Origin of the sequence: Pseudomonas sp. MSSRFD41, assembly GCF_014230245.1 — a bacterium.
GTDB lineage: Bacteria > Pseudomonadota > Gammaproteobacteria > Pseudomonadales > Pseudomonadaceae > Aquipseudomonas > Aquipseudomonas piscis.
On record NZ_JACKZK010000019.1, the window covers coordinates 53,334 to 109,798 of the forward strand.

Consider the following 56,465-nt stretch of genomic DNA (forward strand, 5'->3'; position numbering starts at 1 on the left):
CGTCTCGGAGATGGCGGACAGTGGACGACGCGGGGTCGGTTCCTGGGCCGGCGTGGCTTCGGGCAGGTGCTCGTGGTGGGGCTGCGGGCCCTTGCGCACCAGCTTCATCATGTAGCCGATGCCCACGGCGAATACCGAGAAGTAGATCAGCACGAACAACGCCAGGGACACGCTCAGCTGCATCACGCTGTGGTTGGACGCGGCATCGCTGGTACGCAGCAGGCCGTAGACCACCCAGGGCTGGCGACCGACTTCGGTGGTGATCCAGCCCGCCAGCATGGCGATGAGCCCGGTGGGGCCCATCAGCAGGACCAGGCGCAGGAACCAGCGATTGCGGTACAGCGCGCCGCCGCGCCGCAGCAGCAGGCCCAGCACCCCGGTGAGGATCATCAGCATGCCGAGCCCGGCCATGATGCGGAAACTGAAGAACACGATGGCCGAGTTGGGTCGGTCTTCCTTGGGGAAGCTCTTGAGCGCAGGGATCTGCTTGTCCAGGCTGTGGGTCAGGATCAGGCTGCCCAGGTACGGCACCTCCAGGGCGTAGTCGGTCTTTTCGCTGTCCATGTTGGGCAGGCCGAACAGCACCAGGGGCGAGGGCTCGTCACCGTGGTTTTCCCAGTGCCCTTCGATGGCGGCGATCTTCGCCGGCTGGTGTTCCAGGGTGTTGAGGCCGTGGGCATCGCCGACCACCGCCTGGATCGGCGCGACGATCAGCGCCATCCACAGCGCCATCGACAGCATCTTGCGCACCGGCGGCGTGTCGTTGCCGCGCAGCAGGTGCCAGGCGCCGGAGGCCCCGACGAAGAACGCCGTGGCGACGAACGCGGCGATGGCCATGTGCGCCAGGCGGAAGGGGAACGACGGGTTGAAGACGATCGCCAGCCAGTCCATGGGCATGATCCGCCCATCGACGATGGAGAAGCCCTGAGGCGTCTGCATCCAGCTGTTGGACGCCAGGATCCAGAAAGTCGAGATCAGGGTGCCGATGGCCACCATCACCGTGGAGAAGAAGTGCAGCCCGCGGCCGACCCGGTTCCAGCCGAACAGCATGACCCCGAGGAAACCCGCCTCGAGGAAGAACGCGGTGAGTACCTCGTAGGTCAGCAGGGGGCCGGTGATGCTGCCGGCGAAGTCCGAGAAACGACTCCAGTTGGTGCCGAACTCATAGGCCATGACCAGTCCGGAGACCACGCCCATGCCGAAGTTGACGGCGAAGATCTTCGACCAGAAGTGATACAGGTCCTTGTAGGTGTTGTTGTGGGTCTTGAGCCAAAGCCCTTCGAGCACGGCCAGGAAACTGGCCAGGCCGATGGTGATGGCCGGGAAGATGATGTGGAACGAGACCGTGAACGCGAACTGGATGCGCGCCAGGTCCAGTGCCTGTAGATCAAACATGACGATACCCTCGTAAAGGCTGGATGCCGTGCAGCCGCCGCCCGTTCGCCGCGAACCGCAAGGGTTCGCGCTACGGGGGCGGGGGCTGCCAGTGGAGGCCGGGGCGCCGGGCCCGGTCAGACGCCGACGGATTGGATCAGGTTGCTGGCCTGGGCCGCCTCCAGGCGGATGGCGATGAACTTGGAAGTCGGCGTATAGGTGCGGTCGCCGTAGCTCTCCAGTGGCACCAGGGGGTTGGTCTCCGGGTAGTAGGCGGCGGCCTGGCCGGCGGGGATGTCATAGGCGATCAGGGTGAAGCCGCTGACCCGGCGTTCGCGGCCGTCTTCCCACAGGGACACGATGTCCACCTTCTGCCCCGGCTCGTAGCCCAGCTTGCGGATGTCCTGTTCGTTGGCGAACAGCACCTCGCGCATGCCGTAGACCCCGCGATAGCGATCGTCCAGGCCGTACAGCGTGGTGTTGTACTGGTCGTGGGAACGCATGGTCTGCAGGATCAGTTGCGGTTGCTCCTTGAGCTTGCGCACCCCGGGGTTGACCAGGTCCGCGGGCAGTTCGCTGGGGGTGAACTGCGCCTTGCCGGTGGCGGTGTTCCAGCGCCGGTCGGCCGCATCGTTGCCCAGGTGGAAGCCGCCGGGGTTGAGCAGCTTGAGGTTGAAGTCGCTGAAGCCCGGGATGGTATCGGCGATCAGGTCGCGGATGCGCCCGTAGTCTTCGATCACCCACAGCCAGTCGATGGGACGCGGGCCCAGGGTGGCGTTGGCGATGCCGGCGATGATCGCCGGTTCCGAGCGCAGGTGCGCCGACTTGGGCCGCAGTTGGCCATGGGAGATGTGCACCATGCTGAAGGTGTCCTCCACGGTGACGCCCTGGGGACCGTTGGCCTGGATATCGATATCGGTACGGCCCAGGCACGGCAGGATCAGCGCCTCGCGACCGGTCACCAGGTGGCTGCGGTTGAGCTTGGTGGATATGTGCACGGTGAGCTCGCAGTTGCGCAGGGCGGCGTGGGTGCGCGGGGTGTCCGGGGTCGCCTGGGCGAAGTTGCCGCCCAGGCCGATGAACACCTTGGCCTTGCCCTGTTCCATGGCCGAGATCGCCATCACCGTGTTGTGGCCGTGCTCCCGTGGCGGCTTGAAGCCGAAGCGCGCTTGCAGGGCGTCCAGCAACTCGGTAGGCGCCAGTTCGTTGATGCCCATGGTGCGGTCGCCCTGCACGTTGCTGTGGCCGCGCACCGGCGACAGCCCGGCGCCCGGGCGGCCGATGTTGCCGCGCAGCAACAGCACGTTGATCACTTCCTGGATGGTCGGCACCGAGTGGGTGTGCTGGGTCAGGCCCATGGCCCAGCACATGATCACGCGCTTGGCCTTGCGATACATGCGGGCGGCCAGTTCGATATCGGCCAGGGACAGGCCGGACTGCTCGACGATGTGGCTCCAGGACGTGGCGTCGACCTCGGCCAGGTAGCTGTCCAGGCCCGAGGTGTGTTCGGCGATGAAGGCCCGGTCGAACACCGCTTCGCCATGGCTGGCCAGGGCTTCACGCTCCCAGCGCAAGAGGAACTTGGCGATGCCGCGAAAGGCCGCCATGTCGCCGCCCAGGGCCGGACGGAAATAGGCCGAGGAGGTGGGTTCGGAGCCGTTGGTGAGCATCTCCAGCGGGTGCTGCGGATGCTGGAAGCGTTCCAGGCCACGCTCCTTGAGCGGGTTGAAGCAGATCACCTGGGCGCCGCGCTTGACCGCCTCGCGCAGCGGTTCGAGCATCCGCGGATGGTTGGTGCCGGGGTTCTGGCCGATGACGAAGATCGCATCGGCCTGCTCCAGGTCGTGGAACACCACGGTGCCCTTGCCCACCCCGACGCTCTCGAACATGCCCACGGCGCTGGCTTCATGGCACATGTTCGAGCAGTCGGGGAAGTTGTTGGTGCCGTAGGCGCGCACGAACAGCTGGTAGAGGTAGGCGGCTTCGTTGCTGGCCCGGCCCGAGGTGTAGAACTCGGCCTGGTTCGGCGAGTCCAGGCCCTTGAGGTGGCTGGCGATCAGGTCGAAGGCCTCGTCCCAGGTGGTTTCCACATAGCGGTCCTGGGTGGCGTCGTAGCGCATCGGATGGGTCAGGCGGCCCTGGTATTCGAGCCAGTAGTCGCTCTGCGCGGCCAGGGCCGAGACCGTGTACTTATTGAAGAATGCCGGGTTCACCAGGCGCCCGGTGGCTTCCCAGTTGACCGCCTTGGCGCCGTTCTCGCAGAACTTGACCATGCCGTTTTCCGGCGACTCGCCCCAGGCGCAGCCCGGACAGTCGAAACCACCGTTCTGGTTGGTCTTGAGCATGGCGCGGATGTTCTTGAAGGCGTTCTCGCTGCCCAGCCAGTTGCGGGTCACCGCCATCAGTGCCCCCCAACCGGCGGCCGCGCCCTTGTAGGGTTTGTATCGATCAACTTCGCTCATGATATTTCTCCAATGCATCGCACGCAGGGAACCGCCCGACATTCAATGGATGTCGATGGTTTCTGACTGCTCAGGCTAAATGCGATTTTGCTGGGACTGGTTATAAGCCCCGTTGTGTTTGTTTGCGTGGAGTAACTTTCGCGGCCTTTTTCGGGCCACGAATAAAGCCTATTCGGCGTCCGTGCAGGCTGTCTAATCGCAATTAATGACCAACTGATCGAGAACCTCTATCGGGGTATTAATTCTTTTGAAAACAATAGGTTGAATTGATTTATCCGACAGCTTTGCGCTTGATAGATGTTTTTGATCAACCAGTTGTTAATAGCGATTGGACGGACTTTTGAATGGCTCTTAATCTTGCCGCCAATCACTCGCGACAAGCGCGGCTGCACTGTCGGAGTTCAACTAATATTCAATGAGTTCGCATCGGCGACAGAGGCGGTGATGGCAGATCAAGTATTGGTGGATGGCTTTGCTCGCCGGGTCGACTATCTGCGCATGTCGGTGACCGACCGTTGCGATTTTCGTTGCGTGTATTGCATGGCCGAGGACATGCAGTTCCTGCCGCGCCAGCGCATCCTGACCCTGGAAGAGCTGTACCAGCTGGCCGAGCGTTTCGTCGCCCTGGGCACCCGCAAGATCCGCCTGACCGGTGGCGAGCCGCTGGTGCGTTCCGGGGTGGTCGAGCTGTGCCGGCGCATTGCGCGGCTGCCGGGCCTGCGCGAGCTGTGCATGACCACCAACGGCTCGCAACTGGGCAAGCTGGCCGCGCCCTTGTTCGATGCCGGGGTCAAGCGCCTGAACATCAGCCTGGACAGCCTCGACCCGCAGCTGTTCCGCCAACTGACCCGCACCGGCGAGCTGTCCCAGGTGCTGGCCGGGATCGATGCGGCGAACGCCGCTGGTTTTACCCGCACCAAACTCAACTGCGTGGTGATGAAGGGGCGCAACGACCAGCAGGTCAACGACCTGGTGGCCTTCGCCATCGACCGTGGCCTGGACATCTCCTTCATCGAGGAGATGCCCCTGGGCGCCATCAGCGAACACAGCCGCAGCGATGCCTTCTTTTCCAGCGCCCAGGTGCGCGAGCGGATCGCCGAGCGCTACACCCTGATGGAGTCGGCGGAATCGACCCAGGGGCCGTCGCGCTACTGGCGCCTGGCCGAGGCACCGCAGATCCGCCTGGGCTTCATCTCGCCCCACAGCCACAACTTCTGCGGCACCTGCAACCGCGTGCGGCTGACCGTGGAAGGGCGCTTGCTGCTGTGCCTGGGCAACGAACACTCGATGGACCTCAAGGCCGTGCTGCGTGCCCACCCGGGCGATACCCAGCGCCTGGAACAGGCCATCGTCGAGGCCATGAAGCTCAAGCCCTATCGCCATCACTTCGAGCTCAACGATGAGGTGCAGGTGGTGCGCTTCATGAACATGACCGGCGGCTGACCGGCCCCATCCCTTGCTTGCCCGAATCGTCCAGAGGCCGTCCTTCGATGATCGTCAGATCCAAACCCAACCTGCTCGGCGTGCTGTTTTCGCTCAAGGGCTCGATCGCCAAGCGCATCGCCCTGCGCAGCCTGCTGGTGACCCTGCTGGCCGCCGCCATCGTGTTGATCGAGACCCTGCAGCCGGCGTTCTTTTCCAAGGTCAACGCCACGCCCTTCACCTTGCTCGGGCTGTCACTGTCGATCTTCATGAGCTTTCGCAACAACGCCTGCTATGACCGCTGGTACGAGGCGCGCAAGGCCCTGGGCAGTATCGTCACGGACGTGCGTTCGCTGATCCGCGAGACCCAGGTGATCGACGATGCCCAGGCGCGCGGCGCGATCCTGCGCAACCTGTGCGGGTTCGCCCATGCCCTCAAGGCCCGGCTGCGCCAGGAGGACGAGCTGGGGGCCGCGGGCACCTGGCTCAGCCAGCTGCCGCCGGCGGCGACCCCGAACGTTAGTGACAACGTGCTGCGCCTGGTCTCGCGCCAGTGTTCGGGCCTGGCCGAATCGGGCCGCCTTGGCGAGTGGCGCTACATGCTGATCGCCAACCTGCTGGCGGGCATGACCACGGCGCAGACCACCTGCGAGCGGATCAAGGCCACGCCGTTGCCGTTTCCCTACACCTTGCTGCTGCACCGCACCAGCTACATGTTCTGCATCCTGCTGCCCTTTGCCATGGCCGAGCCCCTGGGCTGGCTGACACCGATCTTCACCGCCATCGTCAGCTACACCTTCTTCGGCCTGGACGCCATCGGCGACGAGCTGGAAGACCCTTTCGGTCGTGACGAGAACGACCTGCCCCTGGACGCCATCGTGCGCAACATCGAGCGCGAGATCCTCGATGCCCTGGGCGTCACCGAACTGCCGCCGGTACTCGAGCCGGTGGACTACGTCCTGAGCTGACCCACCCGGGTCGCCGGGCTTTCCCTTGCCTGAGGTTGAACATGAACGACGCTGTCGCCAGTCCCGCGTTGACCCACTTGGATGCCCAGGGTCGGGCCAACATGGTGGATGTCACCGCCAAGCCCGCCACCGACCGTGAGGCCCTGGCCGAGGCCTGGGTGCGGATGCACCCGGCCACCCTGCAATTGCTGGAGGACAACGGCCATCCCAAGGGCGACGTATTCGCCGTGGCCCGGATCGCCGGGATCATGGCGGCGAAGAAGACCCACGAGCTGATCCCCCTGTGCCACCCCTTGCTGCTCACCCAGGTCAGCGTCGAGCTCGCCGCCGTGGCGCCGGACCGGGTGCGAATCACCACCCGTTGCCGGCTCAACGGTGCCACCGGGGTCGAGCTGGAAGCGATGACCGCTGCCAGCGTCGCCGCCCTGACTGTCTACGACATGTGCAAGGCGGTGGATCGCGGCATGGTCATCGAGGGCGTGCGGCTACTGGAGAAACACGGCGGGAAGTCCGGTTCATTCATCGCAGGAGAACAGCCATGATCCTCATCCACTACTTTGCCCGCTACCGCGAACAGCTGGGCAGCGGCGGCGAGAAGCTGGCGCTGCATGCCGAGCTGCGCACGGTTGGCGATGTGCGCCGGTTGCTCATGGCCCGGGACGAGAACTGGGCCCGGGTCCTGGGGGAAAACAGCCTGATGTGCGCGCTGAACCAGGACCTGTGCAAGCTCGACGCGCCCATCGAGGACTTCGACGAGATCGCCTTCTTTCCGCAAGTGACGGGGGGCTGAGGCATGGGTGTCCAGGTCCAGCAACAGGCCTTCAGCCTCGATGCCTTGAACACCGCCCTGCAGGCCGGCGATCCGGCCGTGGGGGCGGTGGTGACCTTCGTCGGCTACGTGCGCGACCTGAACCTGGGGCAGGCGGTGCAGAGCCTGTTCCTCGAGCATTACCCGGGCATGACCGAGCGCTCCTTGCAGGACATCGTGGCACAGGCCGAGCAGCGCTGGCCGCTGCTGCGGGTCGAGCTGGTGCATCGGGTCGGGCTGCTGCGGGTCGGCGAGCCGATCGTCTTCGTCGGCGTGGCCAGCGCCCATCGCCAGGCCGCCTTCGAGGCCTGTGACTTCATCATGGATTACCTGAAGACCCGCGCGCCGTTCTGGAAGCGCGAAGTCACCGACAGCGGCGAACATTGGGTCGAAGGCCGTGCGAGCGACCAGCAGGCCGCCAGCCGCTGGCAGCAACCCTGAGCACCTGCGGTAGATCTGGAACCGACTCTGGGTGGCGAGGGCGCTCGCTGCCGCTCGGCAGCGCAGGCCGTAGACCCGAATCCTCGCTATACCTGATCGAGCGCCTGCCCAAGCGGATGGCCAGGTTGCGCCTTGCAGCGCGAGCGACTTCACGCGCTACAGGAATGCCGTGCGGTTACACCGGGCTGTAGATCCGTGGCGGGCTGCGATGGGGGACGTGGATCAGGTTGAGATGGTGCTTGTTGGCCCATTGCACGGTCAGGGCGGTGGGCGCCGAGAGGCTGACCAGGGTGCCCAGGCGTGCCCGCACGGCCTTGTGGATCAGCTCCAGGCTGCAGCGGCTGGTGACCACGGTAAAGCCCAGGCGCGCGTCGATCCCGGCGTGGAGCAGGGCGCCGATCAGCTTGTCCAGGGCGTTATGGCGGCCGATGTCTTCCTGGCACAGGCGTACCTCTCCTTGTTCATCGAAGTACAGCGCCGCATGCAGGGCGCCGCTGCTGCGGGCCATGAGTTGGGCTTGCTCGATGCGCTCGCGCAGGCCCTGCAGGTGTTCCACCGGCGGCACTGGCGTCGGTTCCAGCACCTGTAGCTGCGGCAGGGCCTGCTCCAGGGCCTCGACTCCACACAAGCCGCAGCCGCTGGTCCCGGCCAGTTGCCGGCGATGGTCCTTGAGGGCCCAGAAGGCCCGGCTGGAAATCTGCACGTCGGCCTGGCAGGCCTGGGGGAAATGGCTCAGGCGGATGTCGTAGATCTCGTCCAGGCCGGTGACGATATCGTTGGTGATGCTGAAGCCACGGATGAAATCCTCCAGGTTGCCCGGAGACACCATCATCACTGCCTGGCTCAGGCCGTTGTAAGTGATGGCCAGGGCGGTCTCGGCGGCCAGGGGCGCGTGGGCCTCTTGCGGCGAGCCGTATTCGCGATAGGCCACGCTCTGCGGCGCCGGGGCCGGTGCGTTGGCCTCGGGCTGTTGATCCGCTTGTTCGATCCGGCAAACCATGCATCCACCTCTTGCTATTGCTGCGCCCGCAGGCGCGCTAAACGGTCATTCGCCCTTGATCGCGAACAGCTTGCGAGCTTCGGCGAAACACTTTTCGGCAATCGCCGATCGTGGTTCGGTCTTGCGCATCACCATGCCCAGGGGCGCCAGCACACTGGCGTCGGGCAGGCTGATGAAGGCCAGGTTCTCGATCGGCGAGTCCAGGCCGCTGTCCAGGGGCATGATCGAGCAACAGAAGCCCTCGTGGATGGCCTGGAACAGCTGGTAGGTCGAATCGCTTTCCAGGATCGGCTGCGGGTTGAGGCCGCGGCTGCGGAAACTCAAGTCGATGGACTTGCGATAGTGCATGCCGGTGCTGAGCATGCCCAGCGGCAGTTCGGCGGCCTCTTCCCAGCTCATCTCGTTGCCTTCGAAATGAAAGTGCCGGGTGTCGTACAGCAGGCCGACCCGGGTCTCGCCGATCTCGAAGAAATCCAGGTAGTTGGGGTTGACGTGGTCCAGGTAGCAGACCCCCAGGTCCAGCTGGTTGTTGCCGATCTCTTCGATGATGCGGTCGGAGCTTGCGGACGACAGGCTGAACTTGAGCTCGGGAAAGCTCGCCGACAGCTTCTGCACGTAGCCGATGGGGTTGAAGCCGCTCAGGGGCACCAGGCCCAGGCGCAGGTTACCCACCAGTTGCCCGCGGCAGGCGGCGGCTTCGGCGAACAGCCCGTCATGGGCGGCGAGCAGGGTCTTGGCCCATGCCAGCACCCGTTCGCCGGCTTCGGTGAAACCCTCGAAACGCTGGCCCCGGGTCACCAGGATCAGGTCCAGCTCGTCCTCCAGGTTGCGCAGGCGCATGGACAAGGTCGGCTGGGTGATGTGGCAGCGCGCGGCAGCCTGGCCGAAGTGGCGGGTCTGTTCCAGCGCGATCAGAAACTTCAGTTGCTTGATGTCCACAATGGCACCTGTCGTGGGAGGGTCGTCATCAGTATTAACGCAGAGGTTCCAGCGGTGGGAAGACCCGAAGATCGTCCCGGGCTGTTGCGCCAGCCTTCAGGCCGGGGAGCCGGGGGGTGTTTCAGACAGTAGTTCAGGGCTGTTGAAATTGCTCAGCCGGGGATCGTCGGCGGCGCAGCGCAGGGGCGTCAGGCCCGATATACGCAGGGCCCGCAGCAAGCTGCGCTCGCCCTGGTCCCAGGCCTGGCGCAGATCGCCCAGCACTCGCGTCGGCAACAGGCTGAACATGGGTTGCCATTGGCCGTCCTGCTGCACCATCACCGGTTGTTCGCCAGCACCGCGGGCTTGCCACAGGGCCTCGATCAAGGCCCTGTCGATGCATGGGGCATCGCAGGCCAGCACCAGCAGCCAGGGGTGCCGGGCCTGGGCCAGGCCGGCCAGGACACCGGCCAGCGGGCCGGGAAAATCCTGCTGGGCATCAGCCACCAGCTGGTCGGCGTAGGGCCGGTACTGCTCGGCGTTGCGGTTGCAGGAAATGATCAGGTCGTCGCTCAGGGGCCGCACCACGTCGTGCACATGGGCAATCAGCGGCCGGCCGCGCCAGGGCACCAGGCCCTTGTCCCGGCCGCCCATGCGCAATCCGCGCCCGCCTGCCAGCAGCAGGATCGAGCAGGGCAGGGGAGTGGCGCTGGCAGGTCGGGTCGGGGTCATGGGTCACGGGCATGTCAGGTCGATGGCGGGCACGATCTCATTGTCTGTCCGCGGCGTCCAATCGGAACATTCGAATGGCTGATCGATCCGGCTTATCAGGCCCTGGCACGGGCCTGGCGACGATAGAGCGGGTCGATAATCCGGTCAGCCAGAACGATTAGACAGCCGCGCTTTGCGGCCTTTAGCCTGGGTCCATGATTTTTATCTTGGCGGTCGGAGAGTGACATGAGCGTGAAGGCGGATGCGTTGTTTGTACCTTTGAATATTGCCGTGCTGACGGTCAGCGATACCCGGGAATATGCCACCGATACCTCCGGGCAGTTGCTGGTCAGCCGCTTGCTCGAAGCCGGGCACACCCTGAGCGAGCGCAACCTGCTCAAGGACGATCTGTACAAGATCCGCGCCCAGGTCGCGACCTGGATCGCCGACGAGCGCATCCAGGTGGTGCTGATCACCGGCGGCACCGGCTTCACCGGCCGCGACAGCACCCCGGAAGCCGTGGGCTGCCTGCTGGACAAGCGCATCGATGGTTTCGGCGAGTTGTTCCGTGCGATCTCGATCCTCGATATCGGCACCTCCACGGTGCAGAGCCGGGCCCTGGCCGGGCTGGCCAACGGCACCCTGGTGTGCTGCCTGCCGGGCTCCACCGGCGCTTGCCGGACCGCCTGGGAAGGCATCCTCGCCGAGCAGCTGGATGCCCGGCACCGGCCGTGCAACTTCGTCCCGCACCTCAAGCCGGTGCAGGCCTGCGAGTCCCGCGGATGAGCCAGGGCAAGCTGATGCCGGTGGAGCAGGCGCTGGCCAGCCTGCTGGCCATGGCCGATGCCCGGCAACTGGACCAGAGCCAGGAGCTGGCCCTGGACCAGGCCCGGCAGCGGGTCCTGGCCTGCGACCTGGTGGCGACCCTGGATTTGCCGCCCTGGCCCAACAGCGCCATGGACGGCTACGCCCTGGACCTTGCCCACTGGGACGGCCAGCCCCTGCTGGTGGCGCAGACGGTGTTCGCCGGCCGGCCCGGTACGCCGTTGCAGCCGGGCACCTGCGCGCGGATCTTCACCGGCGCCCCGGTGCCCGCCGGCGCCGACTGCGTCGAGATGCAGGAGAACGTCGAGCGGCTGGATGATGGCCGGGTGCGTTTTACCCAGGCGCTCAAACCGGGGCAGAACATCCGTCCCCAGGGCCAGGAGAACCGCGCCGGCCAGGTACTGCTCGAGGCCGGCACGCGCCTAGGGCCCTTCGAGCTGGCGGTGGCCGCCGCCCAGGGTTGTACCCGGTTGCCGGTGGTGCGCAAGCCCCGGGTGGCGCTGCTGTCCACCGGTGACGAGCTGCTGGAGCCGGGCATGCCGCTGCGCGAAGGCTGCATCTACAACAGCAACCGCACCTTGCTCCGGCATTGGCTCGATGCCCTGGGCTGCGAGGTGATTGATGCCGGGATCCTGCCGGACCAGCCGCAGCAGACCCGGCTACGGCTCGAGCAACTGCAGCACGGTGCCGACCTGATCCTCACCACGGGCGGAGTGTCCTCGGGCGATGCCGACTGCCTGGGCCAGGTGCTGCGCGACAGTGGCCGGCCGCTGTTCTGGAAACTGGCGATCAAGCCCGGCAAACCGTTGACCGTGGGCTACTTCGGCCAGGTGCCGGTGATCGGCCTGCCGGGCAACCCGGCCTCGGCCCTGGTGACCTTCGGCCTGCTGGCCCGTGCCTACCTGCTGCGCATCCAGGGCGTGGGCGAGGTCGAGCCTCTGGGCGTGATGGTGCCGGTGGCCTTCGACTGGACCCGGGCCGGCAGCCGTCGAGAGTACCTGCGCGCGCGCCTGGAGCAGGGGCGGGCGGTGCTCTATCCGAACCAGAGCTCCGGGGTGCTGCTGGGGGCCTGCTGGGCCGATGGCCTGGTGGAGATTCCCGAAGGGCGGACCCTGCAGGCCGGGGATCTGGCGCGCTTCATTCCGTTCAGCGAGCTGTTCTAGATCTTCCAGTGCCGGGCGCTCTTGGCCAGGCGCTGGCGCATCTCGCCGAGGGTCGCCACCAACTGCCGGGTCAGCAGCCGGTAGCCATCCGGTGCCGAGTGCGCCGGTGCTTCCAGGGCATTGCCCGGGCTGGCCTCCAGGGGTTTTTCCAGGCGCTGGGTAATGCCTGACTGCAGGGCCCGGGCCATGCCCACCAGGTGCATGCGGATCTGCCGGTGCTCGGCCTTGAGGCCCAGTTGCATCTGCGCCATGGCCTGGCGGTCGCCAGCATCGGGGCGGGTATTGCCGAGGATCTCCAGGGTGCTGATGCACATCCGCAGGTTGCGCTGGATGGTGTCCAGCTCGGTCATGGAAATCCGCACTTCCTTGGACACCGAGGGCATCAGCGAGCGCAGTTGCAGCATGGCGCTGTTGACCCGCCCGAGCAGCCTCAGGTGCTCGTCGTCGGTCACCGATTGGCCCTTGGTGATCCGCCCGTACAACTGCGCGCAGTCGCGCAGGGCGCCGGCCAGGTTGTAGCGCCAGGAGTACACCGCGTACAGCGGGATGGCGAAGGAAAACGCCAGGGCCAGGGCGATGCCGATCAGGATATCCACCGCCCGCCACAGGCCGTCGCTGACCTGGTTGTCGCCATGGCCGGCGACGATGAACACGGTGATCGCCGCCAGCAGCGCGGTGTAGCCGCCCTTGCCGATGGCGTGGTAGGAAAAATAACCGCAGACCGCCGACATGCCCAGGTAGGTCAGCCAGGGCTGGCCGAAGTACGCCTGCTGCACGATCAGCAGCAGGCCGACCCCGGCGCCCACCAGGGTGCCGATGGCCCGTTCGGCGGCTTTCTTGCCGATGTTGCCGTGGTGCTGCAGGCCGCCGATCACCACCAGCATGGTCACCGAGGCCCATTCGCCGTGGGGCAGGTTCAGGCCGGTGGTCAGGAGGATCGTGGCGATCAGCCCGAGGACCACCCGCACCGCGTGGATCAACCGGGCATGGCGATAACGCCGGTACGGGTCGAGCACTGGCCGCAGCAGATGGCGCAGCCAGGAGGGCAGGCGTGTGCCCCGCAGGTGTTTGAAAGGGCCCAGACCGGTTTCTCCTGTGGTGGGTGAAAGGCAGCGAGTGGAGGGAGCCTGCCAGGCAGGCCCCCGGGCCTTGCTAGAAAATGTAGTCGGTGGTCAGGAAGCTGGAGTCGCGGTTGCGGATGATGTCGCTGATCAGCTCCTTGTTGCGCGCCTGGAACTTGGTGGCCACCAGGGTGCGGATCGAGAAGGTGCGCAGCGCGTCATGGACCGACAGCGTGCCCTCGGCGGAGTTCTTGCGGCCGTTGAAGGGGAAGGTGTCCGGGCCGCGCTGGCATTGGGCGTTGATATTGATCCGCCCCACCTGGTTGGCGAAGGCGTCCACCAGCTTGCCGATCTGCGCCGGGTCGCTGCCGAACAGGCTCAGTTGCTGGCCGAAGTCCGACTCCAGCACGTAGTCGATCACCGTCTCCAGGTCGCGATAGGGCACGATGGGCACCACCGGGCCGAACTGCTCCTCGTGGTACACGCGCATCTGCGGGTTCACCGGGTACAGCACCGCCGGGTAGAAGAACGAGGCCCGGGACACGCCGCCATCGGGGTTCACCACCTGCGCGCCATGGGCCTGGGCATCGGCCACCAGGCCCTGCAGGTAGTCGACCTTGGTGTTCTCCGGCAGCGGGGTCAGGGCCACGCCGGGCTCCCAGGGCATGCCCGGCTTGAGGCTGTGCAGCTTGGCATTGAATTGCTCGATGAAGCGCTGCACCACCGCTTCGTGGACGAACAAGATCTTCAACGCGGTGCAGCGCTGGCCGTTGAACGACAAGGCGCCGGTCAGGGCTTCGCTGACGGCGTTGTCCAGGTCGGCATCGGGCAGCACGATTCCCGGGTTCTTCGCGTCCAGGCCCAGGGCCGCGCGCAGGCGGTGCGGCTTGGGGTGGAGTTTCTTCAGGTCGCTGGCGGCCTTGTTGGTGCCGATGAAGGCGAAGATGTCGATCTTGCCGCTGGCCATCAGGGCGCTGACGGTCTCGCGGCCGCTGCCGTAGATGACGTTGATCACCCCGGCCGGGAAGCTGTCGCGGAACGCCTCCAGCAATGGGCGGATCAGCAGCACGCCGAGCTTGGCCGGCTTGAACACCACGGTGTTGCCCATGATCAGCGCCGGGATCAGGGTGGTGAAGGTCTCGTTGAGCGGGTAGTTGTAGGGCCCCATGCACAAGGCCACGCCCAGGGGCACGCGGCGGATCTGGCCGAGGGTGTCCTGCTCCAGTTCGAAGCGGCTGGAGCGCCGGTCCAGTTCCTTGAGCGCGCCGATGGTGTCGACGATGTAGTCGCAGGTGCGGTCGAACTCTTTCTCCGAGTCCTTGAGGTTCTTGCCGATCTCCCACATCAACAGCTTGACCACCGCGGTGCGCTGCTCGCGCATGCGCGCCAGGAAGGCCTCCACATGCTGGATGCGCTCGGCCACGCGCATCGTTGGCCAGGCGCCCTGGCCCCGGTCGTAGGCGCGCACGGCGGCGTCCAGGGCACTGAGGGCGGTGTCGGCATCCAACAACGGGGTACTGCCGAGGATCACCTGCCGGTCGCCGTCGGCGCCTGTGAGGTAGATCGGGCTGCGGACCTGGGCCAGGGGGCCGTTCCAGATACGCAGCTGGCCATCCACCAGGTAGTCGCGTTGCTCCACCGGGTCGGGCAGGCGATAGGCTTCGGGGATGTCGCTGGCGGTTGGAAACAGGTTGCTGAGGACTTTGGCTGTGGTCATGACTCTACCCCGTGTTGGAAATGGCTCTGGCGCGGATGACAGGCGATTCGTCGTTCCTGGGTTTATCAGGCCGTTGAAAAACGACCTGCGTTGCCATCGCTGCGTTGAAAACAGGCGGGTGCGCCAGCCCGGTCAAAATGCTCATTTACCTGGGGTAAACGGCGCTTTTTCGCCTGTTTTCGCCTTGCGCTGGCTGCCTCGCCCATGTTTTTCAATGGCCTGTTATACGCCTGAACGGCCGGGTTCTTCAGCAGTTTCTGCGCTCGGCCGGCAGGCGGTCATGGTTCGAGATTAAACGTTTCAGCGGATGCCCGGCAACTGTTCTCGGCGGCCTGCGCCAAGCCTTGGCCGCAGGCGGTCCGAGCACAGGCCGGGCGCTCTGGCCGGCTGTCCGGCCAAGTCCCCTTGGCTGGCCGCCAATGCCCTCAACCCGGGGGCTCCGGTGCCTTAGTGTTGCCCTGTGAGGTGGATCCCATGGCCGGGATCGACCCTTTGCCCGGCTGCCCCGAGGACTGCCTATGCCCAGCGTCACCCTTGTGTTTTTCCCCCCGTTGCGGCGCTTGCTCGCCCCGGCCTGTCGCGGCGCCCTGGTACTGGCCCTGGGCTTGTCCCTGGGCGCTTGCGGCGATGCCGAGCCGCCGGCTTCCGGGCGCGTTGACGCGACCCGCCAGAGCCCGGCCGACCCGGACCTGGCGCGGATCTACGACAGCAGTTGCAAGCTGTGCCATGCCAACCCGGCTTCCGGCGCGCCGCTGGCCGGCGATGCCAAGGCCTGGGCCCCGCGGCTGGCCCAGGGCGCCGATACCCTGCTGGACCACAGCATCAACGGTTACCAGGGCATGCCGCCCATGGGCCAGTGCATGCAGTGTTCCGAAGAGCAGTTCCTGGCGCTGATCCGCTTCATGTCCGGCCATTCATTCCAATAAAAATACAAGGTCACCTTCCATGGTCATGCACCTCTCTCGCCGTCGCCTGTTGCAAGGGGCCGGCGCCCTCGGCGCATTCACCGCGCTGTGCAGCAACCCGCTGATGGCCGAACTGGTCCGCGCCCCGCGGCTGATTCCCTGGCGCAACTGGTCCGGCGCGCAAAGCTGCCTGCCCGAGGCACGCCTGGCGCCCAAGGACCTGGACGAGCTGGTCCAGGTGATCCGCAAGGCCCCGGGCAAGATCCGTCCGGTGGGCTCGGGGCACTCCTTCAGCGCCCTGGTGCCCACCGACGGCACCTTGCTCTCCCTGGCCTATTTCAACGGCCTGCTGGAGCACGATCCCAAGACCCTGCAGGCGGAGTTCGCCGGCGGTACGCCGATGTCGCTCATGGGGCCGGCGCTCAAGGCGGTGGGGCAGGCTCTGTGGAACATGGCCGATATCGACTACCAGACCCTGGCCGGGGCGATTGCCACCTCGACCCATGGCACCGGGGTCGGCTTCGGTTCCTATTCGAGCCAGGTCTGCGGGTTGCAACTGGTGACCGCCGCTGGCCAGGTGCTGGACTGCGACCGCCAGCGTAACGCCGAGGTGTTCCATGCCGCGCGGGCGTCCCTGGGGGCGCTGGGGGTGACGACCCGGGTGCGCTTGCAGAACCGCGAGGCCTATCGCCTGCGGGAGAAGCAGTGGATCGCCAAGACCGACGAACTGCTGGAGGACATGGACCACCTGACCCGCAGCAACCAGCACTGGGAAATGCTCGTGGTCACCCATTCCGACTACGCCCTGGCGGTGGCGCTGAACGAAACCACGGACCCGGCCACCGCGCCTCGCGATCCGGCCGAGGAGGGCGGCAACGAGTTCGTCAGCCTGATCGAGAACCTGGACAAGTACGTCAGCGATTTTCCCGACACCCGGCGCCACCTGCTCAATAGCCTGCGCTGGCTGGCGAGCTTCGATGAACGGGTGGGCGATTCCTACCAGGTCTACGCCAACGTGCGCAGCGTGCGCTTCAACGAGATGGAGTACTCGGTGCCGGCGCACCTGGGGCCGGCCTGCCTGCGCGAGATCCTCGCGCTGATCCATGACAAGGACCTGCGCACCTGGTTTCCCATCGAGTACCGCTACGTCAAGGCCGACGACATTCCCCTGAGCATGTTCGAGGGGCGCGACAGTTGCTCGATCTCGGTGCACCAGCACTACAGCATGGACCACCACAACTTCTTCGCCGCGGTGGAGCCGATCTTCTGGAAGTACCAGGGGCGCCCGCACTGGGGCAAGCACCACAGCCTCAACGCCCGCCACCTCCAGGCGCTGTACCCGCAATGGCAGGCTTTCGCCAAGGTGCGCCAGGAGCTGGACCCACGCGGCACATTCATCAACGCCCACCTGGCCTCGGTGCTGGGGGTGGCATGAAGCGGAGATCAGCACCATGAACCGTCGTCGTTTCATGGCCGGCACCCTGGGGGCCGGCGTCTTGTTGGCGGGTGTCGGCGCCTGGCTGCGGCCGGGCGAGCGGGGCGCGCCCTACGATGCCTATTTCGCCGGGCTCAATCGCGAGCTCAAGGCCAACGGGCCGATGCAGCCGGTGATGCTGATCGACCTCGATCGCCTGGACCACAACATCGACGTGGTCAAGCAATCGGTGCAGCGCGGCGGCAAGCACCTGCGCCTGGTGGAGAAATCACTGCCGTCGCCCGGGCTGCTGGCCTATATCGCCCAGCGTGCCGGGACCCGGCGCTTGATGTCGTTCCACCAGCCGTTCCTCAACCACGATGCCCAGGTCTTCGCCGACGCCGACATCCTCCTGGGCAAGCCGCTGCCGGTGCGCGCCGCCGAATTGTTCTACCAGCAGCACCAGGGCCCGTTCGATCCGGCCCGGCAACTGCAATGGTTGCTGGATACTCCCGAGCGCCTGCAGCAATACCTGGCGCTGGCCCAGGGCCTGGGCACCAGGATGCGCATCAATATCGAGCTGGATGTGGGCCTGCACCGTGGCGGGGTGGCGGACAACGCGGCCCTGGGGCGGATGCTGGCGTTGATCGCCGCTCACCCGCAGCACCTGGAGTTCGCCGGGTTCATGGGGTACGACCCGTTCGTCGACATGGGCGTGCCGGGGATCCTCGGCTCGCCGGAAGGTCTGTTCGCCAAGGTCATGGCGATCTACACAGGCTTCGTCGACTTCACCCGCCAGCAGTACCCGGCGCTGTGGCGCGCGGGCCTGACCCTGAACACGGCCGGCAGCCCCAGCTATCGGCGGCACGAGCAGGAATCCCTGAGTACCGAGGTCTCGGTGGGCACGGCGATGCTCAAGCCCAGCCACTACGACCTGCCATCCCTGGAACAGCACCAGCCGGCGGCGTTCATCGCCACCCCGGTGCTCAAGAGCACCGGGCCGGTGCGGATCCCGGCCCTGGATGACAAGTCACGGCTGTTGTCCTGGTGGGACAGCAACCAGCGCGAGACCTTCTTCATCTACGGCGGGCACTGGCTGGCGGATTTCGAATCGCCGGCGGGCTTGCAGAGCAACGGCCTGTTCGGTCGCAGCTCCAACCAAGAAATGGTCAACGGCTCAAGCGCCGTGGGCCTGGCGGTGGACGACCATATCTTTCTGCGCCCGCAGCAGAGCGAAGCGGTGTTGCTGCAGTTCGGCGACCTGCTGGCCCTGCGCGGCGGGCGCATCGTCGAGCGCTGGCCGGTCTACGCCTGACCCCCATGACAGCGGCTACCCGAAGCCTGTAGCCGCTGTCGAGCCACGGCGAGGCTGCGCCAAGGTCCGCAGGACCTTCAGCGATGCCCGGACCGCCGTGGCCTTGCAGGCCATGCGCAGCCTGCGGCGGCTGCACGAAACCGGCAGCCGCCGAGCGGGCTCACAGGGCGAAAGGAATGGTCAGCTTGGCCCAGAGCATGTCGCCCTCGGGGCGGTTCTCCACATCGAACTCCTTGGCCCAGCGGATCTCGGCGCTGGCGTACTTGAGAAACCGCAGGTGCAGCGCCGGGCCGATGGCGAATACCTGGCCGCGCACGCCGTCGCTGACGTCCTCGCCCATGAAGGTCACGGTCTTGCCGAACTGCTTGTCGTCGGTGGTCTGCTTCAGGTAATAGCCGTTGAGCCCCAGGCTCAGGTCGTCGGTCACCCGGTAGCTGGCCGAGTAGTCGAAGTGGAAGATCTGCCCGGAGCGGTAGTGGGTGGCGTGGTTCTCCTTGTTGAAGCTGTAGGTGCTCTTGAACGACAGCTCGGTGCGCTCGGTGGGCAGCCAGGTCATGGAGAACAGAGGCTTGTAGGTGGTGAAGTTGTTGCTGGTGTTGGCCATCCGCTCCTTGTCGTATTCGCCTGTGGGCAGGGTCACCTCCACGGCCGCGGCCAGAGTCAGGTCGGGGCCCATGTCCCAGAGGATGATCGGCGCCAGGGTGGTGTCGCCCATGCTCTCGCGGCGGTCGCTCTGGCCGAACATCGCCACCTGCTGGCGCAGGTAGGGCTGGGCCGCGTAGCCGCCCAGGCGCCCGCCGAAGATGCGTATCGGGCTGAGGTAGTCCAGGCGCGGGATGATCGCGTCGGAGGTGATCTTGACCCCCGGGACCTTGCCGCCCATGGAGCTGATGTCGAGCTTCTTCGCCTGGTAGTGGTTGTAGTAGAGGTTGAAGGAGAACATGTGGTCCGGAAGCTGGTCGGACCCTAGCGGCAGGACGTAGAAACCGTCGGTGCCGGGACCTATGTTGTCGACGCCGGACTCGGTGGCCTGGACGCTCACGCAGCACGTGGCCAGGACCAGGGCCAGGCCTGGGCGCAGGGGAAAACTGGGACGGGTCGGGTGCATGGTTGGGCTCATTCTTATTGTTAGTAGGAGGGCAGCGGCGGGGGCACCGGCCGCCCCATAGAAATAAGCCCTGGCCGGTTCGTGGGGCAGGGTATTGGCGGCCACCCAGGGGGACTTTGTCGGACACTTTGCAATGCCTTGTTACATTCCTCCGCCAAAGCCTGTGGGAAGGGATATGCTTGGCCTGGCCGGTGCAGCCTTGGCAGCGGTGTTGTCCCGACAAAATAAGAACAGCCGCCCAAGCGGCCCGGAATCGCCTCCATGAACAAAGCCGTCGATCCCCATGACCAGCTGGCACTGGTTTCACCTTTCCTGTTGCAGACCCTGGCCGATGTCGCCAACGACAAGGGCATCAGCGCCGAGCGCCTGTGCCGGGGCCTGGGCTTCACCCAGGAGGACCTGCAGGACCCGACCCTGCGCATCTCCTACCGCCAGGCGGTGGCGATGATCGAACGGGCCCTGGACGCGTTGCCCCAGCAAGGGCTGGGGCTCTGGGTCGGCAGCCGCAACGTGCTGGGCACCCTGGGCCTGCTGGGCCATGCCCTGTCCCTGTGCCGGACCCTGGGCGACGCCTTCGAACTGGGCATCCGTCACCAACACACCTCGGGCACCATCGTCAGTGCCGATATCGGGCGCCAGGGCGAGGAGTTCTTCGTCGAGCTGCAATGCCGGTTGCCCTACGGCGAGGTGCAGATCTTCGCCGCCGAGGAGTTCTTCGCCAGTTTGCTGATCTATGGCCGGGCGCTGTTGAGCGCTGACTTCCAGGCGCTGCGGGTGGAGTTCATGCATGCCGCGCCGGCCTATGCCGGGCTCTATACCCAGTTGCTGGGACCGAACGTGCACTTCGGTTGCCTGCACGCGCGCATGGTGATCGAGGCCCGCTGGTTGCAGGCGCCGCTGCCCAACCACCATCCGGTGGCGCTGCGCCAGGCCCTCAAGCTGCTGGAGCTGGAAAGCGCCCAGGTGCACCAGAAGATGGACCTGATCCAGGCGGTGGAGCGGGCCTTGTCCCGGGATTTGCGCTCCGGCAGCCATATCGAGCAGGTGGCGGGGGACCTGAACATGAGCGGGCGCACCCTGCGCCGGCGCCTGACCGAGCACGGCCTGACCTTCGAGACCCTGCTGGAACGGGTGCGCCAGGCGCGGACCCTGAACCTGCTGGGCAACCCCGAACTGTCCATCGAGCGCATCACCGAAGAGGTGGGCTACAGCGACGTGCGCAGCTTTCGCCGGGCCTTCAAGCGCTGGACCGGCCTGAGCCCCAGCGCCTTTCGCGAAGACGCGGCGTTGCATTGAGCGGGTCTGGCGTTTCTGCGGCCGCTGCGCGCCCGTACGCAGCCTGCGGCAGCGGCTACGCGAATCCGGTGTAGCCGCTGTCGAGCCAGGGCGAGGCTGCGTCAAGGGCCGCGGGCCCTTCAGCGATCGCAAGATCCAGGTGATCCTGCGGGTCGCGCACGGCCTGCGGCGGCGGTAAACTCCGCGCTTTCATTCAGGAGTTCCCATGAGTTACTACCAGTCCGGCATCCTCGCTGCCCCCGTTCCGTCCCAGGCCCGCCACCTGTTTTTCGCCCTCGAGTCCATCGCGGCGTTGCCCCAGGCGCTCGACCAATTGCTGGCGCGGATCGATGGCGCCAGCGCCGTGGCCGGGTTCGGTGCCTCGCTGGTCAAGGCCCTGGGGGCTCGTGTGCCAGGACTGAAGGCCTTCCCCGGACTGACCGGGGTCGGCGTCGATAACCCTTCGACCCAGCACGCCCTGTGGGTCTGGTTGCATGGCGACGAGCGAGGCGAGCTGATGCACCGCAGCAATGAGCTGGAGGCCGCGCTGGCCCCGGCCTTTCGCCTGGTGCAGATGAACGAGGCCTTCCGCCACAAGACCGGCCATGACCTGACCGGCTACGAAGACGGCACCGAGAACCCCCAGGACGAGGCAGCAGCCACGGCGGCCCTGGCCGTTGGCGAGGCCGGGCTGCGCGGTGGCAGCTTTGCCGCGATCCAGCAGTGGCAGCATGATTTCAAGGGGTTTGCCGCGATGCAGCCCGAAGAGCGTGACAACATCATGGGCCGACGCCTGAGCGACAACGAGGAACTGGACGACGCTCCGGTCTCGGCCCACGTCAAGCGCACGGCCCAGGAAAGCTTCACCCCCGAGGCCTTCCTCGTACGGCGCTCGATGCCGTGGCTCGAAGGTGACAAGGGCGGCCTGATGTTCCTCGCCTTTGGCCATTCCTTCAGCGCCTTCGAAGCCCAGCTGCGGCGCATGAGCGGCCTGGAGGACGGCATCACCGATGGCCTGTACCGCATGAGCCGGCCGATCACCGGTGGCTACTACTGGTGCCCGCCACTGCTGGACGGCAAGCTCGACCTGCGCGCCCTGCAAGCGGCCTGACTGGCACTCCACCCCGCCGCCCAGGGGCGCATGGCAGCTAACGCCGATTGCCGGCCAGCGGCAGGATGGCCAGGAACGACAGCGCGCAGATCGCCATGGAGGCCAGCAGTAGCAGGCCAAAGTCCAGGGTGTCGCCCAGCAGCCAGGCGGCGAGGGACGGGCCCACGGCCAGGCCGCCACAAATGGCCAGGTTGGCCAGCACCACCAGCTTGCCGCCCTGGCGGTCGTAGTCGCTGATCGCCGAGAGCAGGAAGGGCAGGGCGAAGGTCCAGGCGAACTTGAAGGCGCAGGCCGCCAGCAGGTAGCGCCAGGTGGAGATCTCGCCGAGCAGGCCGCACAAGCCCGCGGTCATGGCCAGGTAACCCAGGGCCAGCAGCCAGGCACGCCGGCCCCGGGCTCCGATCCAGCTGGCCATGGCCGCGCCCGCCACGCCCATCAATGAAGCCGTCGCCAGGGCGCTGGCACTGTCGCCGGTGCTGATGCCGCGCAGGCGTGCCAGTTCGCCGGCGAAGGTCCAGATGCCGCTGAGGCTCAAGTAGAAAAGAAAGATCGCCAGCATGCCCAGGCAGACCTTGAGCCGCATCGCCTGGGCCTGGCGTGGCGGCAGTGGGCGGCTATCGTCGTGACTCCCGGCGGGCAGGGAAAGCACCAGCGGCAAGATCAAGGCGGTGAACAGCGCGATCAGCAGGAAGAAGCTGGAAACGCCCCAGTGCTCGAACAGCCATGGCATGAACTGCAGGCACAGCGCCGCCAGGACCAGCTGCCCGGTGACCCACAGGCCGAACGCGCGGGTGGCGTTGGGCAAGGTTCCGGCGGTGCCCAGGCACACCAGCACCAGCGCGGCTTCGCTGAAGGCCGTGAGAAATCGCAGGGCGGCCAGGAGGCCGAAGCCGGGGCTCGGCTCGCTCATCAGCCAGGCGCTGAACAGGTTGCCCAACAGGAACAGGCTGCCGGCCAGGCCGGCGATCCAGCGCCAGTCGTAGCGGCGCATCCACAGGTAGGTCGGCAGGGTGGAGATGGCCATGGCGCCCAACTCCAGGCTGAACAGCCAGCCGACCTGGCGGTTATCCATGCCCAGTTCGACGATGTAGCGGCTGGCCAGGGCCGGTGCCGTCAGCAGCACCAGCGGCCCGATGGCGGAGAACAGGAGCACCGCCAGCAGGCGCAGGCGGTCGCGGCTTTGCGCCATGTCGATGGCTGGAGCGGATGGCACGCTCATGAGTCTCGCTCCGGCTGCTCCAGCAGCGGTGAATGCAGGCTGGCCTTGAGCTGGGCGATCCACTGCCGCTGGTGTTCGGCCAGTTCCTGGCCCGGCAGGGCGCGCATGGCGCTCAGGTGGGGATCGGCGATACCGCTTTGCAGGCCGCTGAGGGTCTCGATCACCGCCAGGCCGAAGTACGGCACCGAGTTGGCCTCGTAGCCGCCTTCGTGGCACAGCACCAGGCGCCCGTCGCACAGGCGCTCGGCGGCGAGCATCAGCCGGGTGGTCAGTTTGCGGTAGGCCTCGCTGTGCAGCAGCATGCGGCCCAATGGGTCGTGGGCCCCGGCATCGAACCCGCAGGGCACCAGGATCAGTTGCGGACGGTGGGCGGCCAGGGCCGGCAGCACTATTTCGTCGAAGGCATGCAGGTAGGCGCCTTCCCCTGAGCCCGGGGGGAGCGGGATATTGAGATTGAAACCCAGGCCGGCGCCTGCCCCTTGTTCCTCGACCTTGCCCGAATCCTGCGGATAGTTGCCGTCCTGGTGCAGGGAGAGGGTCAGCACCCGTGGATCGTCCCAGAAAATGCTCTGGGTGCCATTGCCGTGGTGCACGTCCCAATCCACCACCGCGATCCGTTCCAGGCCATGCACCGCCAGGGCTTCATGGGCGGCGAGCGCGGCATTGGCCAGCAGGCAGAAGCCGCGTCCACGGTCGGCTTCGGCATGGTGTCCAGGCGGGCGGACCAAGGCGTAGGCATTGCGCGCATCGCCACGCAGCACCTGTTTGACGGCCTCGATCACCCCGCCGGCGGCGAGCTTGGCGATCTCGAAGCTGCCGCTGCCGAACGGCGTATTGTCGCCGGCGTCGCCACCTTGCCGGTCGCTGAGGCCTTGCAGGTACTGCAGGTAGTCGGCGCCATGCACGCGCAGCAGTTGTTCGTCGGTGGCGGGCCTGGGCTTGATCGGCAGCAGTTGTTCGGTGATGCCGCTGATATCCAGCAGGTTCTTCAGCCGCCGCTTGCTTTCCGGGTTCTCGAAGTGCAGGCCGGGCTGGATCTGCAGGCCGGGGGCGAACAGGCCGGCATGGTTGCCGGTGGAATGCCACATGTAGAGCTCGTGCCAGACAAGTGCCGTTTGCATGGAGTCATTGCCTCTCTGGCGCACGGGAGTACGCCGGTTCTCGGGGTGCTGTCGGGGAGGGTGCGAGCCGAGGTTAGAAAGGCTGGGGCCATCGATAAATACACCCGAGGAGGTAGGGGCGGCAGGCGCTCCTTGGGCGAGCCCCGGGGCAAGTGTTTCCTTCGGAAACAGCCTTGGCCGGGGCGAGCGTCACGCCAGGGCAGGTGGGCGTGAGGCTTGCTTGAGAAACAGGTCGCACAGCTGCATCTGCGAGGACACCGCAAGGCGTGCGTAGATATTGCGTCGATGCACCTTGACCGTGCCGGGGCTGATGCCCAGGTGCCGGGCGATGAGCTTGCCGGGGTTGCCTTGCAGCATCAGGCGCACCACTTGCCGCTCCCGCGGGGTCAGGAGTTCCCCGGCAAAAGTCGCCAGTGCCTGCTCCAGGGGGCTGGTGGTGCTGGGCAGTGCGCGATGCTGGTCGCTGTAGCTGCGCAGCAGGTGCTGGAGGATCGGGTAGATGTTGTGCAGTGCTTGCAGCTCCTGGGTGCTGGCCAGGCAGCGCGAACGCCTGCCGATGGACATGACCAGGGTGGTCTGGGCATCGACGGGCACCAGCACGCCGATTTCATCGGCCAGGTCCAGCTCCTGGTAGTAGTGCCGGTAGTAATCGGTGTCGCGCAGCTGGCAGGTGCGCTGGTTGATGCGCAGGATGCCGCTGGTGCGGCCATCGACGATGGAGCAGGACACCGGGTCCAGGCGGTAGATGTCGTCCAGGTAACGCGCGATGTAGCGTTCGTGCTGCTGGGCGGGATAGTCCTCGTAGAGGATCTGCGGACGGCAGCCTGCGCGATAGGACTTGATGACCACGTTGTCGTGGGCCAGCAAGGACTGCAGGGAGTACGACAGCAAGTCCGGGAACCCCGGGTGGGCGCTGTTCTCCAGCAACCTGGCGAGCATCTGGTGCCAGTCGGCCATTTCCCACTTCGCCAGCGGCTTGGTCAGTTGCATGGGTATCCCCCGTTCGCGTGTTCTGGGCGGCTGTCGGTATTGGCAGCAAATGCAGTGCCATCTCGGGCTTGGCCAAGATTTGCGCGGCGCCCTGTTCGCCAAGGCCCGCCGCTGCTTGCCCGGCGCTCGATCGGACGAGTGGTGTTCAGAGATTTCGTACGATTCTTGTCAGAAAATTCCTATAGGAGTACAAATGTACTCCATGACGACTTTATCTCCCCGGCGCAGTGCCATCCTGACCTTTATCCGCGAACGCATCGCCGATCGCGGCCAGCCGCCGAGCCTTGCCGAGATCGCCGAGGCCTTCGGTTTCGCCTCGCGCAGCGTGGCGCGCAAGCATGTACTGGCCTTGACCGAGGCCGGCTTCATCGAGGTCAACCCGCATCAGGCGCGGGGTATCCGCCTGCTCAACCAGGCGCCACGCCCCGAGCTGCTGGAGATCCCGGTGCTGGGCCGGGTCGCCGCCGGTGCGCCGATCGGCGTCGATGCCGAGATCCACGGCCAGTTGCTGCTGGACCCGGGGCTGTTCTCACGCACGCCCGACTACCTGTTGCGGGTCCAGGGCGACTCGATGATCGACGACGGCATTTTCGACGGCGATCTGGTGGCGGTACGCCGCAGCGCCGAGGCACGCAATGGCCAGACGGTGATCGCCCGGCTCGATGGCGAGGTGACCATCAAGCGCTTCGAGCGCAAGGGCCAGGGCATTCGCCTGCTGCCACGCAACCCGGCCTACCAGCCGATCGAGGTCACGGCCGAGCACGAGCTGTTCATCGAAGGCGTGTTCTGTGGCCTGGTGAGGCAGGGCTGATGGGCGCCGTGGTCGCCCTGGACGCGCTGTTCAATGCCGGGCGGGTCTGGAAGGGCCGCCCGGCGGCCGTGCCCGCCAGTGTGCATGCCACCGGCCACGCGGCCCTGGATGCGGTGCTGCCCAGTGGCGGCTGGCCGGAAGCGGCGCTGACGGAAATCCTCGTCGCCGCCCAGGGCCTGGGCGAGCTGCAATTGCTCTGGCCCAGCCTGGCGCGGCTGGCGGCGGCGGGGGAGCGCATCGTCCTGGTGGCGCCGCCGTTCGTGCCTTTCCCCCTGGCCTGGCAGAACGCCGGGGTGGATCTGCGCCAGTTGTCGATCATCCAGGCCGCAGAGCGCGATGCCTTGTGGGCCGCCGAACAATGCCTGCGCTCGGGCAGTTGCGGCGCGGTGTTGTGCTGGCCGCAACAGGCCGACGACCGGGCCCTGCGGCGCTTGCAGGTGGCGGCCGAAAGCGGCCAGACCCTGGCCTTCGCCTACCGTCCCCTGGAGGCCGCGCACAACCCGTCGCCAGCGGCCCTGCGCCTGACCTTGCAGGGCCATCCTGTGCAGCTGCGGATTCTCAAGTGCCGGGGTGGCCTGGCCCATCCACAACCGATTGCCCTGCAGGCCGGGCACTGAGGTCGACATGCGCTGGGTGTGCATCCTGTTCCCGCAATTGGCGCTGGACGCGGTACTGCGCCAGCGCGCCGAGCCCCAGGCGCCGCTGGCGCTGCTCAGCGGCAGCCCGCAACGCCGAGTGATCCAGGCGGTGAACGACGCTGCCCGCGAGCTGGGGTTGCGTCCCGGACAATCGCTGACAGCCGCCCAGGCCCTGACCCAGGATTTCGCCTGTGCCGAGTACGACCCCCGGCAGATCGATCACTGGCAGCGGTTCCTTGCCGCCTGGGCCTATGGCTTCAGCTCCCAGGTCAGCGTGGCCTATCCGCGCACCCTGGTGCTGGAAATCGAATCGAGCCTGGGCCTGTTCGGGCCTTGGCCACAGTTGCAGGCCCGGCTGCGCCAGGAACTGCAGGCCCTGGGCTTTCGCCATCGCATCGTCGCGGCGCCGAACCCGGCGGCGGCCCGGGTGCTGGCCAATGCTTACGATGGCCTGGTGGTGGCCGACCAGCAGGCCTTGCACCAGGCCCTGGGGCCGATGCCCGTCGAGCGCCTGGGGTTGGCAGCGGAGCAGGCCACGGCCTTGTCGCGCATGGGCGTGCGCAGTTTCGCCCAGCTCCGGCAGTTGCCGCGCCAGAGCCTGGCCCGGCGCTTCGACGCCAGCCTGCTCAAGCAACTCGATACCCTGCTCGGCGAGCGGGCCCTGGGGCTGGCGTTCTACCAGCCGCCGGATCGTTTCGACCTGCGCATCGAGCTGAACTTCGATGTGCAGTCCCACCAGGCGCTGCTGTTTCCCCTGCGTCGCCTGACCGCCGACCTGGCGGCCTTTCTCTGTGGTCGCGACAGCGGCGTGCAGCGTTTTGTCCTGCACCTGGAGCACGCCGAAGGCGCCGACACCCTGGTCCCGGTGGGGTTGCTGGGGGCCGAGCGCGATCCGGCGCTGCTCTTCGAACTGGCCCGTGGGCGCCTGGAGCAGATCCAGGTGCCCGCGCCGGTGCGCAACCTGCGCCTGGTGGTCGAGGACCTGCCACTGTTCGTGCCCCGGCATGTGGAGCTGTTCGAGGAGCGGCCACAGCAGAACCTGCCCTGGGAGCAATTGCGCGAACGGCTGCGGGCACGCCTGGGGGACGATGCGGTGCAGGGCCTGGGCTATCGTGCCGACCACCGCCCGGAGCGCAGTTGGCAGCCCCAGGCCGACCCACGTCCGTGTCCGGCCAACCCGGGCTTGTGCCGCCCAGGCTGGCTGCTGGTCGACCCCCAGCCCCTGGACGAGGGGGCGGTGCGGATCGTCATGGGCCCGGAGCGCATCGAGTCCGGTTGGTGGGACGGTGCCGATGTGCGCCGTGACTATTACCGGGTCCAGACTCGCACCGGCCAGCAGGGCTGGGCTTATCGCCAGGTAGGCGAAGCCGGGCCGCTGTTGCTGCAAGGCTGGTTCGCATGAGCGGCTACGCCGAGCTGCATTGCCTGTCCAATTTCAGCTTCCAGCGTGGCGCCTCCAGTGCCCGGGAGTTGTTCGAGCGCGGCCAGGCCCTGGGCTACCAGGCCCTGGCGATCACCGACGAATGCACCCTGGCCGGTATCGTGCGGGCCTGGCAGGCCGCCCGCGAGACTGGCTTGAAGCTGATCGTCGGCAGTGAAATGCAGGTCGAGGAGGGCCCGCGCCTGGTGCTGCTGGTGCAAGAGCTGGCCGGTTACCAGGCCCTGTGCCGGCTGATCACCCGGGCCCGGCGCCGGGCCGAGAAGGGGGGTTATCGCCTGTTGCAGGAGGACTTCGCCGAGCCCTTGCCCGGGTTGCTGGCGTTGTGGCTGGTCGATGAGAAAGGCGATGAGAAGGGCGACCCCGATGCGGCGTCCTGGTTGCGCCAGGTGTTCCCCGAGCGGCTGTGGCTGGCGGTGGAACTGCATTGCGGCCAGGACGATGCCCGGCAGTTGCAGCAACGCTTGGCCCTGGCCCGGCAACTGCGCCTGCCAGCGGTGGCCTGTGGCGATGTGCACATGCATGTGCGGGGGCGCCGGGCCCTGCAGGACACCATGACCGCGATCCGCCACCACCTGCCGGTGGCCGAGGCCGGGCAGCGCCTGTTCGCCAATGGCGAGCGCCACCTGCGGCCGCTGCCGGTGCTACAAGGCCTGTACCCCCAGGCGCTGCTCGATGAGTCGCTGGTGATCGCCGAACGCTGCCACTTCGACCTCGGCCAGTTGCGCTACCAGTACCCTCGGGAGCTGGTGCCCGAGGGCCACGACGCCGGTTCCTGGCTGCGGGCCCTGGTCCGCGAGGGGATTGCCCGGCGCTGGCCCGCCGGGGCCCGGCCCGAGGTGCTGGCGCAGATCGAGAGCGAGCTGGCGGTGATCGGCGAACTGGGCTACGAGAGCTACTTCCTCACGGTGCATGACATCGTCGCGTTCGCCCGCGAGCGGCACATTCTCTGCCAGGGCCGGGGCTCGGCGGCCAACTCGGTGGTGTGTTTCGTCCTGGGCATCACCGCGATCGACCCGGACCGCTCGGTGATGCTGTTCGAGCGGTTCCTGTCCAGGGAGCGCAACGAGCCGCCGGACATCGACGTCGATTTCGAGCACGAGCGCCGCGAAGAGGTGCTGCAGTACGTATTCCGGCGCTATGGCCGGCATCGCGCGGCGTTGACGGCGGTGGTCAGTACCTATCATGGCGCCGGGGCCGTGCGCGACGTGGCCAAGGCCCTGGGCCTGCCGCCGGACCAGGTCAATGCCCTGGCCGCCTGCTGTGGCCGCTGGAGCGATAGCGCGCCTGATCTGGAGCGCCTGCGCGAAGCCGGTTTCGACCCCGAGAGCCCGTTGCTGCGCCGGGTCCTGAGCCTGACCGGGCAGTTGATCGGCTTTCCCCGGCACCTGTCCCAGCACCCCGGTGGCTTCGTGATTTCCGAACAGCCCCTGGACAGCCTGGTGCCGGTGGAGAACGCCAGCATGGCCGAGCGCACGGTGATCCAGTGGGACAAGGACGACCTGGACATGGTCGGCCTGCTCAAGGTGGACATCCTCGCCCTGGGCATGCTCAGCGCCATCCGCCGCTGTTTCGACCTGATCCATGGCTACCGTGGCCAGCGCTATACCCTCACCAGCATTCCCAGCGAAGACCCGGCGACCTACGCGATGATCGGCCGGGCCGATACCATCGGCGTGTTCCAGATCGAGTCGCGGGCGCAGATGTCGATGCTGCCCCGGCTCAAGCCGAAGAAGTTCTACGACCTGGTGATCGAGGTGGCCATCGTCCGCCCCGGGCCGATCCAGGGCGGCATGGTCCACCCTTACCTGCGCCGGCGCGATAAAAAGGAACCGGTGACCTATCCCTCGCCAGCACTGCAAGAGGTGCTGGTGCGTACCCTGGGGGTGCCGCTGTTCCAGGAGCAGGTGATGCAGATCGCGGTGGTGGCGGCCGACTACACCCCGGGCGAGGCCGACCAGCTGCGTCGTTCCATGGCGGCCTGGAAGCGCCATGGCGGGCTGGAGCCCCATCGCCAGCGCTTGCTCAAGGGCATGACGGGCAGGGGCTACAGCGAGGAATTCGCGGCGCAGATCTTCGAGCAGATCAAGGGCTTTGGCAGCTATGGTTTTCCCGAGTCCCATGCCGCCAGTTTCGCCCTGCTGACCTATGCCAGCTGCTGGCTCAAGTGCCATGAGCCGGCGGCCTTCGCCTGCGCCCTGATCAACAGTTGGCCCATGGGTTTCTACAGCCCGGACCAGATCCTCCAGGATGCGCGCCGCCATGGCCTGGAGATCCGCCCGGTGGATATTCGTGCCAGCGCCTGGGATTGCAGCCTGGAGCCGGACCACCGTTCCGGGCGTGATGAGCAGGGCGCCAGCGCTGGGGCGGCGGGCGCCGCGCAAGGCCGTGCACCTGGCCAGCCGGCCCTGCGCCTGGGGCTGCGGATGATCAAGGGTTTTCGCCAGGAGGACGCCCTGCGTATCGAGCAGGCGCGGAACCAGCGAGCCTTTGCCGATATCGCCGACTTCGGGGAGCGGACCCGGCTCGATCCACGGGCCCAGGAATTGCTGGCCGATGCCGGGGCCCTGCAGGGCCTGGCCGGTCATAGGTTCCAGGCCCGCTGGCAGGTGGCCGGGGTGCAGCAACAGTTGGGGTTGTTCGCCGGCTTGCCAGGCCAGGAGGAGGCGCCGGTGAACCTGCCCCGGCCCAGTATCGGCGAGGACCTGTATGCCGATTACCACAGCCTGGGCACCACCCTGGGCCCCCATCCCCTGGCCTTGCTCCGGCCGCAGCTTACGGCCCGGCGCTGCCGCAGCTCCCGGGACTTGCAGGGGCTGGAGCATGGCCGGGCGGTGAGCGTGGCCGGGCTGGTCACCGGGCGCCAACGCCCGGGCACCGCCAGCGGAGTGACCTTCGTCACCCTGGAGGACGAGTTCGGCAACCTCAACGTGGTGGTCTGGCGCGATCTGGCCGAACGCCAGCGCCGGGTGCTGGTGGGCGCGCAACTACTGCGGGTCGACGGCACCCTGGAGGTCGAGGGCGAGGTACGCCACCTGGTGGCCGGGCGCCTGAGCGACCTGACCCCGATATTGGCCGGGATCAAGGTGCCCAGCCGGGATTTCCGTTGAACGATCAAGGGCTTGGCTGAATACCTGGAAATCCTCTGCCAATCCATTGGCGCCAAGATTTTTTATTCCTTTTCGCGATGATGTCACTTTGGCATAATCGCCACTGGTGACGTCTCCCGCGCCAAGATCCAGAACATCCGAACCGCCTTTTTCGAGCCCGTGCCTATACGGATTCGCGCTGGCTGGTGGGTGCAAGAGCAGTTGGATATTCAAAAAGGAACATAGAGTGAGAGTGATCTCGAAGTTGATGGTGTCGGGCGCTGCGTTGGCGGTGCTGGCAGGTATGAGCGGTTGTGCCACGGAAAGCTCCCGGGCCTTGCCGGTGGAAAAGGTCCAGAGCGCCAGCCAGGCCTGGAGTGGCGCCCGGGTACCGATGGCGGTGGGTAAGTTCGATAACCGCTCCAGCTACATGCGCGGGATTTTCTCCGATGGTGTCGACCGCCTCGGCGGCCAGGCCAAGACCATCCTTATCACTCACTTGCAGCAGACCAACCGCTTCAACGTGCTGGACCGCGACAACATGGGCGAGATCCAGCAGGAAGCGGCGATCAAGGGCCAGGTACAGAAGCTCAAGGGCGCGGATTTCGTGGTGACCGGCGACGTCACCGAGTTCGGCCGCAAGGAAACCGGCGATCACCAGCTGTTCGGCATTCTCGGCCGTGGCAAGACCCAGGTGGCCTACGCCAAGGTGGCCTTGAACATCGTCAATATCAGTACTTCCGAAGTGGTCTATTCCACCCAGGGCGCCGGCGAATACGCCTTGTCCAACCGTGAAGTGATCGGCTTCGGCGGCACGGCCTCCTACGACTCGACCCTCAACGGCAAGGTCCTGGACCTGGCCATGCGCGAGGCGGTCAACCGCATGGTCGAGGCCATCGACGCCGGCGCCTGGAAACCAGGTCGCTGATCACCACTGCCAATAGGGAAAGTGCACATATGTTCAAGATCATGATGGCCCGGCCAGCGGTGGCCGCTGTCGTGCTGGGCAGCGTATTGCTGGCCGGCTGCAGCGGGCCGAAGACGCTGTACCAGTGGGAAAGCTACCAGGCCCAGACCTACGAGTACTTCAAGGGCGAGGGCGCCCGCGAGGCCCAGGTCGAGGCGCTGGAACGCGACCTACAGAAAATCAAGTCCACCGGCAAGGCGGTGCCGCCGGGTTACCACGCCCACCTGGGCATGCTCTACGCCGGCCTGGGCAAGGATGACCAGATGGTGCAGCAGTTCAACACCGAGAAGGCGCTGTTTCCGGAGTCGGCGAAGTACATGGACTTCCTGCTCAAGAACGCCAAGCAGGGGGCCGCGCAATGAGCCTGTCGACCCTGCGCAACCTCCTGGGCCTGCTGACGGTCAGCCTGCTGGTGGGCTGCGCCGCCCCCAAGACCGTAGACTACGCGGCCTACAAACAAGCCAGGCCGAAGTCGATCCTGGTGCTGCCGCCGCTCAACGAGTCGCCGGACGTCAAGGCCACCTACAGCATGCTGTCCCAGGTGACGCTGCCGTTGGCCGAAGCCGGTTACTACGTGATGCCGATCGCGCTGGTGGACGAAACCTTCCGTCATAACGGCTTGACCAACCCGGCGGATATCCACGGCCTGCCGCCCACCAAACTCAACGAAATCTTCGGCGCCGATGCCGGCCTGTACATCACCGTCAAGGAGTACGGCACCAGCTACATGCTGATCAGCAGCGAGACCGCGGTGACCGCCAGCGCTACCCTGGTCGATCTCAAGACCGGCACCACGCTGTGGACCGGCAGCGCCCGGGCCTCGAGCGAGGAAGGCAACAACAACAGCGGGGGCCTGGTGGGCATGCTGATCACCGCCGCGGTGAAGCAGATCGTCAACACCTCCACCGACGCCGGCCATCCGATCGCCGGCATCACCAGCCAGCGCCTGCTGTCGGCCGGGCAGCACAACGGCCTGCTGTACGGTCCGCATTCGCCGAAATACGGCACCGACTGATCCACCCGGGGCGGGCAATCCGCCCCCTTCCAGGCGGCGCCGCGAGCGCCCGCCTGGATTGGCCGGCATCGCCTATCCTGTCTGTTCAGTCTTGCCGGGTGCGCAGGTCCAGGTGAATAACCGGAAACCATTGCCCCGGCCGGGCCTCCAAGGCTCTAGGGCCGTGCGCAATCCTTTGCCCACCCATGTCGTACCACGTTCTTCACAGAGTCCGTTCATGCCGTTCTTATCCGATCATCACGGGTGCCAGGGCTGGAAAGGCCAGATGGCCAGTCGTATCCGCGCCTTCGACTGGTCCCTGACCAGCCTCGGCCCGTTGCAGGACTGGAGCCATAGCCTGCGCAGCACGGTGCAACTGATGCTCGGCTCGCCCGTGCCGATGGTGATGCTCTGGGGCCCCCTGGGCTACATGATCTACAACGACGCCTATGCGGTTTTCGCCGGCGGACGCCATCCCTACCTGCTTGGGTGTGCGGTGGAGCGGGGTTGGCCGGAGGTGGCCGAGTTCAATCGCGGGGTGATGGACACCTGCCTGAGCGGCGGCACCCTGACCTACCACAACAAGGAGCTGGTACTGCTGCGCAACGGAGTGCCGGAGAATGTCTGGCTGGACCTCTACTACAGCCCGGTGGCCGATGATGACCAGGCCCCGGCGGGGGTCATTGCCATCGTCGTGGAAACCACCGCCCATGTGATTTCCGAGCAGCGCCGGCAGGCTGCCGAGGCGGCCTACCGCGCCGAGAACGAGCGAGTCCAGCTGGCCTTGAACGCCGGGGCGTTGCTCGGTTCCTTCGTGTGGGACATCCAGCATGACCGGTTTTCCAGCGACGAGCGTTTTGCCCGGACTTTTTCCTACCCGGACGGGCAAGCCCTGGACGATCTGCCGATCGCCATCGCCGAGAGCCGCATCCATCCCGATGACCTGCCGCGCATCCGCGAACTGGTGGACTACAGCCTGAGCCATGGCGGCTCGTACAACGCTGAATATCGGATACGTCGCGCCGACGGTAGCTACGGCTGGGTGCTGGCCTGCGGTCGTTGCGAGTTCGACGGCCAGGGCCGGGCCCTGCGCTTTCCCGGGGTGTTGATCGATATCCAGGAGCGCAAGCTCGCCGAAGACGCCTTGCGCCAGTTGACCCGCGACCTGGAGCAGCGGGTACTCCAGGAGGTCGACGCGCGGTTGAGCGCCGAGGAGCGTTTGCGCCAGGCACAGAAGCTCGAAGCCATCGGCGGTCTCACCGGTGGCGTGGCCCATGACTTCAACAACTTGTTGCAGGTGATCTCCGGCAACCTGCACCTGCTGGCCCGCCACGAGCCGGACAACGTCAATGTGCAACGACGGACCCGGGCCGCTCTGGCAGCGGTGGAGCGTGGAGCCAAGCTGTCGGCGCAGCTCCTGGCCTTCGCCCGGCGCCAGCCTTTGTCGCCTGCGGTCTACGATCCGCGCCACCTGTATGAAGACCTGGGCGAACTGTTGCAGCGTGCCCTGGGGGAAACCATCAGCCTCGAAGTGCAACTGCCCGAGGACCCCTGGTGCATCCATGTCGACCGCAACCAGCTGGAGAATGCGGTGCTCAACCTGTTGCTCAATGCCCGGGACGCCATGGGCGGTGAGGGTACGATCCAGATCCGCGCCGAGAACCTGGTGCTGGAGCGCGAGCAGTGCCTGGACAAGGACATCGAGCCCGGCCAGTACCTGTGCCTGACCGTGGCCGACAGTGGCGGGGGGATGTCGGCGGAGGTGCTGGAGCAGGCCTTCGAGCCGTTCTTCACCACCAAGAGCGATAGCCACGGCACCGGCCTGGGATTGAGCATGGTGTTCGGTTTCGTCAAGCAGAGCGGCGGCCATGTGGAGATCTTCAGCAGCCCCGAGCAGGGCACCCGGGTGCGGATGTATTTCGCCCGTTGTGCGGGCCAGGAGGCGCCCGTTGTGCGCCAGCCCCATAGCCATGGCGCGGGCGGCCAGGAGAGCATCCTGGTGGTGGAGGACAACGCCGATGTGCGCAGCGCCGCGGTGGAAATGCTCAGGCACGACGGTTATCGGGTCAGCACCGCGGCCAGCGGCGATGCTGCCATGCAGATGTTGCTGGAGGGGCTCAAGGTGGACCTGATCTTCACCGACGTGGTGATGCCCGGCCTGATCAAGAGTACCGACCTTGCCACCTGGGCCAAGACCCAGGTCCCGCCGATCGCCGTGCTGTTCACTTCCGGGCACACCCGCGACCTGATCTCGCCGGACCATTTGCTCAGCCCGGATACCTACCTGTTGAGCAAGCCCTACGGACCCGAGGAGTTGACCGCCATGGTGCGCTCGCTGCTGGGGACCTGACGGCGCCAGTGTGACGTCCCGCACGGAAATCCGGCATGGCGACGACAAATCGGCGTCAAGCCTCTAGTCTGTACCGAATTGAATGAACTTGTACTGTTTGGCCGATGACCAAGGACAGGGGGCACCGACCGCCTGATCCCACAACAACAAGGCTTGTCTTGCGCGGTTTTTTTCCTTTAAACCTTTTTTGGATCCTCTGCCCGTGATCTCTACTCTCGAACTGCGCAGAATCATCGAAACCAGCTTCCTACCCCTGCACTGCCAGTGCACCATCGGCCATGACGGCGCCATGACCGTGCGTATCTGCGATCCGGATTCTGGCCGCGTCGACCTGTTCGTGACCGGCATCTCCACTCGTTCCCTGACCAGCTCCCGGGCCATCTGCGAGCTGATCGCCGAACTGCGCTACGACCTGCGGCACACCGGGCTGTCGGCGGAGCAGGGAGCCCGGCAACCGCAACGGCGCTGAGTAGCCGCTGGCCACCGGGCTTGCCCTGGGCCCTGGGGGGTATGTGATGATCGGTGGTCGCGCTCCTCGCATCTGATGATTACCCAGACAAGGCAGGCCCATGACTTCGCCCGATCGTTTTGCTGATTCCCGGTACAGCGCCGCGGTAGCCCACGGTTCCGGATTCGTGCGGGTGCGTGGCGCCCGCGAGCACAACCTGCGCAACGTCGACGTCGACATTCCCCGGGATGCGCTGGTGGTGTTCAGCGGCGTGTCCGGCTCGGGCAAGTCGTCCCTGGCGTTCTCGACCCTGTATGCCGAGGCCCAGCGGCGCTATTTCGAATCGGTGGCGCCCTATGCGCGGCGCTTGATCGACCAGGTCGGGGTGCCGGACGTGGACCGTATCGACGGCCTGCCCCCGGCGGTAGCCCTGCAACAACAACGTGGCAGCCCCAGCACACGGTCCTCGGTGGGCAGCGTGACCACCTTGTCCAGCCTGGTGCGCATGCTGTATTCCCGGGCCGGCAGCTATCCGCCCGGGCAAGCGCTGCTGTATGCCGAGGACTTCTCGCCCAACACGCCCCAGGGCGCCTGCCCGCAATGCCATGGCCTGGGCCGGGTGTACGAGGTGGACGAGGCGAGCATGGTCCCCGATCCGTCGCTGACCATCCGCCAGCGCGCGGTGGCTTCCTGGCCCCTGGCCTGGCAGGGGCAGAACCTGCGGGACATCCTGGTGACCCTGGGCTACGACGTGGACATTCCCTGGCGCGACCTGCCCAGGGAGCAGCGCGACTGGATCCTGTTCACCGAAGACACGCCGACGGTGCCGGTGTATGCCGGACTCACCCCGGAGCAGACCCGCCAGGCCCTGGCGCGCCAGCAGGAGCCCAGCTACATGGGCACTTTCAGCGGCGCCCGGCGCTATGTGCTGCATACCTTCACCCATACCCAGAGCGCCTTGATGAAGAAGCGCGTGGCGCAGTTCATGCGCGGCAGCCAATGCCCCTTGTGCGACGGCAAGCGACTCAAGCGCGAGGCGCTCGCGGTGACGTTCGCCGGGCTGGATATCGGCGAACTGGCGCGCATGCCGTTGTTGCAACTGGCCGAGGTGCTTGCGCCGGTGGCCGCCGGCACGCAGGCCCGCCAGGACACGGCGCAGTTGTCGCCGGAGAAGCGCCTGGCGGCGCAGCGCATCGCCCAGGATCTGCTGGAACGGGTCGCTATCCTGGTGGACCTGGGGCTGGGCTACCTGGCGCTGGAGCGCAGCACGCCGACCCTGTCCCCGGGCGAGTTGCAGCGCTTGCGCCTGGCCACCCAGCTGGGCTCGCAGCTGTTCGGGGTGATCTATGTGCTGGACGAGCCCTCCGCGGGCCTGCACCCAGCGGATGCCGAGGCCCTGTTCGCGGCCTTGCAGCGCCTCAAGGCCGCGGGCAACTCATTGTTCGTGGTGGAGCATGACCTGCAGATCATGCGCCGGGCCGACTGGCTGGTGGATGTCGGGCCGGCGGCCGGCGAGCGCGGTGGCCAGGTGCTGTACAGCGGGCCGCCGGCGGGGCTGGCGGCCATTGAGGCTTCGCAGACCCGGCCCTACCTGTTCGCCGGGCAGGTCCCGGTGGCGCATACCCCGCGCCAGCCCCGGGACTGGTTGCGCCTGGCCGGCATCACCCGCAATAACCTCAAGGACCTGGACGTCGAGTTTCCCCTGGGCTGCTTCACCGCCGTGACCGGGGTTTCCGGTTCCGGCAAGTCGAGCCTGGTCAGCCAGGCGCTGCTGGAACTGGTCGGCGCCCACCTGGGCAAGAGGCCTGCCGCTGAGGAGGCGGCGGAGCTGGACCTGGAGGACGAGGTTCCCGTTGCCAGCGGCGGGCGGGTGGTGGCGGGCATGGAGCGGGTCAAGCGCCTGGTGCAGGTGGACCAGAAGCCCATCGGGCGTACTCCGCGCTCCAACCTGGCGACCTACACCGGCTTGTTCGACCAGGTGCGCAAGCTGTTCGCCGCCACCCCCGAGGCCCGGGCCCGGGGTTATGACGCCGGGCAGTTTTCCTTCAACGTCGCCAAGGGCCGCTGCCCGGCCTGCGAGGGCGAGGGTTTCGTCAGCGTCGAGCTGCTGTTCATGCCCAGCGTCTTCGCGCCATGCCCGACCTGCCATGGTGCGCGTTATCACCCGCAGACCCTGGAAGTGACCTGGCAGGGCCTGAACATCGCCCAGGTCCTGCAATTGAACGTCGAGCAGGCCTTGCCGGTCTTCGCCGGGCAGCCGGCGATCCTGCGGGCCCTGCAGGTACTGAGCGACATCGGCCTGGACTACCTGCGCCTGGGCCAGCCGGCCACCGAGCTGTCCGGTGGCGAGGCGCAGCGCATCAAGCTGGCCACCGAGCTGCAACGCAATGCCCGTGGCGCCACCCTCTATGTGCTGGATGAGCCCACCACGGGCCTGCACCCAAGGGACGTGGACCGGCTGCTGGAGCAGTTGGACAAGCTGGTGGCCGCCGGACACAGCGTGGTGGTGGTCGAGCACGAAATGCGCGTGGTGGCGAGGGCCGACTGGGTCATCGATATCGGCCCGGGCGCGGGCGAGCAGGGCGGTCGCCTGGTGGCCTGCGGCACTGCGCAGCAGGTGGCCAGGCAGGGTGAAGGCCGTACCGCGCCGTTCCTGGCGGCGGCCCTGGGCGGGAATTGATCCAGGGCAGCCGGCGGCGACGAACGGTTACCGCTGGTCTGATTGGCGGTCGACAGACCCGGGGAGCCAAGGCCATGCTGATGGCTGGCAGGGGCGTGAGGACGCCCCTGCTGCCGATCAACCACGGAGGTGTTCCATGCCGGTGACCCACGATCTTTACCAGGACCTGAGCTGCAGCAAAGAAGACATTCAACAGCGTCGGGCCAAGGATCCCCACCTCAATGCACTGTTCGACAAGTACAACAGTATCGACGACCAGGTGCTCAAGGCCGAAGCAGCGGCCGCCGCAGACGATGAAGTAAGGAAGCTCAAGGAAAAACGCCTGCTGATCAAGGATGAGATCTCCCAGAAACTCACCGCCCGTTCCTGACCTCCCGCCCTTGGCGCCTGTGGCTCGACCACAGGCCGCCGGTAACCGACCTCGATTCCCTTGTGTTCTTGCGGCAACGGCGAGACGAAGCGTGCCTGTAGCCGTCGCCGAGCCTGCGGGGCCGGACCAGGGGCCGCAGGACCTTCAGCGCGTCCGGCTAGCCGTGCACAACCTGCGGCCGCGACCCCACGGGGGGGCTCCAGGCCTCAGTGCTCCAACGCCTGCTGCAATGGCAAGCGCGCCATGTGCCGGGCACTCAGGGAGCCCAGGTACAACGCATCGCCGTACTCGCGCACCGTGGTAATCGGCGAATAGTTGCCGCTGCTGCCATCCTGCAGGTTGGCGATCACCCGGCCCTGGGTGTCCAGGCCCAGCACGAAGCCGCGCTTTTCCACCGGCTTGGGTAATACCTGCATGGCCCGCACCAGCATCTTGCGCACGAAAGGGTAGGCGGCGGTGCCGTCCAGCAGGGCATTGCGCGGTGCATACAGGGCCACCCAGAAGCGATCACGGCCATTGAAGCTGAGGTTGTCCGGCAGCCCCGGCAGGTTATCGATGAACAGGTCGTGCTGGCCGGTCTTGTCGCCCTTGAGCCAATAGCGGCTGATGCGATAGGCGCCGGTCTCGTTGACCAGAACGAAGGCCTCGTCCGGGCCCAGGGCGATGCCATTGGCGAACTCCAGGCCGTCGAGCAGGAGCTCGGTCCGGCCACTCTGGAAGTCGTAGCGCAACAGGCGGCCATCGCCACCGTGTTCGATCACCGCCTCGCCGTCTTGGCCATAACCCCAACGGCTGCTGGCGTCGCTGAAATAGGCGTAGCGACCGGCGGCATCCACCGCAACATCGTCGGTGAAGCCGAATTTCAGGCCATTGGCCGTGTCGCTCAAGACCTGGATCTGGCCCTGCCCGTCCAGGGCCAGCAGGCCCTTGATGGCGTCGGCGATGATCAGGCGGCCGTCCGGATGCCGGGCCAGGCCCAGGGGCCGGCCACCGGTATTGGCCAATACCTTGAGGGCCGTGCCGTCGAGGCTGGTCTGGATTACCCGGCCATCATGCAGGCCGGTGAGCAACTGGTCGTTTTCCAGCAGTAGCGCCTCGGGGCCGGCGATATCCCGGGCACCGACCGCCTGCACGGCCTTGAGCTTCTGGTTCTCGGCGTAAGGGCCCTGGCTCATCGATGGCGCAGGCGAGGGCTGCCAGGCCACCGGCTGGACCTTGGTCGGCGCCAGCAGCAGGAAGGCCAGGATGGCGATGACCAGCAGCAGGATGATCCGGCCGAGGCCGAAGCGGCGAGGGGCGATTTGGTTCATGCAGTGACTCCTGTCGGTGTGCGGTTCAGGACGGGCTGGCAGCCGGCGCGGCGGGCTGCGCTGCGATGGTTTGTTGGGCCATCTTGCACAATGCCTGCATCGAGGCCGCGGACTCCCGTTCTATCCGTCGTTTGAATAGCAGTCGATTACCCAAGCGCATCAGCAGGTTGTCGAAGCCATATTCCAGGGTGCGCACGAAACGGGTGTGTCCGTCTGCCAGGGGCTGGCATTGGTAGGTGACCTGCAACCATAGACCATGATCGCCCCGGGCCGTGGCGCGCCAGCGCTGCCCCGGCAGGTACTCCTCGACCCGCCAGCTCAGGTGGCCGCTGCGCCCGCCGGCGTGGATGTCCTCCTCGAAGCCCTGGCCGCCGGCCAGGGGGCCATCGGCGCCTTCGACCTTGAGCGACGATGGATGCCATTGCGGCCAGCACCGTGGGCTGGCGGCGTAGGCCAGGGTGCTGGCGCTGCTGCGGGGGATGTCGACCTGATGCTGCATGCGGGTCAGGGACGTGGGCCTGGTCGCGCAGTGGGACTGCTCCGGGGTTTGCTCCGGCTGCCAGTACAGGGTGCCGAACAGCCAGTCCATCAAGGGCAGGACGATATTGAAGTTGCGTTCCTGCATCAGCTCGCGGCGGTGATGCAGTTCGTGCAGGCGCCGCATCTGGCGGATCCAGGGCAGGCGCGCCAGGGGATGGCCGGCCGGCAAGTGTTCGCAGGCATGGAAGATCTCGTAGGCCAGGTAGCCGATCAGCGTGCAGCTGGCGAACAAGGCCGCGACATTGGCGTTCCACAGGCGCAGCAGCCCCCACAGGGGCAGGGCGAACAGCAGGCTGTGGAGCACGATCAGCCAGGCCGGGAACAGGATCACCCGCCAATCCCGCAAGCCTTCGTAAGCCATCAGCCCCGGGGTGAAGAAACTGTGGTGATCGCCGGTATGCCGGGCATAGAACAGGCGTCCCAGGCGCCGCTTGTGGTGTCCCAGCCAGCGGTGCACCCCGTAGATGCACAGGTTGAAGAACAGCAGCGCCAGCGGTATCGCCAGCCATTCCAGCGGCTGTACCCGGTCCAGGGTGCTCCACAGCAGGCCGATGCACAGCAGGCCGTAGGCCAGGACGAAGCCGCCGTGCAGCCATGGGTTGTAGCGCGGGCTGACCGCGGCCCGGTATTGCTGGCGAAAGTGCTGGGTGGTGTCGCGCATGGCGCTGCTCCCGTTGTTGTTTTTATTGACCGCAGCCTAGCTCCCGGAGAATTATCCATCCAATGGATAGTAGGAATGAGCATTATTCATGAAGCTGAATATCCAGCGCCTGGACCTCAACCTGCTGCGGGTGTTCGATGCCTTGATGCAGGAGCAGAACCTGTCCCGGGCCGCCTTGCGGCTCAATCTCAGCCAACCGGCGGTGAGCAATGCCCTGGCGCGCCTGCGCCGACACCTGGACGAGCCGTTGTTCGTCCGCACGGCCCGGGGCATGCAACCGACTTCCCGGGCCCAGGGCCTGCATGTGTTGGTGCGCCAGGCCCTGCACTTGCTGCAACAGGGCCTGGACCCGGCTGGCGAGTTCGATCCTGCGGCGGCCGACCAGTTGTTCACCCTGTCGATGAACGACTACGCCCAGGCCCGCCTGTTACCGGCGCTATCGCGGCGCTTGCAGGAGGTGGCGCCGCAGGTACGGCTGGCGGTGCGCAGCGACAGCGCTGACTCGCTGGCGGCCTGGCTCAGTGCGGGCATGCTCGACCTGGCGGTGGACTACCTGTATTTCGACAATCCGGACCTGTGCTACCAGCCATTGCTGGAGGAACAACTGGTGGTGATCGGTCGCGCCGGACACCCGGCCTTCGTTCCCGAGCTGGACCTGGCGGCCTACCAGGGTTGCCAGCATGTGGCGATTCCCGATCGTGGCGGGCGTGGGTCGCCGCTGGAGATCGTGCTGGGTTCGGCGCGGGTCAGGCGCCAGGTGCAGCTGTTCGTACCCAACTACCTGAGCATCCCGCTGATCGTGGCGCAATCCGATCTTCTGGGCACGGTGCCGAGGCACCTCGCGGAGCATTTCGCCGCGTTGCTGCCGATCCGCATCGCCAGCTTGCCGTTGCTGGCAGCGCCGGTGCAGGTCAGCCTGATCTGGCATCGCCAGCAGCAACAGGCGCCGGGGCTGCAATGGTTGCGTGGCGAGATCGGGGCTCTGGCGAGCCAGGGGCCTGGCAGCTAGCGTCGCCCTCTACGGGGCTTACCTGTGCAGTCCAGGCCAGAGATTTTTCCTACTTCTATTCAGGATGTATCTTGAATTCAGCTCCAGGGCGCTTTGGCTAGCATGGGTTTTTGCCCGGAGCCGCAGTCCATGAAGACCCTGAGCGTATTGCTGTTGTGTTCGAACACCTTCAGGGCCCGGCGCTTTACCCGGATCCTGGACAGCACCGCCTTCGTCCAGCTCCAGGTGGTCTGTAGCGACGACGATTGGACCTGCTTTCCCCCCTGCACCCAGGCCCCGGACCTGGTGATCTGCGACTCCCTGGCATCCCCTGCGGCGATCCATTACCTGCGCCGGCTCTGCGAGTACTATCCCTTCTTCTCGATGATCGCGAGTACGACCCTGAAGGCCCCGTTCCGCTGGGGCCTGGCGAATTTCCTTGAGTATTCGGGCAAGCACGACCTGGGCAGCTTCGAAGAGCTGGATGCCCCCCTGCTGGGCGAGCTGCTGCTCAAGGCCCTGGCCCTCAAGTCCAGGAGGGCCGGCCAGGGCCACGGGCAGTCGGCGCCGCCCCCGCCGCTCACGCAAGAGCAGGCGTTGCTGGCCCTGGAACAACGGCAGATCGTGGCTTTTTTCCAGCCGCAGGTGTGCCTCAAGACCCGGCGCATCACCGGGGCCGAGACCCTGGTGCGCTGGCTGCATCCGAGTCGGGGTGTGTTGGGGCCTGGTGCTTTTCTCGCTCTGTTCGAGCGACCCGAACAACAGCGCCAGCTGTTCCACAGCCTGTTGCAACAGGGGTTGGACTTGCAACGCCGGTTGCCGGTCGGCCATGGGGCTGGGCTGGTGTTTTCCTACAACCTCGAGGCCAGCCAGTTACGCGAGCCAGGACTCGCCCGGCAGATTCTGCAACGGATCGAGGCCGCCGCGGTACCGGCCAGCCAGGTGACCCTGGAGATCACCGAGCGCGTGGCCCTGGTCCTGGATATGCCGGCTATCGAAAACATCAGCCTCTTGGTGAAAGGCGGGGTACGCCTGTCCCTCGATGATTTTGGCTGCGGGTATTCCTCGCTGACCCGCCTGGCGGACATTCCCTTCAGCCAGGTCAAGCTCGATGCAGGGCTCATCGGCAACGCCCATGGGCCCAAGGCAAGCCTGATCATCGAGGCTGTGGTCAGCTTGGCCCGATCCCTCGAGCTGGAGCTGGTGGCCGAAGGGGTCGAGACCCCAAGGCAGCGGGCACACTTGCGGCGCCTGGGGGTTGGCGCGGCCCAGGGCTACCTGTTCCACAAGCCCATGGATGGCGCCAGCCTGCTGCGCTTGCTGGCCGTGGAAGAGCCGGATCCTCGGTTATCGCCAGGACCCGGCGGCCGCTTGCTCAAGGCGCCTTGAGCATCACATAGGCTTCGCCGCCACGCCGATCGTGCATCAACAGGAACACCTTGCCGTCGATAGTGAGCTTGGCGGGCAGGCTCTGCTCCACCGGCGTGCTGGAGAACTTGCCGGCAACGCTGAGAAATTGCCGGGTCAGGGAGCTGTCGTTCTGGTTCGGGGTGGTGACGGCGCATTCCTGGTTGGCCCGCACCTGGACCCCAAGGGTCTGGTCCTGGTTCATGCCCATCCTGGCGAACCCCGCGTCGTTCAACTCCCCGATACCATGCTCGCGAGCAGCGGTGGCGGCGCCGTTGAAGGACGGAGCGGATTTCAGGCAGATATCGCGAAAGGCCAGGATCCCGGCGGAGGTGACCGTGGGCTCCGGATCGAGCTGGCGGGTGATGCTGCTACAAGCGCCAAGCTGTGCCAGGACGGCGAACAGCGTGGCAAGCAGGGCGGTGCGGGGCAGGGGGGTCATGGTCGGTCCTCGGGCGCGGCAGGGCTGTCTAGCAGGGTAGGCAGCGCAGGCCGGTAGATCAATGTTTGCGGCGTGACTCTCCCTGGTAACAATGCCTTGGCTACCCGCGCTGGCGCAGTATTTGCCTGTTTCCCAATCCGTTCAGCGACAGGGATCGACAGCCATGCAATTACGCGCGTTGCGTTACTTTCACGAGGTGGCCCGGTGCGCTTCCTTGCGCCAGGCGGCGGAGCGCCTGTACGTGACTCCCACGGCCGTGAGCCGGCAGATCGAGCAGCTGGAACACTTCTTCGGCAGCGCCCTGATCGAGCGCGGCCCCCGGGGGATTCGCCTGACGGTGGAGGGCGAGTGCCTGGCCGAGCAAGTGGCCTCGACCTTGCGCGGCTTCGACCAGGTCCGCGATGTGATTGCCAGTCGGCAAAGCCAGGTCGCCGGTAACGTCAGTATCCATGTGTCGGAAAGTATCGTTTCCAGTGTGCTGGCTCCGGTGCTGGCGGCGTTCTATCGCAATCACCCCAAGGTGACCTTCAATATCGTGATCGCCAGTGCCGGTGCCACCCTCGATGCCCTGTGCAGTGGCGAGGCCGACCTGGGCCTGGCCTTTTACCTACAGGAACGTGCCGAGGTGGAGGTGACCGCCCAGTGCCAGTTGTGGCACCGGGTGCTGGTCAGCGCCGAGCACCCCTTCGCCCAGCGCCCAAGCATTCGCCTGGAGGATCTCGAAGACCAGCCCCTGGCGATTCCCGGCTCGGCCTATGGTGTGCGCCAGGCACTGGAAGGGGCGGCGAAGAAGCGTGGGCTGAACATCCTGCCGGTTTTCACCACCAGCTCCCTGGAAGTGCAAAAAAGCCTGGCGCGCCAGCGTGCAGCGGTGCTGATCCTGCCCCAGGTGGACGCCGAGGCTCGCGACCTGGGGGATGGCCTGGTGGCTGTGCCGATCGACGATGAGCACCTGGAGCGCATCCGTGTCGATCTGTGCGTGTATCGCAATCGCCCGTTGTCGGTGGCCACTCTCCAGTGCCAGGCGATGCTCGCCCGGGCCATGCAGCATCACGCCCTGGCCGACTGACCGGACAACCTGCTGCGCGTTGCCTTGCGGGGCGGTCGCGACCCTAGAACAGGTTGAACGGAAAGTTGCCCACCAGGCGCAGCTCGTCGTAGCTGCCGTCGATCTGCCCACCGCTGGCGCGATGGTTGTAGACGATGGTTCGCAGTACCGCGTCCTTGAACCTGCCGGACTGCACCACATAGGCCAGCGTCAGGCCGTTTTCGTCATGCTGGGCGCCGTCCAGGCCACGCACGTTGTAGCCTCGGTTGCGAGCGTTGCGGTCGCCACGGTAGTGCGTGCCGTCGATGTTCCAGCCCTTGGCATGCCACAGGCTGGCGCTCAGGCCCGGTACGCCGAAGGCTGCCAGGTCCAGGTCGTAGCGCAGTTGCCAGGATTTCTCGTTGGGGCCGTTGTAGTCCGAGTACAACGAGTTGGCCATGTAGTTGCCCGTGGATTCCCACACATAGTCGAAGTACTCGTCGCCGAACACCTGTTGCCAGGCCAGGGTCAGGCCGTGGGCCTGGTGGCTGGCGGTCAGTGCGAGGCTGAAGGCGTCGTTGGCGATGTAACCCAGGCGCTGCTGGCCCTGGTCCCGGGTGTGGTAGTAGTTGAACGCGGTCTTCAATGCCAGGTGGCTCTTATCGCCAGCGCGCTGGGTCAGCCCCAGGTAGTACTGGTCCCACATATTCTCGAAGCGCGAGGCATAGAGACTGCCTTCCAGGCCCAGCCCCGGCTTGAGTGTCGCCCCCAGGTAGCTGATGCGCTCGCCACTGTAGGCTCGATTGCCGAACGTGGTGGTCAAGCGCTCGGTGCCGGTGCCGGTCCGCGGGATCGCCCGGTCGAAGCTGCCGGCTTGCAGCGCCAGCCAGTCGGTTTCATTGCTGTACAGGCCCACGCCCTGGAAACTCGAAGGCAGGGCACGGTTGTCCTTGTAGCGCAGCACCGGGTTGTCGGTCATCAGGCGTCCGGCCTTGAGTTCGGTATTGGACAGGCGCAGGCGCACATCGCCGATCCCCAGGCGGCTCCAGGTCGGCAGGGCATCACCGGCACTGTCCACCAGCACCCGATCGCCGCCATTGGCCACCCGGCCGTGGCCGCGTTCCAGGTTGACCGCGCTGAACAGCCCGGCGTCGACACCGAAGCCGACCAGGCCTTGGGTGTAGCCCGAGCTGTACTTGAGCATGCCGGTCTGGACCCAGGTCTGTCGGGTACGGGTGCGTTCGAGACCCTCGGCTTTCTTGATCCAAAGGTAGGTATCACGCCGGGTGTGCTGGTTGGAGTAGTAGTGACGCAGATTCAGATCCAGGTGGCTGCCCTCGAGGAATCCCGGGGCTTGGGCCTGTGGGTTGTCCTGGGCCCAGGAGGGCGCGCTGGCGAACAGGGCCAGGCTGCAGAGTGCGAAGGGTTTCATGTGGCTTCCCTGAAAACGAAGGCGATGTCGGGCCGTCCGTGACCGCCAGGGCGGCACGGTAGCGAAAAGATCGTCGAGTGCAAAGCGGTCGGTTAGCGGGCTCGTGCCAGTCCTGCTTCCGGGTTGTCGCGCCCTGGAGTTTCGGGGCGGGTTTCCTTGGCGAACCAGGCCGCGGCCAGGCAGACCAGGTTGGCCAGCAACAGGTAGCCCACGGGGGACATGGGGTTGCCGGTGGTACCGATCAGCCAGGTGATGATGATCTGCGCCGTGCCGCCGAAAGCCGCCACGCCGAAGGCGTAGACGATGGAGAAACCCGTGGAGCGCACGGCCTTGGGGAAACTCTCCACCAAGAGCACGATCAACGCCGCGCCACTCATGCCATGCAGGCCCGATAGCACGGCCAGGGCGGTGAGAAAGGTGGTGGGGCTGGGGTGTTCGGTCATCAGTTGCAGGGCCGGGAACAGCACCAGTAGCAGCACTACCCTGGGGGCCATGAGGATGGTGCGCCGGCCGTAGCGGTCGCAGAGCATGCCACCGGCGATGGCGCACACCGCCATCGCCGCTCCGGCCACCAGGGTGGAGAGCATCGAGATGCTGGTGGGCAGCTTCAGCTCGGTGAGGGCGAAGGTGGTCATGTAGTTGATGAAGTACTGGGTGATGGTGCTCCCGGAGAGAATCAGCAAGCCCAGTACCAGTGCCCGGCGATGGGCACCGAAGACCTGGCGCACCAGGCTGCCGGTACTGGCCTGTTCGCCCTGGCCATGGAAGGTCTCCGCCAGGTTGCGCCGGATATAGATGCCGATGGGCAGCACCAGCAGGCCGAACACGAAGGGCACGCGCCAGCCCCAGCGGTTGAGGTCTTCGGCGGACAGCAGCTGGGTCAGGATATAGCCCACGGTGCCCGCGGCCATGGCGGCGACACCCTGGGCCACCACCTGCCAGCAGGCATAGGTGCCACGCTTGTGTGCCGGTGCGGCTTCGAGAATGTAGGTGGTGGCCGGGCCGGCCTCGCCACCCCAGGCCAGGCCCTGGATCAACCGGGTGAGCACCAGCAGGATCGGCGCGGCGATCCCGATACTCTCGTAGCCCGGCAGGATGGCGATGCTGCCGGTGCCCACGGCCATCATCACCAGGGTCAGCAGCATGGCGGGCTTGCGCCCGACGCGGTCGGCATAGGCACCGATCAGCACCGCCCCCAGGGGCCGCACGATAAAACCGACGCCAAAGGCCGTGACCGACAGCAGCAGGCTGACGAAGGCGCTGTCGGAGGGAAAGAAGGTATGCCCGATCATCACCGCGAAGGTGGCGTAGACCCCGAAGTCGAAGAATTCCACGGCATTGCCGAGGATCACCGCGAACACGCTGCGCTTGCCTCCCGGTGCATTCGGCGCTGGCGCATCATGGGGTAGGGAATGGGTGTGGTGGTGATTGTGCATACTGGCCCCTCGAATTTTTATTCATAGGTTGCCCAGGCTCCGGGCGGCAAGGCCCGGGGCTTGGGGTGAAGGTGGCAGTTACGGCTTGGCTGGTCAGTGCGACGGCGGGCTTGGCCAACGGTGGATCGCTCCACGCCAGCTCTCGTAGGTCTTGGCCACTTGCAGCAGCCATTGGTCGGCAAAGCGCGGGGCGATCATCTGCAAGCCGATGGGCAAGCCATCGGCACTCAAGCCACAGTTGATCGACAGCGCCGGTTGTTCGCCCATGTTCCAGGGCAGGGTGAAGACGATGTGTTCGAATGGCCGTTGCGGATCGTTGCTCGGCGATGGCCAGTGGGCGGGAAAGCTGTTGACCTGGTTGGTGGGCGACAGCACCAGGTCGAACTCGCTGAATACCTGTGCTGCGCGACGGCGCATCTCGAACGTCTGGTTGAAGCCTTGTACGGCCTCGACCGCGGACAGGTCGGCTCCAGGGGCGGCCCATTCGCGGATGTAGGGCAGCACCTTGGCGAACTGTTCGCTGCCCAGGGCCGAGAGTTCGGCCCACTGTCGGGCGCGCCAGAAGCGGTCCAGGCCATCCAGCAAGGGCCGGTCCATGATCGGCGCCAGGGCTTGTACCCGGGCACCGTGGCTTTCGAACAGGCGTGCGGCACGTTCCACGGCCTCGCAGACAAAACCCTCGGGTTGCAGACCGGCACCGGGTTGCAGCATCAGCCCGATCTTCAGGCCATTGACCGAGAGCGGTTGCTCGCTCCAGTCGCTGGTCAGCGGCGGCAGGCTGGTGGCATCGCGGGCATCGGGCCGTGCCAGGTGGCGCATCAGCAGGATCGTATCCTCGACGCTACGAGTCATCGGTCCGGCACAGCGCCCGGTGTAGTAAGGGTCGATGGGAACCCGCCCGAGGGTCGGCTTGAAGCCCACCAGGCCGCACCAGGCCGCTGGCAGGCGTATCGAGCCGCCGATGTCGGTGCCGATGTGCAGTGGACCATAACCGGCCGCTGCGGCAGCGCCGGCTCCGGAACTGGAGCCACCGGTATTGCGTTGCAGGTTCCAGGGGTTGCGGGTGAGGCCGTGGAAGCTCGACAACCCTGAGGACAACATGCCGAAATCCGGCACCGTGGTCTTGGCCAGGATGATCGCCCCGGCCTCGCGCATGCGTGCCGCTGGCGGTGCATCCTGGGTTGCCGGCGTGAGGGCGGTGGCAGCGCAACCCAGGGGAATCGGCGTGCCGCGGGTGGCGATCAGTTCCTTGATTGTCACCGGTATCCCGTCCAGCGGGCCGCAGGGGGTGCCCTTGTTCCAACGCTCGGTGGCAGCCCTGGCCTGCTGGCGCACCTGCTCCGGGTCGAAGGCGTAGAGCGCACGGATATGGGGCTCCCAGGCGTCGATATGGGCCAGCAGATGGTCGTAGTAGTCCAGGGGAGACAACGTGCGGTTGGCGAACAACGCCAGCAGTTGGGCGGCTTGGAGCTCGTGCAGATCAGTCATCGAACGCATCCTTGTGTCGGGCGTCAGGTGGGTTGCCGATGAACCGACTGTAGTCGCTCCTCCCGGCTCCAACCATCACAAAGGACGCAGCGTGGCGTTGCGTTTTTGTGTGCACTCGATGCGGGTCCGCACGCTCGGCGAGCGTTCGGGACATGGCCTTGCGCGCCTGTACCCGCAGGCCGCCTCGCCGCGGCGTCAGGGACCGAGGTCAAGCCGCATCAGTTGAAGCCGATCGTGGTGCTTTGGCGGGTTTCGCGATCGTGCAATTGGTCGATATGGGTCTCATAGGTGCATTGCCCGCTGCACTTGTATTCGTAGCTCACCGAGGGCTTGAACTGCAGTTGAAGCTTATGGGGGGCGGGCTCGGTGGCCTGGGGCCTGGTGCTGCTGGGCGCCGCCAGTTCAGGCTCGGGGTAGCGCAGGTCGAGGCTCGCGGACTGGGCCGCAAGGGACAGGGTCGCGAGCAGCAACCCCGGGAGCATTGTTTTGCGATTGAACATCATGGGTTACGCACTGCCATACACAAGGTTGCCGATTATAACGAACCAGCCGACGCCGATTTAACCCAAAAGATCCGCGAGCCTGCATGAAGTATTTGTCACCGGCTCGGCCTGCGCCTGCTTCTACACTGCCACGGACTCCCGTGGCCCAGGACATTCCCCATGCCGGCAAGATCCCCGAGCAGCATCCTCGACACCCCCGAAGGCCAGCGCCTGCACGGACCGGACGCCGAACACTGGCGCCAGTGGGGGCCTTACCTGAGCGAACGGCAATGGGGCACGGTGCGCGAGGACTACAGCGCCGACGGCGAAGCCTGGAAGTACTTCCCCCATGACCATGCCCGCAGCCGCGCCTATCGCTGGGGCGAGGATGGCCTGGCCGGGTTCTCCGACAAGGACCAGCACTGGTGCCTGGGGCTGGCATTGTGGAACGAGCACGACGCGATTCTCAAGGAACGCCTGTTCGGCCTGGACAACGCCGAGGGCAATCATGGCGAGGACGTCAAGGAGCTGTACTTCTACCTCGACGGCGTGCCCAGCCATGCCTACATGCGCATGCTCTACAAGTACCCCCAGGGGGCCTTTCCCTATGCCGACCTGGTGGCGGAAAACGCCCGCCGTGGCCTGGATGATGCCGAGTACGAAATCCTCGACACCGGGATCTTCGAGGACGACCGCTACTTCGACGTGACGGTGGAGTATGCCAAGCACACCGTAGACGACCTGTTGATGCGGGTCACGGTGCACAACCGCTACCACCAGCCGGCGCGCCTGCGGGTCTTGCCCCAGGTTTGGGCGCGCAACACCTGGAGCTGGGGTGGTGGTCAGCCCCGGCCGAGCCTGCGCCTGGAGGGTGAGCGACTGCTGGCCCGGCATCCCAAGCTGCCCGAGCGTGAGGTCAGCGCCTGGGGAGCCGAGCCCTGCCAGTGGTTGTTCTGCCACAACCAGAGCAATTTCCAGCGGCTCGAGGGCATGGCCTGCCCGGGGCCGTTCAAGGATGGGATCAACGATTACCTGGTGCACGGCCAAGCCACGGCGGTGACCTTCGACTCCGGCTCCAAGGCCGCCGCGCATTTCGCCCTGGAACTGGCCGGCGGCGAGAGCCGTAGCCTGTACCTGCGCTTCGCCCCGGCGGGCAGCGGGCCGGTCAACGCCCGCAGCCTGTTCGAGCAGCGCCGCGCCGAGGCCGACCAGTTCTACGGGGCCTTGCAGCAGGGCATCAGCGACGCCGATGCGCGTAATGTGCAGCGCCAGGCTTTGGCCGGGCTGCTGTGGTCCAAGCAGCTGTACTACTTCGATGTCAACCAGTGGCTCGACGGCGATCCCGGGCAACCGGCGCCGCCCGAGTCGCGCCAGCATTTGCGCAATAGCCATTGGCGACACCTGTCCAACTGCGACATCGTCAGCATGCCCGACACTTGGGAGTACCCCTGGTACGCCTCCTGGGACCTGGGCTTGCAGGCGGTGGCGTTCGCCCTGATCGACCCGGGGTTCGCCAAGCAGCAACTGCTGTTGCTGGTCAAGGACCGCTTCATGCACCCCAATGGGCAGTTGCCGGCTTACGAATGGCGTTTCGACGACGCCAACCCGCCGGTGCATGCCTGGGCCTGCTGGCGGGTCTACCAGCAGGAGCAGGCCCTCACGGGCGAGGGCGACATGGACTTCCTCGAACGGGTCCTGCACAAGCTGCTGCTGAACTTCTCCTGGTGGGTCAATCGCAAGGACTCGGAGGGCCGCAACCTGTTCCAGGGTGGCTTCCTCGGCCTGGACAACATCGCCCTGTTCGATCGTTCCGCGCCCTTGCCGCCGGGGTACAGCCTGGACCAGGCCGACGGCACCGCCTGGGTCGCAGCCTATGCCCTGGACCTGATGCGTATCGCCCTGGAACTGGCCCGGCGCAACCCGGTATACGTGGATATCGCGGTGAAGTTCTTCGAGCATTTCCTCTACATCGCCGGGGCCATCAACCGGGTGGACGACAGTGCCGAGGGCCTGTGGGACGAACAGGACCAGTTCTTCTACGACGTGCTGCAACGTCCCGACGGCCGCAGCGAGCCACTGCGCCTGCGCTCCATCGTCGGCCTGCTGCCGTTGTTCGCGGTGCAGGTGCTGGAACAGCACGAACATGAATGCCTGCCGGGACTGGCCCAGCGCCTGCTGGGCTTTTTGCACCATCGGCCGGACCTGGCCAACCTGGTGTCGCGCTGGTACGAGCCGGGCAAGGGCAACCGCCTGCTGCTGGCCTTGCTGCGCGGGGAACGAACCAAGGATTTGCTCAAGCGCATGCTCGACGAGAACGAGTTCCTCTCGGCATTCGGGATTCGTTCGCTGTCCAGGGTCTTCGAGCAGCCATTCGCCCTGCAGGTCGACGGCAAGCAGTTGTGCGCCCGTTACGAACCGGCCGAGTCCGGCTCACGCCTGTATGGCGGCAACTCCAATTGGCGCGGGCCGTTGTGGATGCCGATCAACTACCTGCTGATCGAATCCCTGCGCGAATTCCATCGCTACTACGACGTCAACTTCTCGGTGGAATATCCCCAGGGCTCGGGTTACCTGGCGTCACTGCAAGAGGTGGCCGATAGCCTGGGCCAGCGCCTGACCCGTTTGTTCCTGCTGGACGAGGATGGGCGGCGGCCGTCGATGAGCGGCTACCCGCAGTTGCAGGCCGATGCCCGGGATCGTGACCTGGTGCTGTTCCATGAGTACTTTCATGGCGATAGCGGGCGCGGGCTGGGGGCCAGCCACCAGACCGGCTGGACCGCCCTGGTGGCGCTGCTGTTGCAGCCGGGGGCCTGAAGTCGCCGCCCGGCAAGCCGGGCGACGGTTCAGGAGGGGAACGCGGTTCAACCCACCAGGGCGATATCCTGGGGCTTGGCCCAGTTCTCGATCAGGCGCTCGGGGGTGCAGCAGGCCTTGCGCTTGTAGACGAAGTTGCGGCACTTCTCGGCGAAGCCCTTGCGGTTCTGCACCATGTCCATGTGCATTTCTTCCAGCTCGGCGTTGCGGCAGTGCTGCATCAACTGCGGATCGGCATCGAGCTTGCGCTGGCGCAGATGCTGGTAGCGCGGGTCGCTGGGCACGGCGTTGGCCCGTTGCAGCAGCCACAGGCCGAACTCTTCGGGATCCCGTGGACCCACTTCCTGGACCATGCCCATTTGCAGGGCCTGGAGGGCGCTGATGGGCAGGCAGGCTTCGGTCAACTGGCGGGCCAGGGGCTGGCCCACGGCGCGGGGCAGGCTGTAGGTCCAATATTCGGAGCCGAACAGGCCCATGCTCTTGTAGTGCGGGTTGTACACGGTATCGGCGCGGGCCAGGACCACATCGGCGGCCAGGGCCAGCATCAGCCCGCCAGCGCCGGCATTGCCGGTCAGGCCGCTGACCACCAGCTGGCGGGCGGTGAGCAGCTCGCGGCAGACATCGTCGATGGCCTGGATGTTGGCCCAGGCCTCCAGGCCCGGCTCGGGAGCCGCCTGGATCACGTTCAGGTGCACGCCATTGCAGAATGCGCCACGGCCGCCGCGCACCAGCAACACCTGGGTGTCGCGCGCCTTGGCCCATTGCAGGGCGCTGACCAGGCGCTGGCATTGCTCGGTGCTCATGGCGCCGTTGTAGAACTCGAAGGTCAGCTCGCCGACCTTGCCGGATTCGCGATAGCGGATCGGCTGGTAGGCCTCGGTGCTGAACGGCATGCTGGCCACCGACCAGTCCAGTACCGGCACTGCGGCCAGGCGTTCGCCGAGTACATGGCGCGCCGGACGCTTGAAGGTTTCTTCGCCGCTCTGGGGCTTGAGCCGCAGGGAGCCGATCCACAGGCTGCTGTCGCCGCAGGCCACCAGTACCGCGTCGTCGTGCACCGCCAGCAGTTCCCCCGGGGTGCCGGTGCGCGGGTCCAGGTGCGCGTCGTATACGTAGTACTGGCCGCCGGCGAGGCTGGCCAGGACTCCGGGCTGGCCATCGGCGGCATCGATGCTGCGCTTGATGAACCGGGCGCAGTCATGCCAGCTGAAGGTGCGGTCCGCTTGCTTCATGTTCGGTTGCAGGCGGCCGAGCACCGAGGGCTTGTCGTAGTCCAGCGGTTCGGGGGTGTAGCCGTTGCGGAACTTCTCCACCACATCGCGGATGCAGTGGATCGCCGCATCGCTGACCGGGCCGTTGTACAGCTCGGACTTGCGCATCCCGGCCGGCAGGTTGAATTCGTGGGTGGCCCAGATCGGCCCGGCGTCCATTTCTTCCACCGCCTGCAGGGCGGTGACGCCCCAGCGCTTGAGCTCCTTGCTGATGGCCCAGTCCAGGGCGCTGGCACCCCGATCGCCGACGATGCCCGGGTGGATGATCACCACCGGCCGCTTGGGGTTGCTCCACAGCTGCTGCGGCACCCGGTCCTTGAGGAAAGGACAGATCACCAGGTCGGCGCCGGCGTCCTCGACCTGCTGGCAGACTTGCTCTTCGCTGGTGAACAACACGACGCTGGGACGATGCCCGGCCTGGCGCAGGTCGAGCCAGGCGCGTTGGGTCAGGCCATTGAAAGCGGTGGATAGCAGGATGATCTTCAGTGATCGCATGACAAGACTCTTCCTTGAGTGATCGGGTGGCAGGCGGCTTTCGATGAGCCGTCCATGGCCGTGATGGAGGCGCAAGAGTAGGGGGGCACAGGCAATCGTCTGCTGACCGAGATCAATCAAGCGGCACCCAGGGTGCAGAGGCCGCTGGATGGCTTATGTTTTTTAGTTAGCTATAGAGAATTTTTAATTACTTCAAAACAGGGTCGGCGCTATTGCACAGTCGCTGCCTCAATCCGGGACCGGGACTGGCCCGGCGCAATCATCGGTGTGCCAGGCGCTCGAACGCCTGCCGAGGGAGCAAGGCATGGGTACGAATCCGAACCCTCATTACCCGCTGATCGGGCAGATGTTCAAAAAGGACTACCAATGGTTGTGCGCCTCCGTCGCCCGGGCCCTGGGCTGTCACCACAGCGCCCAGGACATCGCCTCGGAAACCTTCGTCCGGGTCCTGGCCTTGCCCGATCCGAGCGCCATTCGTGAACCGCGGGCATTGTTGACCACCATCGCCCGGCGCCTGGTCTACGAAGGCTGGCGCCGCCAGGACCTGGAGCGCGCCTACCTGGAAAGCCTGGCGCTGGCACCTGCGCCGGTGCATCCCTCGCCGGAGGAGCGGGCCCTGCTGATCGAGGCGCTGCTGGCGGTGGACCAGTTGCTCAACGGTTTGTCGGCCAAGGCCAAGGCGGCGTTTCTCTATCACCAGCTGGACGGCCTGACCTATGCCCAGATCGGCGCCTTGCTGGGGGTGTCCACCAGCCGGGTGCAGCAGTACATGGCCGAGGCGTTCAAGCGCTGCTACCTGGCATTGGTGGAAACATGAGTCGCTCGCGGATCGACCCGGCGGTGGTGGACGAGGCCGCCCAGTGGATGGCCCTGTTGCAGTCGGGCCAGATGAGCGCAGTGCAAGCCGAGGCGTTCGCCGCCTGGCGCAGCGCCGACCCCGCCCATGAGCAGGTCATCGGCCTGATGGGCGGCGGGTTCGCGGCCCTGCAGCACCCTGCCCTGCGCCAGCTGAGCCGCGACAGCCTGCTGCACAGCCTCAACGCCCCGTCGAGCCGGCGACGCTTCATTGGCAGCAGCCTGGGCCTGCTGGGCATGGCGTTGGCAGCGGGGCTACTGGGGCGCCAGCTGGAGGGGTGGGCGCCCGCCGGCGCGCTGTACACCGGCGTGGGCGAGCGCCGCAGCCTGAGGCTCGATGACGGCAGTGCGCTGGTGCTCGATGCCTGTACCCGGGTGGTGGCGCATTTCGACCCAGGCCAGCGCCAACTGGAGCTGCACAGTGGTGAGTTGCAGGTGGACGTGGCCAGGGACCCGTCGCGACCGTTCGTGGTGCAGACCGAGCATGGCCGAATGCGTGCCCTGGGTACTCGCTTCCTGGTGCGTCGCGACGAAGCCTCGACCCAACTGGTGATGCTGCATTCCCAGGTTGAAGTGCTGACGGCCAATGGCACCCGGCAGGTGGTGGCGGCGGGGCAGAGCCTGCGCTTCGATGGCCAGGGCTTGCTGGCCCTGGAGGCGGCCAAGGGCTATGAGAGCGCCTGGACCCAGGGCCTGCTGGAGGC

48 protein-coding genes (2 of these 48 cut by a window edge) are annotated in these 56,465 nt (G+C 66.3%); 29 read left to right on the top strand and 19 right to left on the bottom strand.

The features are described from left to right. Positions 1 to 1,395, bottom strand: partial view of a cytochrome ubiquinol oxidase subunit I gene (locus tag H7A76_RS24035; RefSeq protein WP_185700799.1) — the 5' portion only. The gene continues 27 nt to the left of window position 1, outside the view; only the first 1,395 of its 1,422 coding nucleotides appear in the window; it begins with the start codon at positions 1,393 to 1,395; the stop codon falls past the left edge of the window. 116 nt (positions 1,396 to 1,511) lie between these two features. Further along, entirely contained in the window at positions 1,512 to 3,836 is a 2,325-nt protein-coding gene (locus tag H7A76_RS24040) for an FdhF/YdeP family oxidoreductase (protein WP_185700800.1), read from the bottom strand. 444 nt (positions 3,837 to 4,280) lie between these two features. On the opposite strand from H7A76_RS24040, the gene moaA reads away from it, so the two are divergent. Genes moaA through moaE form a run of 5 tightly spaced genes read left to right on the top strand, consistent with a single transcriptional unit; the run spans position 4,281 to position 7,475 of the window. Then, positions 4,281 to 5,279, top strand: coding sequence for a GTP 3',8-cyclase MoaA (gene moaA, locus H7A76_RS24045; RefSeq protein WP_185700801.1), 999 nt, complete (start codon positions 4,281 to 4,283; stop codon positions 5,277 to 5,279). A gap of 47 nt (positions 5,280 to 5,326) precedes the next feature. Further along, positions 5,327 to 6,226 (top strand): bestrophin family protein, encoded by a 900-nt coding sequence (locus H7A76_RS24050; RefSeq protein WP_185700802.1) that lies wholly within the window; start codon positions 5,327 to 5,329, stop codon positions 6,224 to 6,226. Positions 6,227 to 6,267: 41 nt separating this feature from the next. Continuing rightward, on the top strand, positions 6,268 to 6,768 hold the full coding sequence (gene moaC, locus H7A76_RS24055; protein WP_185700803.1) for a cyclic pyranopterin monophosphate synthase MoaC: 501 nt from the start codon (positions 6,268 to 6,270) through the stop codon (positions 6,766 to 6,768). Continuing rightward, complete coding sequence (locus H7A76_RS24060) at positions 6,765 to 7,016, top strand: MoaD/ThiS family protein (RefSeq protein WP_185700804.1); 252 nt, start codon at positions 6,765 to 6,767, stop codon at positions 7,014 to 7,016. Before moaC ends, H7A76_RS24060 begins: the two co-directional genes overlap by 4 nt. Positions 7,017 to 7,019: 3 nt before the next feature. After that, positions 7,020 to 7,475, top strand: coding sequence for a molybdopterin synthase catalytic subunit MoaE (moaE, locus tag H7A76_RS24065; protein ID WP_185700805.1), 456 nt, complete (start codon positions 7,020 to 7,022; stop codon positions 7,473 to 7,475). 175 nt (positions 7,476 to 7,650) lie between these two features. Here moaE and fdhD read toward each other — a convergent pair whose 3' ends face one another. The 3 genes from fdhD to mobA all read right to left on the bottom strand — a co-directional run bounded on the left by fdhD (position 7,651) and on the right by mobA (position 10,125). Beyond that, complete coding sequence (gene fdhD / locus H7A76_RS24070; protein ID WP_185700806.1) at positions 7,651 to 8,475, bottom strand: formate dehydrogenase accessory sulfurtransferase FdhD; 825 nt, start codon at positions 8,473 to 8,475, stop codon at positions 7,651 to 7,653. Positions 8,476 to 8,520: 45 nt separating this feature from the next. After that, complete coding sequence (locus tag H7A76_RS24075; RefSeq protein WP_185700807.1) at positions 8,521 to 9,414, bottom strand: LysR family transcriptional regulator; 894 nt, start codon at positions 9,412 to 9,414, stop codon at positions 8,521 to 8,523. Positions 9,415 to 9,510: 96 nt separating this feature from the next. Further along, on the bottom strand, positions 9,511 to 10,125 hold the full coding sequence (gene mobA / locus H7A76_RS24080; RefSeq protein ID WP_185700808.1) for a molybdenum cofactor guanylyltransferase MobA: 615 nt from the start codon (positions 10,123 to 10,125) through the stop codon (positions 9,511 to 9,513). A 225-nt stretch (positions 10,126 to 10,350) separates the two neighbouring features. Between mobA and moaB the strand changes: the two genes are divergently transcribed. Both moaB and glp read left to right on the top strand, forming a co-directional pair. Further along, positions 10,351 to 10,890: a molybdenum cofactor biosynthesis protein B gene (gene moaB, locus H7A76_RS24085; protein ID WP_185700809.1), complete on the top strand. Its 540-nt coding sequence runs from the start codon at positions 10,351 to 10,353 to the stop codon at positions 10,888 to 10,890. Beyond that, positions 10,887 to 12,092 (top strand): gephyrin-like molybdotransferase Glp, encoded by a 1,206-nt coding sequence (gene glp / locus H7A76_RS24090; RefSeq protein ID WP_185700810.1) that lies wholly within the window; start codon positions 10,887 to 10,889, stop codon positions 12,090 to 12,092. Before moaB ends, glp begins: the two co-directional genes overlap by 4 nt. On the opposite strand, the gene H7A76_RS24095 is transcribed toward glp, so the two are convergent. Next, positions 12,089 to 13,129, bottom strand: a complete 1,041-nt coding sequence (locus tag H7A76_RS24095) for an FUSC family protein (RefSeq protein ID WP_185700843.1) — start codon at positions 13,127 to 13,129, stop codon at positions 12,089 to 12,091. The two genes, glp and H7A76_RS24095, sit on opposite strands and share 4 nt — an antisense overlap. A gap of 115 nt (positions 13,130 to 13,244) precedes the next feature. Continuing rightward, positions 13,245 to 14,870, bottom strand: coding sequence for an NADP-dependent glyceraldehyde-3-phosphate dehydrogenase (locus H7A76_RS24100; protein WP_185700811.1), 1,626 nt, complete (start codon positions 14,868 to 14,870; stop codon positions 13,245 to 13,247). 518 nt (positions 14,871 to 15,388) lie between these two features. On the opposite strand from H7A76_RS24100, the gene H7A76_RS24105 reads away from it, so the two are divergent. The 3 genes from H7A76_RS24105 (at position 15,389) to H7A76_RS24115 (ending at position 18,504) form a co-directional block, all read left to right on the top strand. Beyond that, entirely contained in the window at positions 15,389 to 15,796 is a 408-nt protein-coding gene (locus tag H7A76_RS24105; protein WP_185700812.1) for a cytochrome c5 family protein, read from the top strand. A 103-nt stretch (positions 15,797 to 15,899) separates the two neighbouring features. Continuing rightward, positions 15,900 to 17,210, top strand: coding sequence for a D-arabinono-1,4-lactone oxidase (locus H7A76_RS24110; protein WP_409519204.1), 1,311 nt, complete (start codon positions 15,900 to 15,902; stop codon positions 17,208 to 17,210). An 85-nt stretch (positions 17,211 to 17,295) separates the two neighbouring features. Beyond that, the gene (locus tag H7A76_RS24115) at positions 17,296 to 18,504 is read left to right on the top strand and encodes a DSD1 family PLP-dependent enzyme (RefSeq protein ID WP_185700845.1); all 1,209 of its coding nucleotides are present in this window, start codon (positions 17,296 to 17,298) and stop codon (positions 18,502 to 18,504) included. Positions 18,505 to 18,664: 160 nt separating this feature from the next. Here the strand turns inward: H7A76_RS24115 and H7A76_RS24120 are convergent, their stop codons facing one another. Further along, positions 18,665 to 19,612, bottom strand: coding sequence for a transporter (locus H7A76_RS24120; RefSeq protein WP_185700813.1), 948 nt, complete (start codon positions 19,610 to 19,612; stop codon positions 18,665 to 18,667). A 261-nt stretch (positions 19,613 to 19,873) separates the two neighbouring features. Between H7A76_RS24120 and H7A76_RS24125 the strand changes: the two genes are divergently transcribed. Together H7A76_RS24125 and H7A76_RS24130 are read left to right on the top strand one after the other, a co-directional pair. Next, the gene (locus tag H7A76_RS24125) at positions 19,874 to 20,908 is read left to right on the top strand and encodes an AraC family transcriptional regulator (RefSeq protein ID WP_185700814.1); all 1,035 of its coding nucleotides are present in this window, start codon (positions 19,874 to 19,876) and stop codon (positions 20,906 to 20,908) included. 205 nt (positions 20,909 to 21,113) lie between these two features. Beyond that, entirely contained in the window at positions 21,114 to 21,998 is an 885-nt protein-coding gene (locus H7A76_RS24130; protein WP_185700815.1) for a Dyp-type peroxidase, read from the top strand. Between the two features lie 37 nt (positions 21,999 to 22,035). Here H7A76_RS24130 and H7A76_RS24135 read toward each other — a convergent pair whose 3' ends face one another. From H7A76_RS24135 to H7A76_RS24145, 3 genes are all read right to left on the bottom strand, one after another. Continuing rightward, positions 22,036 to 23,217 carry an MFS transporter gene (locus tag H7A76_RS24135; RefSeq protein WP_185700816.1) on the bottom strand — a complete coding sequence of 394 codons (1,182 nt, stop codon included), beginning with the start codon at positions 23,215 to 23,217 and terminating at the stop codon, positions 22,036 to 22,038. Next, the gene (locus H7A76_RS24140; RefSeq protein ID WP_221775362.1) at positions 23,214 to 24,338 is read right to left on the bottom strand and encodes a class II histone deacetylase; all 1,125 of its coding nucleotides are present in this window, start codon (positions 24,336 to 24,338) and stop codon (positions 23,214 to 23,216) included. The genes H7A76_RS24135 and H7A76_RS24140 overlap by 4 nt, the downstream gene beginning before the upstream one ends. 189 nt (positions 24,339 to 24,527) lie before the next feature. After that, positions 24,528 to 25,328 carry a LuxR family transcriptional regulator gene (locus H7A76_RS24145; RefSeq protein WP_185700817.1) on the bottom strand — a complete coding sequence of 267 codons (801 nt, stop codon included), beginning with the start codon at positions 25,326 to 25,328 and terminating at the stop codon, positions 24,528 to 24,530. Positions 25,329 to 25,521: 193 nt separating this feature from the next. Here H7A76_RS24145 and lexA point away from each other — a divergent pair, with 193 nt between their 5' ends. The 11 genes from lexA (at position 25,522) to H7A76_RS24200 (ending at position 39,113) form a co-directional block, all read left to right on the top strand. Next, entirely contained in the window at positions 25,522 to 26,139 is a 618-nt protein-coding gene (gene lexA, locus H7A76_RS24150; protein WP_185700818.1) for a transcriptional repressor LexA, read from the top strand. Further along, complete coding sequence (gene imuA / locus H7A76_RS24155) at positions 26,139 to 26,756, top strand: translesion DNA synthesis-associated protein ImuA (protein ID WP_185700819.1); 618 nt, start codon at positions 26,139 to 26,141, stop codon at positions 26,754 to 26,756. The genes lexA and imuA overlap by 1 nt, the downstream gene beginning before the upstream one ends. A gap of 7 nt (positions 26,757 to 26,763) precedes the next feature. Beyond that, positions 26,764 to 28,179: a Y-family DNA polymerase gene (locus H7A76_RS24160; protein ID WP_185700820.1), complete on the top strand. Its 1,416-nt coding sequence runs from the start codon at positions 26,764 to 26,766 to the stop codon at positions 28,177 to 28,179. Continuing rightward, positions 28,176 to 31,325 (top strand): error-prone DNA polymerase, encoded by a 3,150-nt coding sequence (locus tag H7A76_RS24165; RefSeq protein WP_185700821.1) that lies wholly within the window; start codon positions 28,176 to 28,178, stop codon positions 31,323 to 31,325. The genes H7A76_RS24160 and H7A76_RS24165 overlap by 4 nt, the downstream gene beginning before the upstream one ends. Before the next feature lie 247 nt (positions 31,326 to 31,572). Then, a complete protein-coding gene (locus H7A76_RS24170; RefSeq protein ID WP_185700847.1) occupies positions 31,573 to 32,232 on the top strand; it encodes a CsgG/HfaB family protein in 660 nt (219 codons plus the stop codon). Positions 32,233 to 32,261: 29 nt separating this feature from the next. Beyond that, complete coding sequence (locus H7A76_RS24175; RefSeq protein ID WP_185700822.1) at positions 32,262 to 32,633, top strand: DUF4810 domain-containing protein; 372 nt, start codon at positions 32,262 to 32,264, stop codon at positions 32,631 to 32,633. After that, a complete protein-coding gene (locus tag H7A76_RS24180; protein ID WP_185700823.1) occupies positions 32,630 to 33,286 on the top strand; it encodes a DUF799 domain-containing protein in 657 nt (218 codons plus the stop codon). The genes H7A76_RS24175 and H7A76_RS24180 overlap by 4 nt, the downstream gene beginning before the upstream one ends. 217 nt (positions 33,287 to 33,503) lie before the next feature. Continuing rightward, complete coding sequence (locus H7A76_RS24185) at positions 33,504 to 35,615, top strand: PAS domain-containing sensor histidine kinase (RefSeq protein ID WP_185700824.1); 2,112 nt, start codon at positions 33,504 to 33,506, stop codon at positions 35,613 to 35,615. A gap of 202 nt (positions 35,616 to 35,817) precedes the next feature. Then, the gene (locus H7A76_RS24190; protein WP_085597902.1) at positions 35,818 to 36,084 is read left to right on the top strand and encodes a DUF1652 domain-containing protein; all 267 of its coding nucleotides are present in this window, start codon (positions 35,818 to 35,820) and stop codon (positions 36,082 to 36,084) included. A 100-nt stretch (positions 36,085 to 36,184) separates the two neighbouring features. After that, entirely contained in the window at positions 36,185 to 38,743 is a 2,559-nt protein-coding gene (locus H7A76_RS24195) for an excinuclease ABC subunit UvrA (RefSeq protein WP_185700825.1), read from the top strand. A 136-nt stretch (positions 38,744 to 38,879) separates the two neighbouring features. Continuing rightward, a complete protein-coding gene (locus H7A76_RS24200) occupies positions 38,880 to 39,113 on the top strand; it encodes a DUF465 domain-containing protein (RefSeq protein WP_022639428.1) in 234 nt (77 codons plus the stop codon). A gap of 206 nt (positions 39,114 to 39,319) precedes the next feature. Here H7A76_RS24200 and H7A76_RS24205 read toward each other — a convergent pair whose 3' ends face one another. Together H7A76_RS24205 and H7A76_RS24210 are read right to left on the bottom strand one after the other, a co-directional pair. After that, positions 39,320 to 40,423, bottom strand: a complete 1,104-nt coding sequence (locus tag H7A76_RS24205; protein ID WP_185700826.1) for an SMP-30/gluconolactonase/LRE family protein — start codon at positions 40,421 to 40,423, stop codon at positions 39,320 to 39,322. A 25-nt stretch (positions 40,424 to 40,448) separates the two neighbouring features. After that, positions 40,449 to 41,624 carry an SRPBCC family protein gene (locus tag H7A76_RS24210; RefSeq protein WP_185700827.1) on the bottom strand — a complete coding sequence of 392 codons (1,176 nt, stop codon included), beginning with the start codon at positions 41,622 to 41,624 and terminating at the stop codon, positions 40,449 to 40,451. Between the two features lie 88 nt (positions 41,625 to 41,712). Between H7A76_RS24210 and H7A76_RS24215 the strand changes: the two genes are divergently transcribed. Then, positions 41,713 to 42,633: a LysR family transcriptional regulator gene (locus tag H7A76_RS24215; RefSeq protein WP_185700828.1), complete on the top strand. Its 921-nt coding sequence runs from the start codon at positions 41,713 to 41,715 to the stop codon at positions 42,631 to 42,633. Positions 42,634 to 42,762: 129 nt separating this feature from the next. Beyond that, complete coding sequence (locus H7A76_RS24220) at positions 42,763 to 44,001, top strand: EAL domain-containing protein (protein WP_185700829.1); 1,239 nt, start codon at positions 42,763 to 42,765, stop codon at positions 43,999 to 44,001. On the opposite strand, the gene H7A76_RS24225 is transcribed toward H7A76_RS24220, so the two are convergent. Further along, positions 43,988 to 44,461, bottom strand: a complete 474-nt coding sequence (locus H7A76_RS24225) for a hypothetical protein (protein ID WP_185700830.1) — start codon at positions 44,459 to 44,461, stop codon at positions 43,988 to 43,990. The two genes, H7A76_RS24220 and H7A76_RS24225, sit on opposite strands and share 14 nt — an antisense overlap. Positions 44,462 to 44,624: 163 nt before the next feature. Here H7A76_RS24225 and H7A76_RS24230 point away from each other — a divergent pair, with 163 nt between their 5' ends. Next, positions 44,625 to 45,530 (top strand): LysR family transcriptional regulator, encoded by a 906-nt coding sequence (locus H7A76_RS24230; protein WP_185700831.1) that lies wholly within the window; start codon positions 44,625 to 44,627, stop codon positions 45,528 to 45,530. A gap of 43 nt (positions 45,531 to 45,573) precedes the next feature. Here H7A76_RS24230 and H7A76_RS24235 read toward each other — a convergent pair whose 3' ends face one another. From H7A76_RS24235 to H7A76_RS24250, 4 genes are all read right to left on the bottom strand, one after another. Continuing rightward, positions 45,574 to 46,920: an OprD family outer membrane porin gene (locus H7A76_RS24235; protein WP_185700832.1), complete on the bottom strand. Its 1,347-nt coding sequence runs from the start codon at positions 46,918 to 46,920 to the stop codon at positions 45,574 to 45,576. Between the two features lie 92 nt (positions 46,921 to 47,012). Next, positions 47,013 to 48,356, bottom strand: a complete 1,344-nt coding sequence (locus H7A76_RS24240; RefSeq protein WP_221775363.1) for a citrate-proton symporter — start codon at positions 48,354 to 48,356, stop codon at positions 47,013 to 47,015. Between the two features lie 93 nt (positions 48,357 to 48,449). Beyond that, positions 48,450 to 49,844: an amidase gene (locus H7A76_RS24245; protein WP_185700833.1), complete on the bottom strand. Its 1,395-nt coding sequence runs from the start codon at positions 49,842 to 49,844 to the stop codon at positions 48,450 to 48,452. Positions 49,845 to 50,062: 218 nt separating this feature from the next. Beyond that, a complete protein-coding gene (locus tag H7A76_RS24250; protein WP_185700834.1) occupies positions 50,063 to 50,347 on the bottom strand; it encodes a hypothetical protein in 285 nt (94 codons plus the stop codon). 159 nt (positions 50,348 to 50,506) lie between these two features. On the opposite strand from H7A76_RS24250, the gene H7A76_RS24255 reads away from it, so the two are divergent. Continuing rightward, positions 50,507 to 53,140, top strand: coding sequence for an MGH1-like glycoside hydrolase domain-containing protein (locus tag H7A76_RS24255; RefSeq protein ID WP_185700835.1), 2,634 nt, complete (start codon positions 50,507 to 50,509; stop codon positions 53,138 to 53,140). A gap of 47 nt (positions 53,141 to 53,187) precedes the next feature. Here H7A76_RS24255 and H7A76_RS24260 read toward each other — a convergent pair whose 3' ends face one another. Next, entirely contained in the window at positions 53,188 to 54,906 is a 1,719-nt protein-coding gene (locus H7A76_RS24260; RefSeq protein WP_185700836.1) for a hydrogenase maturation protein, read from the bottom strand. 304 nt (positions 54,907 to 55,210) lie between these two features. On the opposite strand from H7A76_RS24260, the gene H7A76_RS24265 reads away from it, so the two are divergent. Further along, positions 55,211 to 55,723 (top strand): sigma-70 family RNA polymerase sigma factor, encoded by a 513-nt coding sequence (locus tag H7A76_RS24265; protein WP_185700837.1) that lies wholly within the window; start codon positions 55,211 to 55,213, stop codon positions 55,721 to 55,723. Continuing rightward, positions 55,720 to 56,465: the 5' portion of a FecR domain-containing protein gene (locus H7A76_RS24270; RefSeq protein ID WP_185700838.1), read on the top strand. 220 nt of this gene lie beyond the right edge of the window; 746 of the gene's 966 nt are visible here — the first part of the coding sequence; the start codon lies at positions 55,720 to 55,722; the stop codon falls past the right edge of the window. Before H7A76_RS24265 ends, H7A76_RS24270 begins: the two co-directional genes overlap by 4 nt.

Excerpts from the sequence above, each read along its gene's own strand:
- H7A76_RS24040 (WP_185700800.1), bottom strand. The coding sequence starts at position 3,836 with ATGAGCGAAGTTGATCGATACAAACCCTACAAGGGCGCGGCCGCCGGT.
- moaA (WP_185700801.1), top strand. The coding sequence starts at position 4,281 with ATGGCAGATCAAGTATTGGTGGATGGCTTTGCTCGCCGGGTCGACTAT.
- H7A76_RS24050 (WP_185700802.1), top strand. The coding sequence starts at position 5,327 with ATGATCGTCAGATCCAAACCCAACCTGCTCGGCGTGCTGTTTTCGCTC.
- moaC (WP_185700803.1), top strand. The coding sequence starts at position 6,268 with ATGAACGACGCTGTCGCCAGTCCCGCGTTGACCCACTTGGATGCCCAG.
- H7A76_RS24060 (WP_185700804.1), top strand. The coding sequence starts at position 6,765 with ATGATCCTCATCCACTACTTTGCCCGCTACCGCGAACAGCTGGGCAGC.
- moaE (WP_185700805.1), top strand. The coding sequence starts at position 7,020 with ATGGGTGTCCAGGTCCAGCAACAGGCCTTCAGCCTCGATGCCTTGAAC.
- fdhD (WP_185700806.1), bottom strand. The coding sequence starts at position 8,475 with ATGGTTTGCCGGATCGAACAAGCGGATCAACAGCCCGAGGCCAACGCA.
- mobA (WP_185700808.1), bottom strand. The coding sequence starts at position 10,125 with ATGACCCCGACCCGACCTGCCAGCGCCACTCCCCTGCCCTGCTCGATC.
- moaB (WP_185700809.1), top strand. The coding sequence starts at position 10,351 with ATGAGCGTGAAGGCGGATGCGTTGTTTGTACCTTTGAATATTGCCGTG.
- glp (WP_185700810.1), top strand. The coding sequence starts at position 10,887 with ATGAGCCAGGGCAAGCTGATGCCGGTGGAGCAGGCGCTGGCCAGCCTG.
- H7A76_RS24100 (WP_185700811.1), bottom strand. The coding sequence starts at position 14,870 with ATGACCACAGCCAAAGTCCTCAGCAACCTGTTTCCAACCGCCAGCGAC.
- H7A76_RS24105 (WP_185700812.1), top strand. The coding sequence starts at position 15,389 with ATGCCCAGCGTCACCCTTGTGTTTTTCCCCCCGTTGCGGCGCTTGCTC.
- H7A76_RS24110 (WP_409519204.1), top strand. The coding sequence starts at position 15,900 with ATGGCCGAACTGGTCCGCGCCCCGCGGCTGATTCCCTGGCGCAACTGG.
- H7A76_RS24120 (WP_185700813.1), bottom strand. The coding sequence starts at position 19,612 with ATGCACCCGACCCGTCCCAGTTTTCCCCTGCGCCCAGGCCTGGCCCTG.
- H7A76_RS24125 (WP_185700814.1), top strand. The coding sequence starts at position 19,874 with ATGAACAAAGCCGTCGATCCCCATGACCAGCTGGCACTGGTTTCACCT.
- H7A76_RS24130 (WP_185700815.1), top strand. The coding sequence starts at position 21,114 with ATGAGTTACTACCAGTCCGGCATCCTCGCTGCCCCCGTTCCGTCCCAG.
- H7A76_RS24135 (WP_185700816.1), bottom strand. The coding sequence starts at position 23,217 with ATGAGCGTGCCATCCGCTCCAGCCATCGACATGGCGCAAAGCCGCGAC.
- H7A76_RS24140 (WP_221775362.1), bottom strand. The coding sequence starts at position 24,338 with ATGCAAACGGCACTTGTCTGGCACGAGCTCTACATGTGGCATTCCACC.
- H7A76_RS24145 (WP_185700817.1), bottom strand. The coding sequence starts at position 25,328 with ATGCAACTGACCAAGCCGCTGGCGAAGTGGGAAATGGCCGACTGGCAC.
- lexA (WP_185700818.1), top strand. The coding sequence starts at position 25,522 with ATGTACTCCATGACGACTTTATCTCCCCGGCGCAGTGCCATCCTGACC.
- imuA (WP_185700819.1), top strand. The coding sequence starts at position 26,139 with ATGGGCGCCGTGGTCGCCCTGGACGCGCTGTTCAATGCCGGGCGGGTC.
- H7A76_RS24160 (WP_185700820.1), top strand. The coding sequence starts at position 26,764 with ATGCGCTGGGTGTGCATCCTGTTCCCGCAATTGGCGCTGGACGCGGTA.
- H7A76_RS24165 (WP_185700821.1), top strand. The coding sequence starts at position 28,176 with ATGAGCGGCTACGCCGAGCTGCATTGCCTGTCCAATTTCAGCTTCCAG.
- H7A76_RS24170 (WP_185700847.1), top strand. The coding sequence starts at position 31,573 with ATGGTGTCGGGCGCTGCGTTGGCGGTGCTGGCAGGTATGAGCGGTTGT.
- H7A76_RS24175 (WP_185700822.1), top strand. The coding sequence starts at position 32,262 with ATGTTCAAGATCATGATGGCCCGGCCAGCGGTGGCCGCTGTCGTGCTG.
- H7A76_RS24180 (WP_185700823.1), top strand. The coding sequence starts at position 32,630 with ATGAGCCTGTCGACCCTGCGCAACCTCCTGGGCCTGCTGACGGTCAGC.
- H7A76_RS24185 (WP_185700824.1), top strand. The coding sequence starts at position 33,504 with ATGCCGTTCTTATCCGATCATCACGGGTGCCAGGGCTGGAAAGGCCAG.
- H7A76_RS24195 (WP_185700825.1), top strand. The coding sequence starts at position 36,185 with ATGACTTCGCCCGATCGTTTTGCTGATTCCCGGTACAGCGCCGCGGTA.
- H7A76_RS24200 (WP_022639428.1), top strand. The coding sequence starts at position 38,880 with ATGCCGGTGACCCACGATCTTTACCAGGACCTGAGCTGCAGCAAAGAA.
- H7A76_RS24205 (WP_185700826.1), bottom strand. The coding sequence starts at position 40,423 with ATGAACCAAATCGCCCCTCGCCGCTTCGGCCTCGGCCGGATCATCCTG.
- H7A76_RS24210 (WP_185700827.1), bottom strand. The coding sequence starts at position 41,624 with ATGCGCGACACCACCCAGCACTTTCGCCAGCAATACCGGGCCGCGGTC.
- H7A76_RS24215 (WP_185700828.1), top strand. The coding sequence starts at position 41,713 with ATGAAGCTGAATATCCAGCGCCTGGACCTCAACCTGCTGCGGGTGTTC.
- H7A76_RS24220 (WP_185700829.1), top strand. The coding sequence starts at position 42,763 with ATGAAGACCCTGAGCGTATTGCTGTTGTGTTCGAACACCTTCAGGGCC.
- H7A76_RS24225 (WP_185700830.1), bottom strand. The coding sequence starts at position 44,461 with ATGACCCCCCTGCCCCGCACCGCCCTGCTTGCCACGCTGTTCGCCGTC.
- H7A76_RS24230 (WP_185700831.1), top strand. The coding sequence starts at position 44,625 with ATGCAATTACGCGCGTTGCGTTACTTTCACGAGGTGGCCCGGTGCGCT.
- H7A76_RS24235 (WP_185700832.1), bottom strand. The coding sequence starts at position 46,920 with ATGAAACCCTTCGCACTCTGCAGCCTGGCCCTGTTCGCCAGCGCGCCC.
- H7A76_RS24240 (WP_221775363.1), bottom strand. The coding sequence starts at position 48,356 with ATGCACAATCACCACCACACCCATTCCCTACCCCATGATGCGCCAGCG.
- H7A76_RS24245 (WP_185700833.1), bottom strand. The coding sequence starts at position 49,844 with ATGACTGATCTGCACGAGCTCCAAGCCGCCCAACTGCTGGCGTTGTTC.
- H7A76_RS24250 (WP_185700834.1), bottom strand. The coding sequence starts at position 50,347 with ATGATGTTCAATCGCAAAACAATGCTCCCGGGGTTGCTGCTCGCGACC.
- H7A76_RS24255 (WP_185700835.1), top strand. The coding sequence starts at position 50,507 with ATGCCGGCAAGATCCCCGAGCAGCATCCTCGACACCCCCGAAGGCCAG.
- H7A76_RS24260 (WP_185700836.1), bottom strand. The coding sequence starts at position 54,906 with ATGCGATCACTGAAGATCATCCTGCTATCCACCGCTTTCAATGGCCTG.
- H7A76_RS24265 (WP_185700837.1), top strand. The coding sequence starts at position 55,211 with ATGGGTACGAATCCGAACCCTCATTACCCGCTGATCGGGCAGATGTTC.